Origin of the sequence: Myroides guanonis (assembly GCF_900114085.1) — a bacterium.
Lineage (GTDB): Bacteria > Bacteroidota > Bacteroidia > Flavobacteriales > Flavobacteriaceae > Flavobacterium > Flavobacterium guanonis.
In genome coordinates, this window is sequence record NZ_FORU01000006.1 from 115006 (window position 1) to 158820 (window position 43815).

At 32.3% G+C, this 43815-nt stretch carries 35 protein-coding genes and 1 other RNA gene (1 of these 36 only partly in view); 21 read left to right on the forward strand and 15 right to left on the reverse strand.

Features of this window, described 5'->3' with window-relative positions; genetic code table 11:
• The 4 genes from lon to BM024_RS07030 all read left to right on the forward strand — a co-directional run.
• On the forward strand, positions 1-2182 hold the 3' portion of the coding sequence (lon, locus tag BM024_RS07015) for an endopeptidase La (RefSeq protein ID WP_090678789.1). 284 nt of this gene lie to the left of the window's left edge; 2182 of the gene's 2466 nt are visible here — the last part of the coding sequence; the start codon falls outside the window, past its left edge; the stop codon is at positions 2180-2182.
• Positions 2183-2308: 126 nt separating this feature from the next.
• Positions 2309-3322 carry a type IX secretion system protein PorQ gene (gene porQ, locus BM024_RS07020; protein WP_090678746.1) on the forward strand — a complete coding sequence of 338 codons (1014 nt, stop codon included), beginning with the start codon at positions 2309-2311 and terminating at the stop codon, positions 3320-3322.
• Positions 3323-3340: 18 nt separating this feature from the next.
• Entirely contained in the window at positions 3341-4033 is a 693-nt protein-coding gene (gene cmk, locus BM024_RS07025) for a (d)CMP kinase (RefSeq protein WP_090678747.1), read from the forward strand.
• A gap of 67 nt (positions 4034-4100) precedes the next feature.
• Positions 4101-5432 (forward strand): MFS transporter, encoded by a 1332-nt coding sequence (locus tag BM024_RS07030; RefSeq protein WP_090678748.1) that lies wholly within the window; start codon positions 4101-4103, stop codon positions 5430-5432.
• Between the two features lie 152 nt (positions 5433-5584).
• Here BM024_RS07030 and BM024_RS07035 read toward each other — a convergent pair whose 3' ends face one another.
• A complete protein-coding gene (locus tag BM024_RS07035; RefSeq protein ID WP_090678749.1) occupies positions 5585-5974 on the reverse strand; it encodes a hypothetical protein in 390 nt (129 codons plus the stop codon).
• A 416-nt stretch (positions 5975-6390) separates the two neighbouring features.
• Between BM024_RS07035 and BM024_RS13855 the strand changes: the two genes are divergently transcribed.
• Positions 6391-6516, forward strand: a complete 126-nt coding sequence (locus BM024_RS13855) for a hypothetical protein (protein WP_262493022.1) — start codon at positions 6391-6393, stop codon at positions 6514-6516.
• 336 nt (positions 6517-6852) lie between these two features.
• On the opposite strand, the gene BM024_RS07040 is transcribed toward BM024_RS13855, so the two are convergent.
• On the reverse strand, positions 6853-8088 hold the full coding sequence (locus BM024_RS07040) for a DUF445 domain-containing protein (RefSeq protein WP_090678750.1): 1236 nt from the start codon (positions 8086-8088) through the stop codon (positions 6853-6855).
• Positions 8089-8121: 33 nt separating this feature from the next.
• Positions 8122-9804, reverse strand: a complete 1683-nt coding sequence (locus tag BM024_RS07045) for an RluA family pseudouridine synthase (RefSeq protein WP_090678751.1) — start codon at positions 9802-9804, stop codon at positions 8122-8124.
• 268 nt (positions 9805-10072) lie between these two features.
• On the opposite strand from BM024_RS07045, the gene ffh reads away from it, so the two are divergent.
• From ffh to BM024_RS07060, 3 genes are all read left to right on the forward strand, one after another.
• Positions 10073-11410 carry a signal recognition particle protein gene (gene ffh, locus BM024_RS07050; RefSeq protein ID WP_090678752.1) on the forward strand — a complete coding sequence of 446 codons (1338 nt, stop codon included), beginning with the start codon at positions 10073-10075 and terminating at the stop codon, positions 11408-11410.
• Positions 11411-11487: 77 nt separating this feature from the next.
• Positions 11488-12372: a bifunctional 5,10-methylenetetrahydrofolate dehydrogenase/5,10-methenyltetrahydrofolate cyclohydrolase gene (locus BM024_RS07055; RefSeq protein WP_090678753.1), complete on the forward strand. Its 885-nt coding sequence runs from the start codon at positions 11488-11490 to the stop codon at positions 12370-12372.
• 142 nt (positions 12373-12514) lie between these two features.
• Complete coding sequence (locus BM024_RS07060; protein WP_090678754.1) at positions 12515-14290, forward strand: MutS-related protein; 1776 nt, start codon at positions 12515-12517, stop codon at positions 14288-14290.
• Between the two features lie 49 nt (positions 14291-14339).
• Here BM024_RS07060 and BM024_RS07065 read toward each other — a convergent pair whose 3' ends face one another.
• The 3 genes from BM024_RS07065 to lpxK all read right to left on the reverse strand — a co-directional run bounded on the left by BM024_RS07065 (position 14340) and on the right by lpxK (position 16897).
• Positions 14340-14939: a porin family protein gene (locus tag BM024_RS07065; protein ID WP_090678755.1), complete on the reverse strand. Its 600-nt coding sequence runs from the start codon at positions 14937-14939 to the stop codon at positions 14340-14342.
• Positions 14940-15084: 145 nt separating this feature from the next.
• Positions 15085-15900: a purine-nucleoside phosphorylase gene (locus BM024_RS07070; RefSeq protein ID WP_090678756.1), complete on the reverse strand. Its 816-nt coding sequence runs from the start codon at positions 15898-15900 to the stop codon at positions 15085-15087.
• A complete protein-coding gene (gene lpxK / locus BM024_RS07075; RefSeq protein WP_090678757.1) occupies positions 15848-16897 on the reverse strand; it encodes a tetraacyldisaccharide 4'-kinase in 1050 nt (349 codons plus the stop codon). The genes BM024_RS07070 and lpxK overlap by 53 nt, the downstream gene beginning before the upstream one ends.
• Positions 16898-16973: 76 nt before the next feature.
• Here lpxK and BM024_RS07080 point away from each other — a divergent pair, with 76 nt between their 5' ends.
• The 4 genes from BM024_RS07080 to BM024_RS07095 all read left to right on the forward strand — a co-directional run bounded on the left by BM024_RS07080 (position 16974) and on the right by BM024_RS07095 (position 20471).
• The gene (locus BM024_RS07080) at positions 16974-18068 is read left to right on the forward strand and encodes a Nif3-like dinuclear metal center hexameric protein (RefSeq protein ID WP_090678758.1); all 1095 of its coding nucleotides are present in this window, start codon (positions 16974-16976) and stop codon (positions 18066-18068) included.
• A 2-nt stretch (positions 18069-18070) separates the two neighbouring features.
• A complete protein-coding gene (locus BM024_RS07085; RefSeq protein ID WP_090678759.1) occupies positions 18071-18850 on the forward strand; it encodes a zinc ribbon domain-containing protein in 780 nt (259 codons plus the stop codon).
• 164 nt (positions 18851-19014) lie between these two features.
• Positions 19015-19893 (forward strand): 23S rRNA pseudouridine(2604) synthase RluF, encoded by an 879-nt coding sequence (rluF, locus tag BM024_RS07090; protein ID WP_090678760.1) that lies wholly within the window; start codon positions 19015-19017, stop codon positions 19891-19893.
• A 134-nt stretch (positions 19894-20027) separates the two neighbouring features.
• Positions 20028-20471 carry a hypothetical protein gene (locus BM024_RS07095; protein ID WP_090678761.1) on the forward strand — a complete coding sequence of 148 codons (444 nt, stop codon included), beginning with the start codon at positions 20028-20030 and terminating at the stop codon, positions 20469-20471.
• A gap of 149 nt (positions 20472-20620) precedes the next feature.
• On the opposite strand, the gene rny is transcribed toward BM024_RS07095, so the two are convergent.
• From rny to BM024_RS07115, 4 genes are all read right to left on the reverse strand, one after another.
• Positions 20621-22183 (reverse strand): ribonuclease Y, encoded by a 1563-nt coding sequence (gene rny / locus BM024_RS07100; protein ID WP_090678762.1) that lies wholly within the window; start codon positions 22181-22183, stop codon positions 20621-20623.
• Positions 22184-22233: 50 nt separating this feature from the next.
• A non-coding RNA gene (gene ssrS, locus BM024_RS07105) (6S RNA) lies at positions 22234-22341 on the reverse strand.
• 55 nt (positions 22342-22396) lie between these two features.
• Complete coding sequence (locus BM024_RS07110) at positions 22397-22693, reverse strand: cell division protein ZapA (RefSeq protein WP_090678763.1); 297 nt, start codon at positions 22691-22693, stop codon at positions 22397-22399.
• 7 nt (positions 22694-22700) lie between these two features.
• Positions 22701-22991: a hypothetical protein gene (locus BM024_RS07115; RefSeq protein WP_090678764.1), complete on the reverse strand. Its 291-nt coding sequence runs from the start codon at positions 22989-22991 to the stop codon at positions 22701-22703.
• Between the two features lie 188 nt (positions 22992-23179).
• On the opposite strand from BM024_RS07115, the gene BM024_RS07120 reads away from it, so the two are divergent.
• From BM024_RS07120 to BM024_RS07135, 4 genes are all read left to right on the forward strand, one after another.
• Positions 23180-24859, forward strand: a complete 1680-nt coding sequence (locus BM024_RS07120) for a M23 family metallopeptidase (RefSeq protein WP_090678765.1) — start codon at positions 23180-23182, stop codon at positions 24857-24859.
• Positions 24860-24871: 12 nt separating this feature from the next.
• The gene (locus tag BM024_RS07125; protein ID WP_245753872.1) at positions 24872-27331 is read left to right on the forward strand and encodes a TonB-dependent receptor plug domain-containing protein; all 2460 of its coding nucleotides are present in this window, start codon (positions 24872-24874) and stop codon (positions 27329-27331) included.
• Positions 27332-27391: 60 nt separating this feature from the next.
• A complete protein-coding gene (locus BM024_RS07130; RefSeq protein WP_090678766.1) occupies positions 27392-28129 on the forward strand; it encodes a hypothetical protein in 738 nt (245 codons plus the stop codon).
• A 79-nt stretch (positions 28130-28208) separates the two neighbouring features.
• On the forward strand, positions 28209-30179 hold the full coding sequence (locus BM024_RS07135; protein WP_090678767.1) for an endonuclease: 1971 nt from the start codon (positions 28209-28211) through the stop codon (positions 30177-30179).
• A gap of 98 nt (positions 30180-30277) precedes the next feature.
• On the opposite strand, the gene BM024_RS07140 is transcribed toward BM024_RS07135, so the two are convergent.
• On the reverse strand, positions 30278-31027 hold the full coding sequence (locus BM024_RS07140; protein ID WP_090678768.1) for a DUF4369 domain-containing protein: 750 nt from the start codon (positions 31025-31027) through the stop codon (positions 30278-30280).
• A 5-nt stretch (positions 31028-31032) separates the two neighbouring features.
• Positions 31033-31356 carry a YbaB/EbfC family nucleoid-associated protein gene (locus BM024_RS07145; RefSeq protein WP_090678769.1) on the reverse strand — a complete coding sequence of 108 codons (324 nt, stop codon included), beginning with the start codon at positions 31354-31356 and terminating at the stop codon, positions 31033-31035.
• A gap of 137 nt (positions 31357-31493) precedes the next feature.
• Between BM024_RS07145 and BM024_RS07150 the strand changes: the two genes are divergently transcribed.
• The 5 genes from BM024_RS07150 (at position 31494) to BM024_RS07170 (ending at position 39782) form a co-directional block, all read left to right on the forward strand.
• Complete coding sequence (locus BM024_RS07150) at positions 31494-33554, forward strand: S9 family peptidase (RefSeq protein ID WP_090678770.1); 2061 nt, start codon at positions 31494-31496, stop codon at positions 33552-33554.
• Between the two features lie 81 nt (positions 33555-33635).
• Positions 33636-34676 carry a cysteate synthase gene (locus BM024_RS07155; RefSeq protein WP_090678771.1) on the forward strand — a complete coding sequence of 347 codons (1041 nt, stop codon included), beginning with the start codon at positions 33636-33638 and terminating at the stop codon, positions 34674-34676.
• Positions 34677-34928: 252 nt separating this feature from the next.
• Positions 34929-35804, forward strand: a complete 876-nt coding sequence (locus tag BM024_RS07160; protein WP_090678772.1) for an ABC transporter ATP-binding protein — start codon at positions 34929-34931, stop codon at positions 35802-35804.
• A 3-nt stretch (positions 35805-35807) separates the two neighbouring features.
• Entirely contained in the window at positions 35808-39494 is a 3687-nt protein-coding gene (locus BM024_RS07165; protein ID WP_090678773.1) for a M1 family aminopeptidase, read from the forward strand.
• Positions 39495-39578: 84 nt separating this feature from the next.
• Positions 39579-39782 carry a beta/alpha barrel domain-containing protein gene (locus tag BM024_RS07170; protein ID WP_090678774.1) on the forward strand — a complete coding sequence of 68 codons (204 nt, stop codon included), beginning with the start codon at positions 39579-39581 and terminating at the stop codon, positions 39780-39782.
• An 85-nt stretch (positions 39783-39867) separates the two neighbouring features.
• On the opposite strand, the gene BM024_RS07175 is transcribed toward BM024_RS07170, so the two are convergent.
• From BM024_RS07175 to BM024_RS07185, 3 genes are all read right to left on the reverse strand, one after another.
• Positions 39868-41316, reverse strand: a complete 1449-nt coding sequence (locus BM024_RS07175) for a glyceraldehyde-3-phosphate dehydrogenase (protein WP_090678775.1) — start codon at positions 41314-41316, stop codon at positions 39868-39870.
• 110 nt (positions 41317-41426) lie between these two features.
• Positions 41427-42824: a trypsin-like peptidase domain-containing protein gene (locus BM024_RS07180; protein WP_090678776.1), complete on the reverse strand. Its 1398-nt coding sequence runs from the start codon at positions 42822-42824 to the stop codon at positions 41427-41429.
• A gap of 737 nt (positions 42825-43561) precedes the next feature.
• A partial coding sequence (locus BM024_RS07185) for an integrase core domain-containing protein (protein ID WP_143077735.1) occupies positions 43562-43815 on the reverse strand: 254 nt, incomplete at its 5' end.

Here is a 43815-nt window from a genome sequence, read left to right on the forward strand (position 1 = left end):
TCCTTCATTTGATGAAATCTATCATACTGGAACTGTTGCTCGAATTTTGAAAGTATTAAAGTTACCTGATGGTAATATTACCGTTATTCTTCAGGGGAAAAAGAGGTTTGAAATAGAAGAATTAATTACAGAGGAGCCTTATTTTCGTGCGAAAGTTAAGGAAGTTGTTGAAACAAGACCTGAGCATGAAGATACTGAGTTTAGAGCTATAGTAGAGTCAATAAAAGAAGCAGCGGTTGATATAATAAAAAACAATCCAAATATTCCAAGTGAAGCTTCATTTGCGATTAAGAATATAGAAAGTGATTCATTTTTAATAAACTTCATTTCTTCAAATATGAGTCTTTCTGTAGAAGAAAAACAGACCCTATTGAAGATAGTTGATTTAAAAGAGAGAGCTTTTGAAACTTTGAAATTAATGAATTTAGAGATTCAGAGACTTGAACTTCATAATGTAATTCAATCTAAAGTTAGATTTGATTTAGATCAACAACAGAAAGAATATTTCTTACATCAGCAAATGAAAACGATTCAAGAAGAGTTGGGTGGTTTTTCAAATGAGGAGGAGTTTGAGGAAATGCGTGAAAAGGCGTTACTTAAGAAATGGGATTCAAAGGTAAAAGAGCGTTTTGATAAAGAACTCATGAAGTTTCAACGAATGAACCCGCAAGTTGCTGAGTTTTCCATTCAGAGAAATTATTTGGAATTGTTTTTAGAGTTACCATGGGATGAGTTTTCTAAAGATAACTTTGACTTAAAGAATGCTCAGAAAATTCTTGATAAAGATCATTACGGGATTGAGGAAGTTAAAAAACGTGTACTTGAACATATGGCTGTATTAAAGCTTCGAAATGATTTAAAATCACCTATATTATGTTTGTATGGACCTCCAGGAGTTGGTAAAACTTCAATTGGTAAGTCAATTGCTGAAGCTTTAGGACGTGAGTATGTGAGAATTTCTTTAGGAGGACTTAGAGATGAGGCTGAAATTAGAGGTCATAGAAAAACCTATATTGGTGCTATGCCAGGAAGAATAATCCAGAGTATAAAAAAAGCTAAAACATCTAATCCTGTATTTTTATTAGATGAGATAGATAAGCTATCTACAAGTAATAGTGGTGATCCATCTTCTGCTTTATTAGAAGTTTTAGATCCTGAGCAAAATTCTGATTTCTATGACAACTTCTTAGAGATGGGATATGACTTGTCTAAAGTTATGTTTATTGCTACTTCAAATAGTTTAGCTAGTATTCAACCAGCATTACGTGATCGTATGGAAATCATAGAAATGAATGGTTATACTATCGAAGAGAAAGTAGAGATTGGAAAACAGCATCTTTTTCCTAAGCAACTGAAAGAGCATGGTCTTACTTCAAAAGATGCGGTTCTAGGTAAAAAACAAATGGAGTTTATTGTAACAAAATATACTCGTGAATCGGGCGTGCGTGGCTTAGATAAAAAATTAGCTCATATTGCTCGTGGTATTGCTAAAGCAATAGTGATGGAAGAGTCTTATGAGATAAAATTGAATGAAGATGCCATTGTGAAAATTTTAGGTACTCCACGATTCGATAGTGATAAATATGAAAATAACGAAGTTGCAGGTGTAGTAACAGGGTTAGCATGGACTAGTGTAGGTGGAGATATCTTATATATTGAATCTTTGGTGTCTAAAGGTAAAGGAAACCTAACCATCACTGGGAATTTAGGTACTGTTATGAAGGAATCTGCAACAATTGCTTTGGAGTATATTAGAGCTCATGCAGAGGATTTAGGAATTTCACCTGAGTTATTTGAACATTATAAAGTACATATACACGTTCCAGAAGGTGCAACTCCAAAGGATGGGCCTAGTGCTGGAATTACGATGTTAACCTCTATGGTTTCTTCTTTTACACAGAGAAAAGTTAAAAAGAATCTTGCTATGACAGGTGAAATTACATTAAGAGGTAAAGTATTACCAGTTGGAGGTATAAAGGAAAAAATATTGGCGGCAAAAAGAGCTAATATTAAAGAGATCGTCTTATGTAAAGAAAACAAAAAAGATATCGATGAAATTAAAGAGGATTATCTAAAAGGTCTAACATTTCATTATGTAGACAGAATGGAGGAAGTCTTAAAAATTGCCATTACTGATCAAAAAGTAAAAGGAGCAAAAAATTTCGAGATTGTTAAAAAATAATAAACAGAATTGAAACATCTGAAAAGCACACTGAGTTAGCTCCTTGTGCTTTTCTTTTTTAATAGAGCTATTAAAAAAAATAATATCTTAGCAACTTCAAATCTTAATTGTAATTCGAAAACAATAATGGTAAAGAAACTAATGTTGTATATTGGTTTGTCTTCACTTAGTGCTTTTTCTCAAGTTGGGGGTGACCATTCTTATCAGTTTTTGAACCTTTCGTCCTCTCCAGTCCAAGCTTCATTAGGAGGTAAAAATATTACTATTCGAGATAATAATGTCAATCATAGTTTCGTAAATCCAGCTGTAATTAATTCTGAAATGAACAATCAATTAGCGTTGAATTTTAGTAAGTATTTTGGAGCTATTACCTATGGATCGGCTGGCTACGTTAAATCATTCGACAATAAAAAGAATGTGTTTTTTGGTGTGAATTACGTGAACTATGGAGATATTGAAGGGTATGATGAATTTGGTAATGAAACTGGAACGTTTAGCGGAAATGAAGTTGCCTTGAACATAGGGTATTCGTATAATGTTAGTCAAACTAACTGGTATTTTGGTGCTAATACAAAGTTCATAGGTTCTTACTTAGAATCTTATTCATCAATAGGAGTTGCATTAGATTTGGGTGTTTTAAATGTCAACGAGGAAAATAATCTTACATTTGCATTTACAATTAGGAATCTTGGAGCTCAAATCTCAACTTATAATGATGTTCGTGAAAAACTACCATTAGATATCATGATAGCAGTTTCCAAAAAGCTTGATAATGTTCCAATTCGTTGGCATATCGGATTAGATAACCTTCAAAAGTGGGATCTTTCGTTTTCTAATCCAAATAGGTCTGAGACTGATTTGGAGGGAGTTGTGACAGAAGAAGATGTGACTTTTTTTAATAATGCTATAAGGCACTTGATTTTTGGAATTGAATTATTTCCAGATAGAAATTTTAATATCCGTTTGGGGTATAATTTTAGAAAGGGAGAGGAATTAAGAATTACTGATCAACGTCATTTTTCTGGGATTACAGCAGGGTTTGGTTTTAAAGTGAATAGAATGCGTTTTGAATATTCCTACAGTAGGCAAACAATAGCTGCAAATACGAGTCTTTTTGGACTAATAATAGATTTGAAGTAAATAAAAACAAAATATCAATTGAAAAAAATAACAATTGCCATTGATGGTTTTTCTTCTACAGGGAAGAGCACTTTGGCTAAAGAGTTAGCAAAGAAATTAGGTTATGCGTATATAGATACTGGTGCTATGTATAGGGCAGTGACTTTGTTTGCAATGAGAAAAGGCTTTATTAATAATCGTGAATTTCATGCCGAGAAATTAATTGAAGCTTTAACCGATATAGATTTGCAATTTATATACAATGCTCAAAAAGGGTTTGCGGAGGTATATCTCAATCAAGAAAACGTTGAAGAAATAATTAGGTCTCTTGAAGTTTCAAACTTCGTTAGTCAAATAGCCACACTTACTGAGGTACGAAAAAAACTAGTAGAACAACAACAAAGTTTAGGCAGGGAAAAAGGGGTGGTTATGGATGGAAGAGACATTGGAACTGTTGTGTTTCCATATGCAGAATTGAAAATTTTTATGACTGCTTCTCCTGAAATTAGAGCGGAAAGAAGATTTTTGGAATTAAAAAATAAGGGTCAGGATATACAGTTTGATGAGGTTTTTAAAAATGTTGTTGAAAGAGATCGATTAGATTCAACTAGAGAAGACTCTCCTTTAATAAAGGCTTCAGATGCTATTGAAGTTGATAATTCTAATTTGACCAAAGAAGAACAATTTGATTTAATATTACAGATGGCTCAAAATAAAATTAAAGAGGCATAGATTTTATGTGTATTAGCATATGTAGGCCAATTTTCAGGTCACTTAGAACATTTATTTTACTAAAGAAATGAGTATAAAAAGTAGATTAATATTGATGAGTTTTCTGCAATTTGCAGTATGGGGAGCTTATCTAACTTCAATGGGGAATTATTTAGGTTCTATCAATTTAGGACCTAAGATTGGGTTGTTTTATGCAATGCAAGGTATAGTTTCTATATTTATGCCTGCTCTTATGGGAATAATTGCAGATAGATGGGTAGAATCTCAAAAGCTTTTAGGATTAAATCATTTGGCTGCGGCCTTCTTTATGTTGGCGACAGGTTATTATGGTTATACAGCTGGTGAAAATGTTGATTTTACAACCATTTTTACTCTTTATTCGCTGAGTGTAGCTTTTTATATGCCAACAATTGCTCTTTCAAATTCGACAGGTTATGCCGTTTTAAAAAGCAATGGAATGGACACTATTAAGCACTTTCCTCATATTCGAACTTTTGGAACTATAGGGTTTATTTTTTCCATGTTGTTTGTAGATTTTATAGGATTTCAAAATGGTAATTTGACATTTGCTTTCGCAAAATCTAGTGTAGGTGAATTTATAAGTTTTCAAAACACATACCATCAGTTCTATGTGTCTGCTGTTTTAGGAGTTTTATTATTCGTTTATAGTTTCACTTTACCTCATTGTAAAGTATCTAGATCAAAAGAGAAGAAAACAATGTATGATGCATTGGGATTAAAAGCATTTTCGTTGTTTAAAGACAAACGAATGGCAATCTTCTTTATTTTTTCAATGTTTCTAGGGGTTTCATTACAAATTACAAATGGATACGCAAATCCATTTATAACAAGCTTTAAAGAAGTACCGGAATATGCGAACAGTTTTGGAGCTAATCATGCGAATGCTTTAATTTCTATCTCTCAAATTTCAGAAACGTTCTGTATTCTACTCATACCATTCTTTTTAAGACGATTTGGAATTAAACAGGTTATGTTGATGTCTATGTTTGCATGGGTGTTGAGATTTGCTCTTTTTGGTTTTGGAGATCCAGGAAGTGGTGTTTGGATGTTTATATTGTCTATGTTGGTTTATGGAATTGCATTTGACTTCTTCAATGTTTCGGGATCTTTATTTGTGGATAATGAAACAGATGAGGATATTCGTTCTAGTGCTCAAGGTGTCTTTATGATGATGACAAATGGCTTTGGGGCAACGATTGGAATGTTGGGGGCTCAATACGTGGTAAATCATTTTGTGTTCAATAAAACGGATGTAATGGAACAAATGCAAGGATGGTATTCCTCTTGGCTCGTATTTGCTGCCTATTCATTAGTAATAACAATTGTGTTTGCTATTGTGTTCAAATACAAACACAATCCAGATAAAATAAATATATAATACAAAACAATATTTTAAATTATGGGAAAACCTCGCAATTATGCGGGGCTTTTTCATTTTTAAGCAATAGCTTCTTATAGCTCTTCATCATAGTTCTTTAAAATTATTAAAACTGATTTATTGTTTTTTAAGTTTAAAACGTTTGTATTAGTTTACTTATATGATACCATTTCGGGTTCGTTTGAAATACCATTACTTGTCTTAGCGTTGGGACTATCATTTGGGTCATTACCCGGTCCATTTTTTGGACTGTTAGAAAAGGATAATAATCGAAATGAATTACCTCTGTAAATACTCGTGGAAGGCGTATATTTTGTCCACATCCATGCTACTAGATCTTTAATACACTTGTGAAAAGTGGTTTTCGAACTAATTTTATTTACATGTATTAATTCAATATGCACTGCTGCGATTGGACTTTGAAAATAATGATGGTTCCACAGATGGAACAAAGCCAGATAAAGGCTAATGTGGGTTGGACAAACTGCCTCTGATTCTTCCACCTTTTTTAGAAACTGATTTAAATGAATAATGTAATTCATGGTACTTAGATTTATAAGTTATAAACTCAAATTAAATGTAATTTTTTGACAATAATATAGGAGGTACTACTAGTACTACCATGTTAAAGCCTTAAGAAATTGTTTTACTCTGGCTCTTTTCATTTTAATTTGAGACTAGAAAGAGTAAAGCGCATTGTACTTTTCTTCTTAGTTACTGTAGGGATGAAGTAGGGATCAAGTATGGATGCTTCTACTCTTGACCGAGGTAAGGTCGTATTGAGAGCGTATACAGGACGAGGTTAGTCCATGTTTCTACGGGAGGAATATCGTTTATAGTATTTAGTTAGTATGTCTTAGGGCTTGATATCGCTAGGGTGAGCATAGTCTTATTAAAAAAGCAAGCAAAACTTTAGTCGGACTCATAAAATAGCACCGTTAATTTTAAATTTATAAATATGGCAGTTCAAGATTCAAAAGGATTAATTAGAGATGGAATGGGCGACTTAATTTTCAAAAGTTGTAGATGGGAAGCAGATAATTCAGGCAAGGGACTTGAGTGTAAAGCAAATGGAGAGAACTAAAAGAAGCAGTAAGATTTTCGTGATGTGTAGCAGTTAGTCTACTGAGATTCGAGGTAAATTGAAACCTTTTATCTGTTTTTAAGCATAGAGAATCTCCTTCCTTAAAATAGATTTATGTTTTCTTAAGTACTAAAATCTTTGTTTATCTTAGCTAAAGTTCTGAGGAAACTTTAGCTTATTTAATTGATACAGATGGACTTTTAGATGATGGTAGGGTAAAATTGACTTTAAAATATCAAATGGGTTTATAAGATATTTAGTTATTTTAAAGACAATATTTTGTTTATATGGAGTAATAGAATTGATATCTGTTGTAATAGAAGAGTTTGAGATATACTATATTAAAAGATGCGTGATGGTATATATGAGTAGTCCAACGAGTCCGCCAATAAGAGTTCCGTTTATTCGTATATATTGCAAGTCCTTACCGACTTCTAGTTCTAGTTTTTCGCTGAGCTCTTTACCATCCCATTGTTCTACTGTGGTTTTGATAATCGATCCTACTTCACTAGCATTGTTTAATGCCATTTTATAGAGTGACAGTCTTATTGCTGAATTGATCTTGGCTTGTAATGCGATGTCTTTCTTTAAGGTTTGTTCTAAATCTGATATGCCATTTCGGATGTATTGTCTCAAAGTAGATGTATCATCTTTTAATTGACTGAGTAAGCTAGTTTTAATTGAAACATAGAAATCTTGGACGTATTTTTCTATTTTATCTGGAGTTAAGAATTGCGTTAGTATAGTGTTGAACTTTTCTTTCCACTCTTGACTTTCATTGATTTCAATAGCTAAATTGGCTAGTTTTTCATAAATCTCAATTTTTATTTTGTGATTCGGAGACTCTGAAATATCCTCTAAAAAAGAATGCAAACCTGTAATGATTTGATTCGTAATTGATTTTCCGCCTATAAGTCCTAATATGGGTTTTCTCTCAATAATTGTTTGATAGATTTCTTCTTTGTTGTTGTCTATATAATTGTGAATTTGAGGTATTAATAGAGCAAGGATACGATCGGGCTCTCTATTTTCCAAAGCATATAAAATACCTTGTGAAGCAATGTTTTGAAGAGGGATTTCATGGATCGCATTCTCAGCTTTTTGAGATAGGTATTTTAGTAAGACTTCTTCATCTAATTTAGTTATAATATGTTCAATAATATGACAAGCTTCATTTTCAATTGTTAATTGATTATCCTTTTTTTTAATCCAATTGGCAATCCAATTGGCTAAATCTAATCGCTCTATATAGGGTCTTATGTTTTTAGGGGTTAGAAAGTTCTCTGTTACAAAATCTCCGAGATTTTCACCAATGCTCGCTTGACTACTTTCAATTAGATTCGTGTGAGGGATTTTGAGACCAAGAGGATGTCTGAATAAGGCTGTTACTGCAAACCAATCAGCTAATGCTCCTACCATTGCGGCCTCACAAAATGCTTTTACGTAGCCTATCCAAGGTTGCGGTTGGTGTTTTTGAAGAAACAAAAGTACTATGTAAAGTAAAGCCATAACTGCAAAGAGACCTGTAGCAATTGCCTGATGTTTGCGTAGTTGTTTTTTCTTATCAGTCATAGTGTATCATTTAATTATAAAGATACAAAAATTCTAAAAGTCTTCTTTCACATTAAATTGAACCCATTCGTAACTTCTAGGATGATGAAATCCTATGCTCTCTGCGTGTAGATGAAGTCTGTTGTCTTTCTTTCCATATAAATCATCGCCAACTATAGGAGAGTTAAGGCCTGATATGTGAGAAGCATGAACGCGCAACTGATGTGTACGGCCAGTTATAGGGTAAAAGTACACCTTGGATTTGTTGTTAATGGACTCTATTAACTCCCAATGTGTTTCTGCATTTTTTCCATATTCAAAACATACTAGTTGTCTTGGTCTGTCTTCTAAATCTACTCTTAAGGGCAAGTTTATAACACCATTTTTAGTGGTGAGTTCTTTGTCTAAAAGCGCTATATAACGTTTTTTGACAATTTTTTTTAAAAATTGCTTTTGTAAACTTTTATGTGATTCTTTGTTTTTAGCTACTATCAATAAGCCAGAGGTAGCCATGTCTAGACGGTGTACGATTAGTGGTCCAGTGGCGTTGGGGTATAAGGCTTTAATACGTGTGTAAACAGAATCTTGAATGTTAATTCCTGGAACACTCAATAGTTCCGATGGTTTGTTGACTATAACTATATCTTCATCATCATAGACTATTTTCAACTCTCCTATGATTTCTTGTGGATTTATAAGTAGATTTTCATCTATATCCATTCCTTCAAGCATATGACCTAAAATTGGTTCGCATTTTCCTCTACATGCTGGATAGAAGTTTTTGTGCTTTCTAATTTCTGATTTAGGTGCATTTCCCCACCAAAATTCAGCCATTGCAAGTGGTTTTAATTGATGTAGAAAAGCATATTGAAGTAATTTTGGAGCGGCACAATCACCTGTTGCTGCTGGTGGATTTTTTTCAGTGGTGTTCTCAAAAATTTCAATTAAGTCTTTTTGTTCACCACGTATGTTTAAAAACTGATATTGTTGAAATAGTTTTGTTTGAAGAAGGTTTGATTTTTCTTTTCTAAGCGCTTTTTTTTCTTTTAACCTATTGGTTAGGGTGTCTAGGGAGTTATTGATTGATGCAATGGTATCTGTCCATTGGTTTATCAAGATTTTTAATTCGTGTTTATCCCGTAAACTTTGTTTAATTAAATCTTCCTGAAACATCTTGTAAGATTCGGAATCTAAAGAGAAATTATTTGTTTCTCTCTGTTTTTTACGAGTAGCTTTTTGTGTTTTTAATTGTTCTTTCTTTTCTTTAATTAATACCTCTGAAGTTGCAATAGCTGATGAGAGTTTTTCATGGAGAAGGAGAAACTCAGGATTAGACTCTAATTCTTCAATCTCTTTATTGATTTGATTTAAAACAGACTCTTCAGCTTTAAAGAAACCGTCTTTATTCCAAAGATCAAATACAGGCGGTACAAAGTTTTCGATATTTTCTAAATGACCTAATTTTCCAGAATATGCTGTTAGATAGCCAATTGAATTATCTTTTTTTTGAACAATTAATACACCAAACATTTTTCCATAGGGTAAGCAGATTTTAGAACTAGTGTCAAATAAAGATTGTATGTCTTTATTTTCAATTAGTTCTTGCTGAAGTTCTAAAGAAGCGACAACGCACAAAGGATGTGGTTCATAAAAAAAAGGGAAAGTAAATCTTTTAGGTAATTCTATAGAACTTATATCTGCTTTGAAACTTCTTAAAACTTTATTTAGAGGATTCATCTTTTTTTTGCAAAAATAGTCAATTTATAACTACATCATGTTTTATTAAACAATGAGCAGTAAATAGTTGATGGTAATTGGATGGATATAACGGATTTTTATAACTATCAGGTATATTTTCAGAGCTTATGATAGCTTGTTTTGTCTTTTTATAGTGTAAGATGTTTGTTTTTAGTGGTTTAGTGTTTTGTTTATTAATGATACTTGCTTTTTGTGACTTTAATAGTTATATAGTATCTTTGCCTTTCAGTATTTAAAAAATACCATTATGTTCGATAATTTAAGCGATAAATTAGATAAAGCCTTTCATATCCTTAAGGGACATGGAAAAATAACTGAGGTTAACGTTGCAGATACTCTGAAAGAAGTTAGAAGAGCTCTTTTAGATGCGGATGTTAACTTTAAGATAGCCAAAGATTTTACAAATAGAGTAAAAGAGAAAGCCTTAGGTCAAGATGTATTGACAAATCTTCAACCTGGTCAGTTAATGGTAAAAATCGTTAAGGACGAGTTGATTGAGTTAATGGGAGGTGAGGCAGCAGGTATTAATTTATCGGGTAATCCTTCTGTGATTTTAATGTCGGGATTGCAAGGTTCAGGTAAGACTACTTTTTCAGGTAAGCTTGCGAACTTTTTAAAAAGCAAAAAATCTAAAAATCCACTTCTTGTAGCTTGTGACGTTTACCGTCCAGCTGCGATTAATCAGTTACATGTAGTTGGAGAACAATTAGGTGTAGAGGTATATTCTGAAGCGGGCAATATGAATCCAGTTGAAATTGCACAGAATGCAATTAAACATGCTAAGGCAAATGGATTTAATGTTGTTATTGTCGATACAGCAGGTCGATTGGCAGTCGATGAGGAGATGATGAATGAAATAGCTAATATTCACAAAGCTATTCAACCTCAAGAAACGTTATTTGTTGTAGATGCAATGACAGGACAGGATGCAGTAAATACTGCAAAAGCTTTTAACGATCGATTGAATTTTGACGGGGTTATATTAACTAAGTTAGATGGAGATACTAGAGGAGGAGCAGCAATATCTATTAAATCAGTAGTTAATAAACCAATTAAGTTTATTGGAACTGGAGAGAAAATGGATGCTATTGACGTGTTTTATCCAAACCGTATGGCTGACCGTATTCTTGGTATGGGTGATGTTATCTCATTAGTAGAGCGTGCACAAGCTCAATATGATGAAGAAGAGGCTAGAAAAATTCAAAAGAAAATTGCTAAGAATGAATTCGGATTCGATGATTTCCTTTCACAGATACAACAAGTGAAAAAAATGGGGAATATGAAGGATTTGATGGGAATGATACCAGGTGTTGGAAAAGCGATGAAGGATGTAGAAATTGAAGATGACGCATTTAAACATATCGAAGCTATAATATACTCTATGACACCAGATGAGAGAACGAGACCTTCTTTGTTAGATGTAAAGAGAAAAAATAGAATTGCTAGGGGATCAGGAACAAGTGTTCAGCAAGTAAATCAATTGCTAAAACAATTTGATCAGATGAGTAAAATGATGAAGATGATGCAAGGATCTAAAGGCAAGAACCTTATGAGGATGATGGGGAACCTAAAAGGAATGCAATAACAATAAACATTAAGGTTTAAAGTTCTTTTGAGATTTAAACCTTTTTTCTTTTAACAACACACTTAATAGAATTATACATGCAACTACTAGATGGTAAAAAGATATCTAACGATATCAAAAATGAAATCACTGTTGAAGTTCAGAAGATGAAAGATAGAGGAGAGAAAGTTCCTCATTTGGCAGCGGTTTTAGTTGGTAATAACGGTGCAAGCCTGACTTATGTTGGAAGCAAAGTTCGTTCTTGTGAACAAATAGGTTTTGAGTCAACATTATTGCATTTAGAAGATACAATTACAGAAGAAGAATTGTTGGTTAAAATTGATGAATTAAACCAAAATGATGAAATAGATGGCTTTATTGTACAGCTTCCTTTACCTAAGCATATAGATGAGCAAAAAATATTAATGGCGATTGATTCTTCTAAAGATGTAGATGGTTTTCATCCAGAGAACTTTGGGAAAATGGCTATGGACATGGAATCGTTTATTCCTGCAACTCCGTATGGTATTCTGGAATTAATAGAGCGCTATAAGATTGAGACTTCAGGAAAACACACTGTGGTGATTGGTCGTTCTCATATAGTTGGAAGACCTATGAGTATTCTATTGAGTAGAAAGGGGTATCCTGGTGATTCTACAGTGACTTTAACACACAGCCGAACTGAAAATATAGCTGAAATAACTAGAAGTGCTGATATTATTATTTCTGCATTAGGGGTACCTAATTTCCTAAAGGGAGATATGGTAAAAGAAGGAGTGGTAGTGATTGATGTTGGTATTACAAGAGTGCCTGATGCAACTGCAGAAAAGGGATATGTAATAACTGGGGACGTGGATTTTGAAGAAGTTAGTAAAAAGGCTTCATTCATTACTCCAGTGCCTGGAGGAGTTGGACCGATGACAATCGCTATGCTTTTGAAAAATACTTTGTTAGCAAGAGAAAGAAGAATGAAAAAACAATAGTGTAAGATATATAACTTTAAAAAGCCATTTTCTAGAAATAGAAAATGGCTTTTTTGTTTTTATAAAAGTAAATAGATTGTAGAAAAGAATACATTTGTTACATAAATCAAAGAAAGTTTATTCAAAAGAAATAAAGAGGTATATGAGTATCTATAAAAAAAGAACTAAACAGTTTAACGAATCTTATTTAAGTATTAAGAAAAGGCATAAGGTATTAGGAATATTAAGAGTTCTAGCTTTCTGTGGTATAATATATAGCTTTTATCTTTTTATGCGTCAAGAGAATTACTATCTACTTTTGATAACAGGTGGGATACTTATCTTTTTTTTAGTTTTGTTGAGACTTCATGTTTCTATGACTTGGAAGTTGGAGTATCAAAGGGCATTGAAAGATATAAATAAAGATGAGGAAGAGTTTCTAGAAGATGATGTTAGGGAATTTGACGGGGGTAAAGAGTTTGAAGTTCAAAACCATCCTTATTCTTTTGACTTAGATGTTTTCGGAGAACGATCCCTATTTCAATATCTAAATAGAACAGCCTCGTATAATGGAGCCAAGAAACTAGCTGATTTATTAAATGAGCAACTTCTTCCAAATGAAATAATAGAAAATCAAGAAGCTGTTAAAGAGCTTTCTCAAAAATTGGATTGGAGGCATAAGATTTTAGCCTATAATAAAATGTCTAAAATTGATAGGTCTACTTTTGACTATCTTAAAAAATGGAGTGAATCTGATGTGAAATTAGTTTCTAAGAAGAGTATGTATGCTGCATATATTTTACCAGGATTATTGTTGCTAAGTGTAGTGCTTTATTTTATTGAGAGTCACTTGATTTGGGGCTACTTGGTGTCTTTATTCTTCTCGTTAAATCTAGTCTTATCTATAATGAAGGTAAAGCAGATACAACAAGAACTTAGCGGAGCGGATAAAATACATGAAACAGTAGAGAATTATGCGTCTATTTTTAAAAAGATAGAGAAAGAGTCTTTTCAAAGTAAAAAGATGATTGAATTGGTTGATGTTCTTCAAAATAAGGATTTCCGTTCTTCTAAGGAGTTTAAAGTGCTTTCGTCTCATTTTGAAAAATTGAATACTGTAGCCAATATTTTTGTGAATGTTGTTTTTAATGGATTTTGGCAATTTCATGTACATTCCTTGAATAGTTTATTGATATGGAAAAAGAAGAATGCAAAGTATGTAATGCTATCAGTAGAAGTGGTAGCGGAAATAGAGGCATTGAATTCACTGGCTAATTTTTCTTATAACAATAGAAAGTATACATTTCCTAATCTTAGTGTAAAACAAGAAATGTCCTTTAAAGATTTAGGACATCCATTGATTAATACAACTAAAAGAGTTTGCAATGATATTGATTTTAGAGATCAAAGATTTGTGATTTTGACTGGGTCTAATATGTCTGGGAAGAGTACATTCCTACGTACAGTTGGAATAAATCTCGTTTTAGCTAATATTGGAGCACCAATTTGTGCAACTGGAGCTACCTTTATTTCATTACCGTTGTTTGTTTCAATGAGGTTAACAGATTCGTTGGAGGACAGTGAGTCTTATTTTTATGCTGAGGTTAAAAGACTTAAAGAAATTGTTGAGAGCGTAGCCATTCAGCCTTGTTTTGTATTGTTAGACGAAATTTTAAGAGGAACAAATTCCGATGACAAGCAGAGTGGAACTATTGGTGTAATAAAGAAATTAATTCACCAAAAAACATATGGATTAATAGCAACTCATGATTTAGAAGTTTGTGAAGTAGCTAATGATTATCCAGATATAGTAGTTAATAAATGTTTTGAAGTAGCATTTGTAGAAGATGAACTTGTATTTGACTATAAAATTCAAGATGGAATCTGTAAGAATAAGAATGCGACATTTATAATGAAGAAAATGCAAATAATAGATTGATCAAAAAAGGAGGTATAAAGTACCTCCTTTTACTATTTAAACATTTTTGTTAGAATTTATACCCTACAGAAACTTGAATTACACCATTTTTATAGTCTTTTGTTCCACTTTGCGACTCTTTATTTACTTTTGATAATCCAAGGTTGTAACGTGCATCAAAGAATACTCCCATAGGAAGTTCGTACCCTGCTCCAAAATTTAAACCGAAATCAACTGATTGAGTAACGTCTTTCATGTCTCCTGTAGCGGAAATTTCAACTCCGGCCATACTATCTTCAGCTTTAGCTTCAGATTTTACTAAGAAACCTACTTGAGGACCAGCTTGAACACTTAGGCCATCAATTACATAGTACTTAGCCATAATGGGTACATTGATATAGTCGGTATTCCATTTTGTTTCACCTATCTCATTTTTAATTTTTGTACCTTGTGTTGAATACAATAACTCAGGTTGTACAGAGAATTTTTCATTAATAAAAATTTCGGCTAATACCCCAACGTGGAAGCCAGTTTTCATGTCTCCATCAGAATTGGATAAGTTAGCAAAGTTAACCCCTGCTTTTGCTCCAAGTTTCAAATCTGGAGTTTGTGCTTGTGCAGCGAATGAAAACGCTGCAAGAGCGATAGCAGATAAAATAATTTTTTTCATAAAAATGTTTTTAGTTATTGAATTGTAATGAAAGGATATCCATTTGTAATGTCCTTGTTAAAGTAAAGTTACAATAAATTAAAACACTTGCAATGATTTTAATAAATCTTTGTGGGTATTCGTAAAATAGTACTATAAAGATTAATTATGTGTTTATTATTAGGTTTTTAATCAATGAGTTTGCTTTTGGTTCAGCTTTTTTAACAGCATTTAGTACTTCTTGATGGCTGAGGTTTGTAATACCTTCTTCATTTCCCATATCTGATATTATGGAAATACCAAAACAAGATATATCCATATGCTTGGCAACTATTACTTCAGGAACTGTAGACATACCTACACAATCCGCACCTACTAGGCGTACCATTTTGTATTCAGCTAAAGTTTCAAAACTAGGTCCTTGTAGTCCATAATATATACCTTCTTTATAAGGTATATCATTAGTTTTTGCTTGTTGTTTCGCGATTGCAATTAGTTCTGGTGAATAGGCGTTGTGCATATTGAGAAATCTAGGTCCAAATCGTTCATCGTTTTTTCCGCGTAAAGGATGTTCTGGAAAAGCATTAATATGGTCTTTGATAATCATGATGTCTCCAATTTGAAAAGAAGGGTTAACCCCTCCTGAAGCATTAGATACAATTAATGTATCAACTCCAAGAAATTTCATTGTGCGGATAGGGAATGTTACTTGTTGCATGTTATAGTCTTCATAATAATGAAATCTTCCTTGCATTGCTATAACCTTTTTGGAGCCAATAGTGCCTAAAATTAGATTGCCTTTATGGCCTTCCACAGTTGAGGTTGGGAAATTTGGAATTTGATGGTATGGTATTTTGTAAGTGATTTCAATTTCATCAATGAAATTACCGAGCCCAGATCCTAATACAATTCCTATAGTAGGTTCAAAATTATCTGTTCTTTCCTGGATGAATTTTACTGTTTCTTGAACTTTTTCCCACATAGTCTAAAATGATTTTATCCATCTTCTCTTTATCTTTAAGAAAAGAGGTTTGGATTGGTAAATAATATAATTGGTTAGCAGGTAACTGGTTCTTTAAACGTACGAAATCTTTTTCAGTTGTAATAATTTTATTTCCATTAGCTTCTACTAAAATGCGATTAATATCAGTTTTTGTGAAATTGTGATGGTCAGGAAACGAAAGGCATTTTGTATATTCTGTTTTTAAAAAATTGAAAAAGCTTTGTGGTTTAGCTATGCCGGCAATTAAAATGGCTTCATTAAAATTCACTTCATTGATAGGGATACTATCGATATTTGAAATAAAATGATTACTATAATTTATATATGTGAAAAATAATTCTTGGTTTGTTTTTAGCCGTAAACATCTTTTAACTTCTTCTATACTATTATTAGTTAGGTTTTCTGGACATTTGGTTACGATTATAATGTCTGCACGCTGAGCTCCTTTACGAGTCTCTCTTAAATTACCAGCAGGCAACATGAAGTCTTTGCAGTATAATTCTGAATAGGTGGTTAATAATATATTTAGTCCAGCTTCAACTGCTAAGTGTTGGTATGCATCATCAAGTATGATTACATCTAATTCAGGATGTTTTTCTAGTAGGTTGTTAATCCCATTTACACGATTTGTATCAACAGCTACTTTAGTCGATTTAAATTTATGATGGTATTGATAAGGCTCATCCCCGATTTCTTCCATTGTTGTTGAAGCATCGGCTATTATAAAACCAGAGGTTTTTCTCTTGTATCCTCTGCTCAATGTAGCGGTGTTATATTTAGTGTTTAATAAGCGTAAGAGGTATTCTACAAATGGTGTTTTACCAGTTCCTCCAACGCTTAGGTTACCAACTGTAATAACGGGTTTTTCAAACCGTGTTCTTTTGAGTATATTAGCAAAATACAAAGCGTTTCGTACGTCAGTAATAATCCCGTAAAGGATAGAGAAAGGAAATAAAAGTTTTCGTAGTTTATTCATAGTACGAAAATACCAACTTTTTTAACTTTGAAGAAATAATAGATACTTAGAATTTAACTTATTTACACACATTGAAATGAAAATTAGTGAGTTTTTACCTACACTTGAATTACTAGCTCCGTTAGCTTATGCTGAGGATTTTGATAATGTAGGTTTATTAGTAGGAGAGTTTGAACAAGATATTACGGGGGTATTGGTTTGTCATGATGCATTGGAAGAGGTAATAGATGAAGCGATTTCAAAGAATTGTAACTTTATAGTGTGTTTTCACCCGATCCTTTTTTCTGGCTTAAAGAAGATAAATGGTAAGAACTATGTAGAAAGAGCTGTAATTAAGGCAATAAGAAATAATATTGCTATTTATGCCATACACACAGCTTTGGATAATCATGAGGATGGGGTAAATAAAATTTTATGTGATACATTGGGAATCATAAATTCAGAAGTGTTGATACCAAAAACAAATTATATTCAAAAATTGGTAACCTATGTTCCTGAGGGGACAGACGAAAAGGTGAGGGAAGCATTGTTTCAGGCTGGGGCTGGATCGATAGGGAATTATAAGAGATGTAGTTTTAGTTCGAATGGCATTGGGAGTTTTGAAGGAAATGAGCGTAGCACTCCCAAAATCGGAAAAAGAGATGAGTTTGTAGAGCTTAAAGAAATCAAGATAGAAGTAATATTTGAAAGACATTTACAAAAATCTATTTTGAAAAATCTGTTTAAAAATCACCCTTATGAAGAAGTAGCTTTTGAAATTTATAATTTGGAAAACAAACTTCAAAATGTAGGTATGGGGAGAATTGGTTTTTTGGAGACGCCAATGAATGAGGAGGAATTTTTAAGAATGGTTAAGTCTAATACAAAAGCTGGAGGTATTCGATTTTCCTCGTCTAGAAACAAGCCTATTCATAAAGTTGCTGTGCTTGGAGGTTCGGGAAGTTTTGCTATAAAAGATGCAATTCAACAAGGAGCAGATGCATTTATAACTGCCGATTTAAAATATCACCAGTTTTATGAAGCAGAAAATCAAATTTTATTAGCGGATATAGGTCATTATGAAAGTGAAAGATTTACAAAAAATTATATAGTTGAGTTTCTTTCAAAAAAAATGCCTAATTTTGCCGTTATTTTATCTACTGTAAATACAAATCCAGTTAACTACATATAAAGATGACAAAGAAAAAAGAACAAACCGTTGAGGATAAATTAAGAGCCCTATACGACTTGCAATTGGTTGACTCAAGAATCGACGAAATTAAAAACATGAGAGGGGAGCTACCTTTAGAAGTTGAAGATTTGAAAGATGAGGTTGCTGGTCTTAACAAACGCTTAGAGAAATTACATGTAGATCTTTCTAATATCGAAGTAGGTATTAAAGAAAAGAAGGCTTCTATTGATGGGTTTAAAGAGGCAATAAAAAGATATACAGAACAACAAAATGATGTTCGAAACAATAGAGAATTTGACTCTTTGACAAAAGAAGTAGAATTTCAAAATCTTGAGATTGAGCTTGCAGAAAAACACATTCGTGAAATGAAAGCAAGTATTGAATTCAAAAAGGAAAATATTAAAGAAACGCAAGAAAAATTAAATGGAAGACAAGAGCATTTAGATCACAAAGTAAGTGAATTAAATAGCATTATGTCTGAAACTGAACGCGAAGAAAATCTTTTGAACCAAAAGTCTGTTGAATTGCAAGAAGACATTGAAGCGCGTTTATTAACAGCTTATCACAGAATTAGAAACGGAGTCCGTAACGGTTTAGCTGTTGTTTCTATTGAGAGAGGAGCGTCTGCTGGTTCTTATTTTACAATACCGCCTCAAACGCAAGTTGAGATTGCTGCGAGAAAGAAAATTATTACGGATGAGCACAGTGGAAGAATTCTTGTTGATTCAGCATTGGCGGAAGAAGAAAGAGAAAAGATTGAAGCGATGTTAGCTAAAATCTAGTTTATATAATACGAGATATTTAAGGGCTAATTCAATTTGAATTAGCCCTTTTTTTTGTAGATTAATAAGGTGTTTCTGTTTTAGAATTGGTTTATTGAAATGAATGATTAGATAGGTGAGATTAAAATTAAGGTCTTTAGTAATAAAATGTATAATTTTGTAAAATGGAATTAAATCAAGTACGCTTAAATAAGTATTTATCAGAAGTAGGATATTGCTCAAGAAGAGAGGCCGACCGATTGATAGAACAAGGCAGAATTACCGTAAATGGTAATGTGCCTGAAATGGGGTTGAAGGTGACTCCTGAAGATGATATTAGAGTAGATGGTGAAAAGATTAAGGATAGCAATGAAAAGCCTATTTATTTGGCTTTTAATAAACCCGTTGGAATTGAATGTACTACCAATACTAATGTAAGGCATAATATTGTTGATTTTATTAATTATCCAAAGCGTATTTTTCCTGTTGGTCGCTTGGATAAAGCGAGTGAAGGTCTGATTATTATGACTAATGATGGGGATATTGTCAATAAGATTCTTCGACAAAAGAACAATCATGAGAAAGAGTATATTGTGACAGTCGATAAGTCTATTACAGATGAATTTATAGAAAAAATGAGTGAAGGGGTTCCTATTTTGGATACTGTTACTAAAAAGTGTAAGGTTGTTCAGATTTCAAAGTACATTTTTAGAATATTTTTAACACAAGGTTTAAATAGGCAAATTCGTAGGATGACTGAGTATTTAGGATATGAAGTAGTTGCTTTAAAGCGTGTTAGGATTATAAATATTTCATTAGATGTTCCTGTAGGTAGGTATAGAGAGCTTACTGTTAATGAGCTTGATGAATTAAATAAATTGATAGCTCCATCATTGAAAACAGAAGAAGCTAGTATTGATTCTGAATCCACTATAGAGACGGAGAAAAGGACTAACTTCGGAAATAGTGGTGTTGCTAAAAAGAAATTTGAAAGAGAGCGTACGACACCTAGACAAACTCGTCAATTAAAAAATGAAAGAAGAAATTCAAGAAGAGAAAAGTAATTATTGTAGAGAAGATGCTAATCCATCATAATGTTGTTTGATAAATATTAACGTTTATAGGTTTTTATTAAGATTTTTATGATGCCTAATCTATATTATTTTCTATATTTGAAAATTGATAAACTATTTTGATTATGAAAAAAATAACGTTGACATTAATTGCATCAATTGCTATATTGTTTGTGTCTTGTGATGAGAGTGATGATGCTGTAACTTCAAAAAAAGTGGACCCAGCTGCTCGTATTTCGCCTCCAGCTTGGATCGTAGGAAACTGGAAAGTTTCTGGAGCAAGTATTAAAGGGATTAATTTTTCGAAAGATGATATGTGTCAGGTTCTTGTAAATGATGGGAATCTATGTTATAAAGAGAAAATCACTATTTATAATAATGCTTTTTTAAAGAATATAGTTAAGGAGACTACAACAGCTGCAAACTATGATATTGAGATTATTTTAAATGATGAAATAGTTGAATATCATTTTGAAATGATTGACTCATTAAATGTTAATTGGAATGTTCTTGATAAGGAAGATCCGAATATTATAAAGAATGTATATAGAATGAGTAGACCTAAATAAATAGAGCTGCTGTTAATAAAAGTAAAAAGCTGTTTCCGTAAAAGAAACAGCTTTTTTTATTTTATTTTTTCAGTTTAAAGAAGAATTTCCTATATCAAAAAAGGCGAATAAACTATGTTTATTCGCCTTTTTATTATGTCAACAAGAATTTACTTGGCAATATTAACTGCTCTAGTTTCTCTAATAACTGTAATTTTAACTTGTCCTGGATATGTCATTTCAGTTTGTATCTTTTGAGAAATATCAAAGGATAGTGTAGCTGCCATATCATCAGTGACTTTTTCGCTTTCTACAATAACTCTAAGTTCACGACCTGCTTGTATAGCATAAGAGTTTTTTACTCCATTAAAGTCATTTGCGATACTTTCAAGGTCTTTTAATCTTTGTATGTAAGAATCTAGAACTTGACGTCTAGCTCCAGGTCTAGCTCCAGAAATAGCATCACAAACTTGAATTATTGGAGAAATTAATGAAGTCATTTCTATTTCATCATGGTGAGCTCCAATAGCGTTGACAACTTCTGCTTTTTCACCGTATTTCTCTGCCCACTGCATACCGAGTATAGCATGTGGAAGTTCACTTTCTGTTTCAGGGACTTTACCGATATCATGTAGTAAACCAGCTCGTTTAGCAAGTTTTACATTTAATCCAAGTTCTGCTGCCATTAAACCACATAGTTTAGCTACTTCTCTAGAGTGTTGGAGAAGGTTCTGTCCGTAAGAAGAACGGTATTTCATCCTACCTACAATCTTAATAAGCTCTGGGTGTAAACCATGAATACCTAAATCGATAACTGTTCTTTTTCCAATTTCGATTATCTCCTCGTCTATTTGTTTAGTTGTTTTTGCAACAACTTCTTCAATTCTCGCTGGGTGAATTCTACCATCAGTAACAAGTCTATGTAATGATAGACGAGCTATTTCTCTACGTACAGGGTCAAAGCAAGAAAGGATGATAGCTTCTGGAGTATCGTCAACTATAATTTCTACACCAGTAGCAGCTTCAATAGCTCGGATATTTCTACCTTCTCTACCGATTATTCTACCTTTAACATCGTCAGATTCAATATTAAATACTGAAACGCAGTTTTCAACTGCTTCTTCTGTACCAATACGTTGAATAGTATTGATGATAATCTTTTTAGCTTCTTGTTGAGCTGTTAATTTAGCTTCTTCAATGGTGTCTTGAATAAAAGACATAGCATTAGCTTTTGCTTCGTTCTTTAAGCTTTCTACAATTTGATTCTTAGCTTCTTCAGCTGATAAACCAGAGATCACTTCAAGTTTCTCAACTTGAGCTTTGTGAAGTTTCTCAACTTCTTCTTGTTTTTTAGTTAGTTGTTCAAGTTTAATAGTGTATTCTTCAATTTTCTTATCACTGTCTTCTGAAGATTTTTTAGCTTTTGCTAATTCACTTGAAATTTGAGATTCTTTGTCTCTTGTTCTTTTTTCAGCTTCAGCTATTTTTTTATCACGAGCTAGAATAACTTGTTCGTGTTCAGCTTTTAGCTCAATAAATTTTTCTTTAGCTTGGAGTATCTTTTCTTTCTTAAGTGCTTCGCCCTCAGCTTTAGAATCTCTAAGCATATTGTTAGCTTCGTTAGTAGCGTTTTTTAAGATTGAAGATGCGTTGTTTTTTTCTAGATATCTTGCAACTGCAATTCCAGCACCAAATCCAATTACTGTACCTACAATAATGAATATTATTTCCATAGTTTTATTAAAATTATATATAAAAAAAGCTCACATTAGGGAAGTTGCATAAACTCGAAAATAGACAAGTTTTGAGCTAAATTGCTGTTCAAGGATCTGCGTGATGCAGCGTGCTTTAGTAGCAAATATTCACCCATTTTAATTTGTTAGTGTTGAGTTTATCAAACAGGTACTAATGTGAGCAGTATCTTAGTTTTATGTAAAGAACGTTTTTTATTCTGAGAGGATACGGGTTAGATTTTCATCAAGGTCCATTAGTCTATTTATTGCACTAACATAACTTTCTGAAGTGTCTATTTTTGTCTGTTCTGTTTGTGATGCAAATTGTAATGCGCACATAGCTAGAACATCTTGTTTGTCTCTAACAGCATAATTTTCTTCAAACTGATGAATCATCATATCAATTTTTTTAGAAGCAGAACGCAATCCTTCCTCTTGAGAATACTCAACTGTTAGTGGGTATACTCTATCTGCAATTGATATTTTTATTTTTAAAGGTTCATCACTCATAAGTCAACTATTTTGAAAGCTGTACAATACATTGATCGATTTCGCGAATTAATGAATTTATTTTGAGTTTCGTATCTCTTTTATTCTCGTCACTGCCCAGTAATGAACTAGCAAGCTTTAAAGACTCATATTTTGTTTGCAATACTGTTAAGTCTTTTTCTTTTTCTTTTAGGGTCTCTTCTGTTCTCAATAACCTTTTTTTTAAATCATTATTAGAGGACTCTAAAGCGCTTAGCTTTTGTATAAGTTTTGCAAACTTGATTTCAATTGAATCAATAATTTGATTTAGTTCACTCATTTATACTTTATCATACATTACTTATGTTACAAAGTTACTATTACTAACTCAAATTTAAAAGGTTTTTATTTAAAAAAAGTAATTTATTTAGCAAAAAAGAATAAGCTTTTGGTTCTTATGGAGTTAGTTTTTTAAGAAACTTTCTGAAATTCAATCTGAATTTTTCTAAATTAGCAAAAAAACAATTTATGAGGTACTTGTATTTTATGTTATTATGTGGTCTATCTCTTAATGCTCAAGTTGATATTGGGAGTTCATTTGAGAGCCCTTTAAGAATAGATATAATTCCTTCAGGTACTTTTGGAGAACTAAGAAATAATCATTTTCACGCGGGTTTGGACATTCGGACCCAGCAAAAAACTGGTTTTCCTATATATGCTCCTTTTGATGGATATGTGTCCCGAATTAAGGTTTCTAGTTTTGGATATGGGAAAGCATTGTATATTGATCATCCTGATGGTATTACTACAGTGTATGGACATTTAGAGGCTTATAATGGGGATATTGCAACTTTTGTAAAAGAACGTCATTATAGTGAACAAAATTTTGAAATTGAAATGTACCCTAAGAAGAACGAGTTAAAAGTGAAGAAGGGAGATGTAATTGGTTTTACGGGTAACTCTGGTGGGTCTGGTGGACCTCATTTACATTATGAATTTAGAGATACAAAAACACAACAAATTTTAAATCCTCTTGCTTATGGTATGAGTGCCTTTGTGAAAGACACGAAAGTTCCCATAGTTAATTCTGTGACTGTATATGCAATTGGAGAAGGTGCTCTTGTAAATCAGACTGCAATTCCGAATCAATTAACTTATAAGAAAAGAGGTAGTAATCTATTTGTAGATCCAATAAAGGCAAAAGGTTTAATTGGTTTTGGAGTAAACTCATACGATGAGTCGGATTTTAATTATGCAAAAAATGGACTTTATAGTATTGAGGCTTCCTTGAATGGGGAACTAGTATATGCGTATATTTTTGATGCATTTTCTTTTAGTGAATCAAGATATGTAAATGCTATTATTGATTATTCGATTTACACTAATACAAATCAACGAGTTCAAAAATTATTTGCAGAAAAATATTTTCCATTGTCCATAATAAAAAAAGATAGAAATAAGGGTCTTGTCGACGTTAAGCCGGGAGAAAGTTATAGTTATAAGATAGTTTTATCTGATTTTCATAATAACAAGACTACAATTCATATACCGATCGAATATAGTCCTTTGGATTCTAAGCACGATCCAAAAGAGAATGTTGGAACATTTATCGATTCTGGAAAAGAATATATATTTGAAAAAGATAATTTTGTTGTGGAGTTTCCATCTGGCGTTTTTTATAATGACTTTTATTTAAATATGTCTTCAGATGAAAGACGTTTATCTCTTCATGATAGTTCAGTTCCTATTCACAAAAATATTACGATTACTTTTGATGCTAAGGATATTTCAAACATTAATTTCGACAAGGCGTTTTTAGGTAGAATCTCGAAGGGAAAAACGGAATACTATACAACACGAAAAAGAGGTAAAAAATTCTCAATTCGAACAAGAGAATTTGGGGATTATACTTTAATAGATGATTTGGAAGTTCCTGTGATATATAAACCTAGTTTTTCTGAAGGAGAATTGTTGACAAATAGTAATAGAATTGAATTTTACATTAAAGATGATTTATCAGGAATTGAATCTGTCGCAGGATTCATTAATGATAAATGGGCTTTGTTTGATTATGATTACAAAACAAATAAAATAGTACATTTGTTTGAAGACGGTATAGTGTCTTCAGGTAAAAATGAGGTATCTATTGTTGTAAAGGATAAGGTGGGAAATGAAGCGAAATTTCAAACTCACTTTTATATTAAATAAGTAAAACATCTTTTGAAGTATAAATATATTATAACACTCCTTTTTCTAGGGAGCTACATAGTAACATATGCGCAGATAGCGCAGGTTCATGGTATAGTTCTAAATGAGAAGCGACTTCCTGTTGCTAATGTGGTTATTAGCGATGGGGGAGAAAAGGTTGTAGAAACCAATGAATTCGGTTATTATCAAATATTATTAAATGTTCAAAAAGAAGTAGAGTTAAAATTTACTCATGATGGATATCAGACTTCAAAAACTTGGTTGTCGTTAAAACCCGATGAAGTGAGAGAGGTGCACATACTTCTTATAACAGACAATGAAACTTTAAGTGAAATTATTATTCACAAAGATTATGAAAATAGAAATGGGTCTATTTTATTATCACCTTCTTTAGTTCGGAAAATTCCTGGAGCCAATGCAGGTGTTGAAAATTTACTAAAAGCTTTACCAGGTGTTAATTCTAATAATGAGTTAAGTACTCAGTACTCTGTTAGAGGTGGTAACTATGATGAGAATTTGGTTTATGTAAATGAAATTGAAGTTTATAGACCATTTCTGGTTCGATCAGGACAACAAGAGGGATTGAGTTTTGTGAATTCCGACATGGTTGAAAATATATCCTTTTCAGCTGGAGGTTTTCAGGCAAAGTATGGAGATAAGTTATCATCAGTATTGGATATTACTTATAGAACACCAGAAAGATTTCAAACGTCTTTAAATGCTAGTTTTCTTGGAGGAGGTGTAACTGTAGATTTGATTTCTAGAGACAAGAAATGGAGCAGTATTACAGGTATTCGTTATAGAAATAATAAACTATTGGTTGATAGTAAGGAAACTGAAGCGCATTATAGTCCTAGATTTTTAGATCTTCAAACGATAATTAATTATATGAGCTCTCCAAAATGGAGTTGGAGTTTTTTGGGGAATATAAGTACTAATAAGTATGATTATGAACCTTTAAAGCGACAAACAAACTTTGGAACACTTGATAACCCAACTGCTTTGATAATTCATTATAATGGAAAAGAAAAGGATTCTTATAAAACGTTTTTTGGATCTGTTAAAGGGGCTTTTAAACATAATGAAAACACCATGTTTACATGGACTACGGGGGCTTATCACGCTCGAGAGCAAGAGTATTACGATATTGAAGCTTCTTACTATTTGGGAGAAGTGGAAACTAGTTTAGGGTCTGAAAATTTTGGAGATGTCAAGTATGTGAAAGGGGGAGGAACTCAGTTAAATCATGCAAGAAATGACTATGATGCACTGCTATTCAATACTGAGTTGAAAGGAGTGCATGAGTTTTTAAAGAGCGATCTAGAATGGGGAGTAAAATATAGTAGAGAAGATATAAAAGACAGGATGGTCGAATGGGAAGTTATAGATTCTGCTGGCTATGTATTACCTGATCCTATAAAAAAAACATCAAAGTATGAGCCTTACGAACCTTTTGTTGGACCATTATTACCGTATCAGAATGTAAGAGCGACAAACTCTCCAGTTATTAATCGAATACAGCTATATGGTCAGTGGGGACATAGGATGAATTGGAGAAAAGTTGATGCTTGGGTGAATTTAGGTATTCGTGGACATTATTGGAATATAATTGAAGGAGATCAAAAAAGTAAGGGGAAATTTGTTCTGAGCCCTAGATTGCAATTTGCTTTGAAACCACATTGGGATAAAGATATGTTATTTCGTTTCGCAGTAGGAGTTTATCAGCAACCCCCTTCATATAGAGAGCTTAGGTCTATGGACGGTACTCTTAATTTGGATTTAGAGGCTCAAACTTCTACACACTTAATTTTAGGAAATGATTATAGTTTTGTTATGTGGGGACAGCCGTTTAAATTAATGACAGAGGTTTATTATAAGGTGCTTTCAGATGTGAATGTTTATACGGTTGATAACGTTAGAATTAGGTATAGGGCAGATAATGAAGCAGAAGCTACTGTATACGGTATAGATATGCGTTTATACGGGGCTTTTGTTCCCGGGGCTGATTCATGGGTTAGTATTGGTTATATGAAAGCAGAAGAGAATTATAAAGATCGGGGAGTCATTTCTAGGCCTACAGATCAAAGATTGAAATTCGGATTGTTGTTTCAGGACTATATGCCTTCTATTCCCAATTTTAAATTGTATTTGAATTTAGTCTATAATACGGGCTTACCTGGAGGGTCTCCTTCTTATGCTGACCCTTATCAATATCAAGATAGACTTAAGGATTATAGAAGAGTTGATGCCGGATTTTCTTATGTTTTCAAAGACTCTCAATTAGGTCAAGAAAAAGTATGGTTAAAGAAAATAGAAGAGTTATCTGTTGGCTTTGAAATATATAACCTTTTTGATAATCAAAATGCTATTACTAATACTTGGGTTCGAGATGTTTATACCAAAAATCAATATGGTATTCCAAATTATATGACTACTAGGACATTTAATTTGAAAATAAATTTGAAATTTTAAATAAGTTTGCCTTGCACTCATTTTTCTTTTTATCTTTGATATAATAAAAAGCTTAATAATATGGATTATTTTAAGGCTATAGTTTGTTTGGGAATGGTGTCATTGTTCATGTCTTGTAATAAAGAAGAACAACCGAAAGTAATCTACGAACAAGAAAAAGTAGTTGTGCCAGAGGTTAAAAAAATTGATACTACGCAAATTAAAATAGCTGATTTACCTATTTTGATGGAGGGGACGAAATACTTAATTCATCCTATTGGAGATGTTCGAGTGTATGATATACCTTCTAAATACGGAACGAGTAAAGTGAATCAGGTTTCTTATGCTATTTCCAATTATAATAGATTTGAATTAACTGGTTATTTTCAAAACCTCATGTTTCAACATATTGATTCAGTAACATTACATCCGTTATCTGAAGTTGTGATGCAAATTCAAACAGCTACTTATCTGAATACTATAGCAGAAAAGACTAAAAAGCAGATTTTGGTTTATAGTGTTTTTGATGAGGATACTAATAGAGATGGAAAAATAGATTCAAAAGATATTAAATCGCTTTATATCAGTAATATAAATGGTTCCAATTTTAAGAAATTATCTGAGGAACTTCATGAAGTATTAGATTGGAGTGTAATAGAGAGCCAGAATAGATTATATTTTAGAACTATAGAAGATATCAATAAAAATGGTGCGTTTGATAAAAAGGATAATGTAAATTATTATTATCTTGAGCTTGATAAGGATATATGGGAAATTCATAGTTATAACCCTTTTCAGTATAAAACAGAAACTAACTAATCTTTTTTATAGAGGAGATTGTCTTTTAGGCAGTCTCTTTTTTTTTGCTTTTTATATATAAAAGAAATACAACTTGCATATGAATAAAACTACCTTCATTCTGTTTTTTAGTTTAATTTCTGGTTGGTCTGTTAATGCGCAACTTGTCATTAATGAAGTTGATTCTGATACAAAAGGGATCGATAATAAAGAATTTATAGAGTTAAAATCGGATATACCTTATTTTTCATTAGACGGAATGATATTGGCTTTGTTTAATGGAAATCCAACCTCTAGTGACGCTAATCGAATTTATCATTCCATAGATTTGAACGGATTAAAGACCGACATTAATGGATTGGTCTTGATTGGAAATAATGGTGTTTCTCCTGTTCCTTCAAAGATAATTGCAGATAATACAATACAAAATGGACCAGATGCTGTAGCAATTTATAAAGGCAATATCAGTGATTTTCCAATTTACAAAGTAGCTACGAAAGTTAATTTGGTTCATGCATTAGCATATAGCAATAATTCAAGTAGTGCTAAGGATTTAATGGACTCATTAGGACTGAGTATAATTTACAATGAAAATCAATTTGGAGATAAGGATAACCATTCTATTCAACGAAAATCTGATGGAACCTATGAAGTAAAGCTTTCAACGCCAGGTGTGCTCAATGATGGAGGAGGAGTGACAGCTCTTGGTATTTCAATAGAGCCACAAAATACTTCCGTAGGAGAGGGAGAAGATTTAGAAATTATTTTTAGAGTTAATGAGGTTTTAAAGGATAGTTTGCGAATAGAATATTCGTTAAAAAACAGCAATTTCAATGAAAGTGATTTCAAGGGCCCTTTATTTGTTGTAATTCCCAAAAATACAGATTGGGCATCAGTTGTTATTGAGGTTATAGATGACGGAGTCAATGAAGGTGATGAAGAAATGGTTATTGCAATGAATTCATTGCCAAATGGATTTGTAGCTTTGAATAATAATCTGATAGTTCGGATTATTGATAAAAATTATTCTAAAGCGAATTGGGGAACTCCCGTTAATCCTACTTATGGAGAGGCAGTGTCTACTCAACCAATAGATTATTATGCTTTTTTGAATAATAAGTCAGGAGAAGAATTGAGAAATGCTTTAAAGAGTATTATTGCAGATGACTTGATTGTTAGAAAGCATACTTATGGAGATGTGGTTGATATTTTAAAGATATCTGATCAAAATCCTGAAAATAGCAGTGAAGTATGGTTAATGTATTTAGAGAAAGAAAGATCAAAATTAGATTATCAATTAACATCTAATAGTGTTGGAACTTGGAACCGTGAACATATATTTCCACAATCTAGAGGTGGTTTTGCGGGGGCAATGCCAACTTGGTCAGATGGAATTAATAAATGGGAGAGTACAAATGCGGATGATTTAAGTGCAGCACATTCCGATGCACATCATATTAGAGCAACAGACGGACCAGAAAATAGCTCTAGAGGTAACAAGAGTTATGGATCTGGAGGGTACAATGGACCCACAAATACAAAAGGAAGTTGGAAAGGAGACGTTGCGAGGTCATTGTTTTATATGTCTATACGTTATAATGATCTTGATGTTAGTCGAGGTTTCTTACCAACTTCAACATCTTTTAAAATGGGAGATTTAGATGCGTTATTGGAATGGCATAAAACGGATAAAGCTGATGATTTCGAGATGAATAGAAATAATGTTATTTACGAATGGCAAAAAAACAGAAATCCATTTATAGATATGCCAGAGCTAGCAGATTATATTTGGGGAGAACATGCGGGAGATATATGGAATAATAATTTAAGTATTAAAAAACATGAATTTTCAAAGGTTGTGATTTACCCTAATCCCGCTACTGAATATTTTTACATTCAAGGAGTAGAAAATGGCTCTAAAATTTTAATTAAAACATTGGCAGGAGAAATAGTGTTAGATGTTTTGTATAATGATAGGGAGAAAGTTCCAGTAAATTTTGCTAAGGGAATGTATATAGTTACTATTACTAGTAAAAAAGGAACAGAAACAGTTAAGCTACTCGTTAACTAAACTACGGTTAGTTTTGAATGAAGGTTAATAAGAATTAATTTAAAAAAAAGAGCTAACTCATTAATATAGTTAGCTCTTTTTATTGATAATGAAATTATTTATTCTGACTGATTGTCGGTTGCTATTGGTTGATTTTCTGAATCTTTACGTTCTTTTATAAATGCTTCAAGTAGCTTACCGTAATGACCATTCTTAACTTCTAAAGTCAAAGAGTTGTTTATGGTGTCTAAGTATTTTATTTGACGATCATATAAATCCATTAGAGCGATATATGGTGATACATCTGAATTCTTATGGTTTAATGCAAAATTGACAGCATTTAAATATTTTCTAGCAACCATCTTTTTAGAAAGCGCCATAAGGCTATCTTTTTGATGTAAAGCATTTTGATTTTCAGCTTTAATTATATCAATGATCAATTCATTTTGACGATCTGTAATAGCACTTCTGGTCTTAAGATATTCTTTATAAATATCATTATTTTTAGAGCCAGTTACTTTTGCATCACTATAGAACTTTTTTAAAGTTGTTTCAATTGTTATGGTTCCAGGTTCTGCGAAAAACATCAATTCATTATCCATGGAGTTCGAAGAACCCCTATCCAAGGTTAGATAATACATTTCTGGTGAGTCAATATTGAATTGACGTGAGAAATTAGAATCACCTTTAACAACAATCGAGTCTAGTGTAACTATTGTAGTGTCTTGAATTTTGTGTAAGTATAAAACACCTTGTTTTAAACCTTCAACTTTTCCATTAATAGTTAAGTTTCCATTAACTTCTTTTTTATCACATGAGATAAAAAGCATTGTTCCTAAAAATAAGATTGGTAGTATGTATTGTTTCATGTAAGTTATTTAAAAAGATCTAACCCCGGAATATCTGGCATGCCATCCTTTGTTACAGCAGCTAATTCAACTTCATTAATTTCTGAAGCTCTGGTGATAGCATTGTTAAGTGTAAGAATTAAATAGTCTTCAAGTTGTTCTTTGTCTTCTAGTAATTCTTGGTTTATTTCAATTGATTTAATAGTTCTATTTGCTGTTAAAGTAACCTTTAAAAGTCCATCCCTACTTTGTTCGTCTATTAATACGAAATCCAATCTTTTTTTAGTTTCTTCAATTTTGGCTTGAGTTTCTTTTAGTTTGCCCATCATGCCCATTAAGTCTCCAAACATTTTTTATGAATTAGAATTAGTGAGACAAATGTATTAAAATCACTTCACAATCAATCAAGAAATAAGTAAAATGAAAAGTAACAATACTTGCTGGTTTTTTGTAGTACTTTTGAGACTCATAAAAGTGTTTTAGTAGAATGAAGATAAAAGCAGAAAGACCAGTTGCAATCATTAAACCAGAGGTTTTGTCTATTCACGGACAAACTCGAATAGATAATTATTATTGGATGAATGAAAGAGAGAATCCAGAAGTGATTAATTATTTAAATGCTGAGAATAGTTATTTTGAAGAAATGACAAAGCATATAAAATCATTGCAAGAGGAATTGTTTTTAGAAATGAAAGCAAGAATAAAAGAAGATGATAGTTCTGTTCCGTATTTCTATAATGGCTATTATTATATTACGCGATTTGAAAAAGATAAGGATTATCCTATCCATTCTAGAAAGAAAGGATCGCTAGAAGCGGTGGAGGAAATTATGTTCGACTGTAATGAAATGGCAGAAGGGCATACGTTTTTCCACTTAAGAGGAATCAATGTTTCTGAAGATAATCAGTGGGCGGCTTATGGCGTTGATATTGTCTCAAGAAGAGAATATATTATTTATATTAAAAATCTTTTTACTGGAGAAACCCTTGATACTACTATAGAGAAAACTACTGGTAGTTCTGTTTGGGCAAGTGATAATGAAATCTTATTTTATTCAAGAAAAGATGAGGTGACTTTACGTGCAGATAAAATTTATAAGCATAAGTTACACGATAAAGAAATCAATGATATATTGGTTTTCTTTGAAGAAGATGAAACTTACAATACTTTTATTTATAAAGAGAAGTCTAAAAAGTTTTTGGTTATCGGGTCAGAGAGTACACTTACATCAGAGTATCGAATTTTGGAAGCTAATAATCCAAATGGTGATTTTAGAATATTTCAACCAAGAGTACGAGGACTTGAATATAGTATTACACATTACGATAGTCAGTTTTATGTAATGACCAATAAAGATGATGCTTATAATTTCAAATTAATGCATGTAGGAGAAGAAAAAACCGAAATGCAGCATTGGAAAGAGTTAATTGCTCATTCCGATAAGACATTATTGGAAGGTATTGATGTGTTTAGTAATTATTTGGTAGTCTCAGAAAGAAGAAATGGTTTGCCTAGAATTAAAATTCAGCCTTGGGATTCCTCGGTAGAATCATACTATTTACCTTTTGAAAGTGAAACGTATACTGCGTATACCGGTGCTAATGTTGATTTTGAAACAGAGATTCTACGATATGCATACCAGTCACTTAAAACACCATCATCTGTTATAGATTTTAATATGCGAACAGGCGAGCAAATTGTGATGAAGGAGCAGGTTGTTTTAGGAGCTTTTAATAAGGATAATTATGTTGAAGAGAGAATCTGGGCAAAAGCAAAAGATGGAGTAGAAGTCCCAATATCTTTAGTATATAAGAAAGGTCTTTTAAAAGATGGTAATAATCCGTTGCTATTATATGGCTATGGAGCATATGGAGCAACAATGGAAGCTTATTTTTCAAGCATTCGATTAAGTTTATTAGATAGAGGTTTTATTTATGCGATTGCACATGTTCGTGGAGGAGAAGATTTAGGACGTGATTGGTATGAGGATGGAAAATTGTTTAATAAGAAAAATACTTTTCAAGATTTTATAGATTGTTCGAAGTATGTTATTGAACAAAAATACACATCATCTTCTCATTTATATGCAGAAGGAGGTTCGGCTGGAGGGTTGTTAATGGGCGTTATAGCGAATGAAGCACCAGAATTATATAATGGATTAATAGTTCAAGTGCCATTTGTAGACGTAATAACTACTATGTTAGATGACACAATTCCTTTGACTACAGGTGAATATGATGAGTGGGGTAATCCAAACGAGAAAGAATTTTATGAATATATAGCGTCATATTCTCCTTATGACAATGTTAAGAAATCTAATTATCCTAACATGTATGTGACAACAGGATTACACGATTCACAAGTTCAATATTGGGAACCTGCTAAATGGGTTGCTAAACTTAGAGAATTTAAAACTAATGATACTTTGCTATTATTCGAAATAAACATGGATACTGGTCATGGAGGTGCATCCGGAAGGTTTGAATCGCTAAAAGAAGTTGCGAAGGAATATGCTTTTTTATTAGATTTAGAAGGAATACGAAAGTAATTCGCTTTTTTTTATTAAATTTGCTCTGTTTTAGAGGTCTAAAGGATAGTACGAATTAGAGCCTTAATTAAAATAATACTTATGAAAGAAGAGATTAAAGCCTGTAATAATCTGTTGGAGTTAATTGGTAATACACCATTAGTAAAGTTAAACAGAATTAGTGCAGGATTGAAAGGAAATTTCTATGCAAAAGTAGAAGCTTTTAATCCAGGGCATTCCACGAAAGACAGAATAGCCCTTCACATAATTGAAGAAGCAGAAAGAAAAGGAATTTTAAAACCTGGAGATACCATAATAGAAACTACATCAGGAAATACTGGATTTAGTATTGCTATGGTAAGTGTTATAAAAGGATATGAGTGTATTTTAGCAGTAAGCTCTAAATCCTCAAAAGATAAAATAGACATGCTGAGAGCAATGGGAGCAAAAGTGTTTGTTTGTCCAGCAAATGTATCAGCAGATGATTCAAGATCTTATTATAGTGTAGCAAAAAGACTTCATGAGGAAATGAAAGGTTCTGTTTATATAAATCAGTATTTTAATGAACTCAATGTTGATGCACATTATAAAACTACGGGTCCAGAAATATGGGAACAAACCAATGGTAAAATAACACATTTAATAGCGTGTTCTGGTACTGGAGGAACAATTTCAGGAACAGCTCGGTTTTTAAAAGAGATGAATCCTAACATTCAAATTCTTGGTGTTGATGCTTATGGTTCTGTTTTGAAGAAATATCATGAGACTAGAGAGTTTGATTCGTCTGAGATTTACCCATACAGAATTGAAGGTTTAGGAAAGAATTTAATACCAACAGCTACAGATTTTGATGTTATCGATCAGTTCATGAAAGTTTCTGATGAAGAAAGTGCTCATACGGCTAGAGAGCTTGCTAAAGTTGAAGGACTATTTGTAGGTTATACATCTGGAGCAGCTTTTCAAGCAGCCAAACAGTATTCAGAAGAAGGAGTTTTTAATGAGAATAGTAATGTTGTTCTAATATTTCCAGATCACGGGTCTCGATATATGAGTAAAGTTTTTAGTGACGATTGGATGAGTGAACAAGGTTTTTTTGATAATGTAAATTTACAAGCCGAAAACCATGTAGAATACATTAAATAAATATCGATTTTAATAGATTATAGAAAAGGAAACTCTCTTTAGGGTTTCCTTTTTTTATTTCTACTTTAAGTTAATCAAAAAGCAACACTTCAAGTGTTGCTTTTTTTGTGTTATGTTGAATTATTTAGTCAGGTTTTGGAATTAGAGTTGGTTTTTGTTTTTTAATTTAAATATTTTATCTTAAAAATCAGATAAAGTGTAACGAAAGGGAATAGTTATATACTAATAGATGTAACCAATAACCAAAGTAACATGAAATTAGTGATTAAAAACTTGAGTAAAACTTATAGAAATGGTGTAAAAGCATTAGATGATTTGGATATAGAGATAGGAGCAGGAATGTTCGGCTTGTTAGGGCCAAATGGTGCTGGTAAATCCACTTTAATGAGAACAATCGCTACTTTACAGAAACCTGATTCAGGGTCCATAGAGTTTAATGGTATCAATGTATTAGAAGAACCGATGGCATTGCGAAAGATATTGGGATACTTGCCTCAAGATTTTGGAGTTTATCCAAATATGTCTGCACTTGATTTATTAGATTATTTTGCAAGGTTAAAGGGAATATCAAATGTTTCTCAGCGCAATGAAATGGTTTCAAGAGTATTGGAAGTGACAAATCTATTTGAGGTTCGTAAAAAAAGTGTTAGTGGTTATTCTGGAGGGATGAAACAACGCTTTGGAATAGCTCAATTGCTTTTGAATGATCCAAAACTAATTATTGTTGATGAACCAACAGCGGGATTAGATCCTGCAGAGAGACATAGATTTTTAAATGTTCTTAGAGAAATAGGAACAAATAATACCGTGATTTTTTCTACTCATATTGTAGATGATGTGAATGAGCTTTGTCATGAAATGGCAATTCTTAATGGAGGGAAATTATTAGAACGTAATACACCAAAAGAAGCGGAGCAATCTTTGGAAAAAACTATATGGACCAAAGAGGTTACTCGAGAAGAAGTTACAGATTTGGAAAAATCATTTGATATACTTTCGGCGAAATACAATCAAGAAAATAAGTTGAATATTCGAGTGTATTCTCAAGATTCTTTATCAGATACGGGTTTTACACAGGCAAAACCGAATTTAGAAGATGTCTATTTTGTTGCACTTAAAAAAAACTAAGCTATGTTTGCAACTATATTTTCATTTGAATTAAAACGATGGTTTAAAAGCTGGGTGTTTTATGTGTATTTAGCCGTTTTTTTTGGATTATCTTTCATGGTAATGGCCAGTGCACTTGGAGTATTTGATGTTGTTAAGAATACAACAAGTACATTAATGTATATGAATTCTCCGTATGTTATAAATTCATTGATTGGGGGATTTAATAATTTGTTGTATTTTCTATTTCCATCTATTATAGGTACCTCTATTTACAGGGATTTTCAATATAACGTACACCATATACTTTATTCTTATCCATTCACAAAGACGAATTATTTATTAGGTAAGTTTTTAAGTTCTTTTTTAATTGTATTAGTCATTAGTTTGTCAATGGGGTTGGGGCTCTATTTAGCTACTTTTATTCCGTGGATTAATGAACAATTAATCGGACCTTCTACATTATGGGGGTATTTACAGCCTTATGTATTAATCGTCATCCCTAATATGTTATTTACAGGAACCATTGTATTTGTTTTAGTGACCTTGAGTCGAAGTATTTATATTGGATTTGTTGGAATTATAATTTTGTTTTTTATTCAGGGAATGATGTCCGGACTTGTTCAGAATATGGACAATAAATTAATAGCAGCACTAATTGATCCTACCGGGGCTAGAGCATTGTCATATTATACTGAATATTGGACGATAGAAGATATTAATTCAAATTATCTGCCAATGGGAAAATACCTCCTTGTAAATAGAATGATTTGGGTAGGTATAGCTTTGTTGTTTTTGATAATACTTGGCTTTTTATTTAAGTTCTCTCAAGAAAAGACTTCATTTGGTAAAAAGAATAAAGCAGAGAGGTTAGTGAAGAATAACTTTGGAGGTGTTTTTAAAATTGATTTGCCCAAGGTTGCTTATGACTTTTCTTCCAAATCAAATTGGAAGAACGTTTTTGCCTTTGCTAAATTGGATTTTAAATATCTTGCCAAAAACAAAGTATTCTTAATTTTAATTGGAATTGGCGTATTATTTATGATTTTAGTGTCAACAGCACTTTCTTCTTTATATGGTACTCCAACATATCCTGTGACATCAGTGATGCTATTTGTTCCTGGGAGTACTTTCCAGTTTTTTATATTGATAATTACTTTCTTAGGAGCAGGACAATTAGTTCATAGAGGCTCCTTATCAAGAATGAATTTATTGGTAGATTCTACAGTTACTCCAAACTGGGTGTTTTTTGTTTCAAAATTCTTTGCATTAATTGCAGTACAATTAGTGCTATTGCTCGTTATTGTGGTTACGGGAATTTCTATTCAAGCTTATCACGGTTATTATAATTTTGAAATTGGATTGTATTTATTTTCACTTGTAGGCTTAAGTTGGATTTTTTATATTATTTGGGCCTTAATGTCAATGGCTGTCCAGACGTTGTTTAAAAATTACATTCTCGGAGCTTTTTGCTTGTTAGTGATGATGATTATATGGCCTTACATTGATAAAATAGGGATAGAGAATGAGATTTTCTTCTTTAATGATGTAAGTGAGCCGCATTATTCCGATATGAATGGTTTTGGGACAGGTGTTTTTAAGTATTATTTATATTGTTTTTATTGGTTGCTTTTTGTTGGTTTTCTGGGATGTTTGACATTGATTTTTTGGAGAAGAGGGATTTTTTCTGGATTTAGAGATAGAATCTATTATGCCAAGAAAAATGCTAAACCCACAGTATTAGTTATTACACTGCTCCTAATGATTTCATTTGTTGGATTAGGAGGTTTTTTATATTATAAATCAAATATTGAAGAGGTGCATTATTCAAGTAAGCAAATTGAAGAAATGCGTATTGAAGGAGAAAAGAAATACAAGAAGTATGAAAATGTAATTCAGCCTCGGATAGTAGATGTATCTGTAGATTTTGATATATATCCAGATACCAATGATTTTTTGGCAAGAGGGCGCTATACTTTAGTGAATAAGGCTGAAACTAATATTGATACGCTTATTGTGTCTTATCTAGTAGACTTGAAGAATGAAATCGAGATTCACGGTGCTAGGTTAGTTTCTAACGACACTGTATATGGCTATCAATTTTATGTTTTGAATACAGTTTTACAACCAAAGGATTCAATTATTTTGAACTTTACTGTAAAGAATAAACCTAATACATTATTTAAAAATAATTCTCCAATTTTAAACAATGGAACTTTTGTGAATAATAGTAGTTTTCCGTCTCTAGGATATTCTGATGCGTATGAAATTAGTGATGATGAAATACGTAAGAAATATGGATTGAAGCCGAAGGATCGTATGGCGACACAAGATGATAAGAGAGCACTCCAAAATACTTATATAAGTAATGATTCAGATTGGATATCATTTGAGACAACTGTTAGTACAAGTTTAGATCAAATTGCGATTGCACCAGGGTATTTACAAAAGGAATGGACTGAAAATGGCAGACGTTATTTTCATTATAAAATGGATGATAAGATGCTTAACTTTTATGCATTTAACTCTGCGCGTTATGAGGTGAAAAAAGATAAATGGAAAGATATTAATATAGAAGTGTATTATCACAAAGGACATGATTATAATGTAGGTCGTATGATAAAAGGGGTAAAACGTTCCTTAGAATATTATTCTAAAGAATTTAGTCCTTATCAACATAAACAAGTTCGTATTGTTGAGTTTCCAAATACTATGGGAACATTTGCACAATCATTTGCAAATACAATTCCTTTTTCTGAATCAATTGGATTTATAGCTGAAGTAGATGATAAAGATTCTAAGGCTGTAGATTATCCATTTTCTGTAACAGCGCACGAAGTAGCACATCAGTGGTGGGCACATCAAGTGATTGGAGCAAATGTTCAAGGAGTGACAATGTTATCAGAAAGTTTATCAGAATATAGTTCTTTGAAAGTACTAGAGCATGAGTATGGAAAAGAGCAAATGCGAAAATTTTTACAAGAAGCATTAGATGGTTATTTAAGTGGTCGAGGAAGTGAAAATAAAAAGGAAAAACCATTAATGTATAATGAGAATCAGCAATATATCCATTATAACAAGGGGTCTTTAGTTTTTTATACTTTGAGTGATTATATAGGGGAGGGGAAATTAAATGAAGTGCTTAGAAATTATATTAAGAAAGTAGCCTTTCAAGAAGCTCCTTATACCACTTCCAAAGAGTTAGTAGAAGACTTGCGTAAAGCTACTCCGGATTCTTTGAAGTATATGATTAAAGATATGTTTGAAACAATTACTTTATATAATAATTATATTGATAGAGCAACTGTTAAAGAGTTAGAGAATGGAAAGTATGAGATTAAGATTAAAGGAATTGTAAGTAAATACAGGTCTGGTGAGAAGGGTGATAGAATTTATATAGATAGAGAAAAGAAAAGTTTAAAGTTCGAAAATGAGAAGGGAAGAACAATTGAATCTTTACCCTTGTCAGACTATATTGAAATTGGTGTATTTAGTAGCGGCGATAGGGAAATGAAATTTAGTATGACTACTGCTGATGAAGGAAATATACATATTCCAGAAGAAAGAATTTTGTACTTGAAAAAAGTAAAGGTGACACAGATAGAGAATGAGTTTGTTATAATAGTAGATGAAAAACCATTAGAAGTTGGAATAGACCCTTATAATAAATTAATTGACACGAATTCCAGAGATAACAGAAAAAGACTGTGATAATTAACTTAACTGTAAAGTACTGATTTGTTGTTAGACTGTGTAAATACCCTTAAATTTGTGTTCTTAAAAATAAGTTGAGAAATGAATAAACATTTATATATTGAGGAGTCATTTAACAAAATCAGAGAAAAGGGGTTAGTAGTGCCGGTGGAGTTGGTGCCTGGAACTGTTATAACAGATTTAGAAAAGTATTTAAATGCTTTGAAGACTGGATATTTAGAAAGTAAAGAGCCGAGGATAGATCAATTGTTTTTTGAAAAGATTGAGCAACTAAAAAAAATGTAGAGGAAGTACTTAAAAATGGTTTAGAATAAAAAAACGGGTTTATCTTTTTAGATGAACCCGTTTTTATTTTAATATATACGAACTATTAATAGTACGTATAGCGTCTTACTTTTGCAATATATTTAGCTAAACGCATTACTTGATGACTATATCCATATTCGTTATCATACCAAATATATAAAACAATATTCTTTCCGTCCGCAGAAACAATTGTAGCGTTACTATCATAAATTGCTGGAGCAGAAGTTCCAACGATATCAGATGAAACAAGTTCGTTATTTAAAGAGTATTTGATTTGCTCAACAAGATTTCCTTGAAGTGCTGCTTTCTTAATGATACGATTAATATCTTCGATTGAAGTTTCTTTATTTACTTCCAGGTTTAAAACAACTAGGGAACCATTAGGAACTGGTACGCGAATTGCGTTTGAAGTTAATTTTCCAGCTAAAGATGGCAATGCTTTTGCAACAGCACTTCCAGCTCCAGTTTCAGTGATTACCATGTTTAAAGCTGCTGCTCTACCACGACGGTATTTTTTGTGCATATTATCAACCAAGTTTTGGTCGTTTGTATATGCATGAATAGTTTCTAAATGCCCTTTAACAACTCCTAAACTATCTTCAACTACTTTTAAAATAGGTGTGATTGCATTTGTTGTACAAGAAGCAGCAGAGAAAATATCAACTGTATTAGGGTCGTACTCTTCGTGGTTAACTCCATGAACAATATTAGGAACACCTTTACCAGGAGCAGTTAATAAAACTTTGTCAGCTCCTTTTGAAGATAAATGACGTTTTAAGTCTTCTTCTGTTGTAAATGCGCCTGTATTGTCAATCACTAAAGCATTTTCAATACCGAATGATGTGTAATCAATATCTTCAGGATTGTTGGCTGAAATCATATGAACAGTAGTTCCGTTAATGATTAAAGCATTATTCTCAGGGTCAGCAATAACAGAACCTTCGAAGTCACCGTGAACAGAGTCGTATTTAAGTAAAGAGGCTCTTTTTTCTAAAAGTGTAGCATTATTCTTATCACGGGTAACAATAGCTCTCAAGCGAAGCTGTTGACCTTTACCCATCTTATTCATAAGTTCGCGAGCCAATAAACGGCCAATACGTCCAAATCCATATAATACTACGTCTTTAGGAGCGATATCTTCTGTTTCTTTTGCGTCTTTTAATTTACTTACAACAAAAGCTAAAGCATTGTCGTATTTGTTGTCTTCTAAATGGTATTCATAAGTCAAACGACCAATATCAATTCTAGATGGAGGTAAATCAGAAGCTAAAATTGCTTTTGCAATTTCTACAGAGTCAAAAATGTTGATTGGTTTTTCAACAAACTTTGCTGCATACTCATGTAAGTTAATAATGTCGCTAACGCTTCTGTCTATTAATTGATTTCTAAACATAATCAATTCGATAGACTTGTCATACCATAAGTCGCTTACGATTTTAATTAGCTCTACACATGCTTTTCTGCGGTCTGCTTGAAAAGCTAATTCTTTCTCGTATAAACCAGTGTTTTTCATATTAGATTGTGTTGTAATAAATTAGTGCAAAATACCGATTTTTAATCCAATTAATCAAATATTATGCCCAGTTTTACTAAACTTAGCTTAATATTGATAGCAATTAGAGACTATAGGAGAATACGAATTAGTTCTCCTTGTGTATTTAAGACTTCTAACCGAAATCTACTAGTAGATGAGCTGTTATCTAGAATTTTATTTGCGATTTGTGTATTGTTTATTTTGTTTTTATTAATCGTTAGTAAAATAGAGCCTTCTAGTTCTTTCTGGTAGGCTAGGTAGTTTTTATTTGTAACTTTCTTAATTCGCACACCATAGTTGAGATTTAGATTGGTTAATTCCTCGGTGCTTAGGTCTTCTAATTCAAAGCCGTTAAAGTTAAAAATAGCGTTTTCAGGTTTTATTAGGGCAACTTTAAAGTCTATTTCGTCAGTTCCTCTTAGAATCTGTAGATTCACAATATCCTGAGGTCTTTTTGTGTTTAATATAGACTTGATGTCTACAAAGGTATTTATGGTTCGATCGTTTATTTTTTTTATGATATCTCCTTGTAGAATTCCTGCTTTTTCAGCTCCAGAATTTTTGGTTATATTTTGAATGTAGAATCCCTGATGAGTTTTTACCTTAAGTTCTTCAGCTAACATGTTATTTAATTCGATTCCTTGAATTCCTAAAACGCCTTGTTGGACATTTCCGAATTCTAGAATATCCTCAATAATTTTTCTTGTAACGTTTGAAGGTACTGCAAAAGAATAACCTACATAGGAACCTGTCGTAGAGGATATCATGGTGTTTATACCAATTAGTTCTCCTCTGCTATTAACCAATGCTCCGCCGCTGTTACCAGGGTTAACTACCGCATCCGTTTGTATGAAGGATTGTATTCCTGATTTTGTTAAGTTTCTTGCTTTTGCTGATATTATTCCTGCAGTTACAGTTGACGTTAGATTGTATGGGTTTCCTACAGCAAGAACCCACTCTCCTAGACGGATTCCATCAGAATCTCCAAAAACTAGGTAAGGAAGTTTCTTTGGGGAATCGATTTTTAGTAGAGCAATATCCATCTCGGTATCGGTACCTATTAATTTAGCATTGTAAGTCTGATTGTTGTTTAGAGTTACTTCTAGTTCTGAAGCATTGGCAATAACATGGTTATTTGTGACTATGTATCCATCTTCTGAAATAATTACTCCTGAACCCATTCCGATTTGTGCTTGAGTTTGTCCTCCTTTATAGCCATAAAAAAATTCGAGTAAAGGATTGCTAGGTGTGGTTCTATAACTTAAGTTTTTTACGTGGACAACTGCATGTACTGTGTTTTCTGCAGCATCAGTAAAATCCATACTAGTTAAACTTAAATTTTGTTTATCTAATGAATGTGAGGTGTTTCTTGAGAAAATCTCATTTGGTGTATTGTTTTCTCTTGGTTCAAAAAATAATTTATAGCCTCCTAAGGTAATGGCTCCGCTTAAAAGAGAAACTAATAATATACTTGTAAATTTATTCATAGCGTTATTTATTAATAGTTGTTGGGTATGAGTAAAAATAATAAGATTTTTTTATGAAATATAGCCTTTAACTAGCGATTAACATGTTTATGTGTGCTTTGGTAAATGTATATATTTTTTGTTGTTGGAATAGCTGTTTAGTGATGAGGGAATTACATGAAATTTGTAATATATGGGCAGTATAAGTGAGTTTTAGTTTATGGATGAAAACATAGGGCTTTTTGGGAGGCTATTTGGAAAACAGTGATATTTTTATTTTAAAAGGTTTGTTGATTTAATAAACTTATATAGTAGTAGAGGAGAAGGGGATTAATGATTAGAAGAAGTGCTTTGTTGGAAGGGTTTTTTTTAGGATGTTTTGTATTCATGTTTGAAAACCTAAACTACTCTTTTTTTAATAGCCGTGTTTATTGCTTAGGATATCAAGTATACATAAGAACCTCTACTTTTATATAAGGAGTTTTGTTTTATAGTCCACCATTTGAAAAACAAATAAGTTCCTCTTTATATATAAGGAGGCTATCGGTTATAATATATAGAACATACCCTGCTTAAACCCTAGTCAGCTTTATAGCCACAGCTAGGGTATTTTTGTAAAAGTGTGCTCAGGGTCCATTGAAAGTCCACTTAAACTCCACTCAAAGTCTATTATAGTAATAGAGGTTGTCTCGTCCTAGTATAGCTGTACAGTTATTGTTATTAATCCTGCTTATAACTGTACATGTAATTTAGTAGTCCTAAGATTGCTGTACATCTTCTTTTTTTAGTTGTTTTATCTTGTAATAGTTCTTCCATCTCTTGGTTAAAAAACCCTTTTCTAAATGAGCTTGGTTCGGGGTTAAATTGTCACAACTATTATGTGGTCTAAGACTATTATATGCCTCTATGTTATCCTTTAGTATCTGTTTTGTTTTTTGATATCCCAGATTTGAATAATTTAAATCAAATTCACCTTTTATGATTCCATTGACCCTCTCGGCTACAGCATTAT

What these genes read in the sequence shown, in the direction of transcription:
- porQ (WP_090678746.1), top strand. Translation starts at nt 2,309, where the DNA reads ATGGTAAAGAAACTAATGTTGTATATTGGTTTGTCTTCACTTAGTGCT.
- BM024_RS07030 (WP_090678748.1), top strand. Translation starts at nt 4,101, where the DNA reads ATGAGTATAAAAAGTAGATTAATATTGATGAGTTTTCTGCAATTTGCA.
- BM024_RS07035 (WP_090678749.1), bottom strand. Translation starts at nt 5,974, where the DNA reads ATGAATTACATTATTCATTTAAATCAGTTTCTAAAAAAGGTGGAAGAA.
- BM024_RS13855 (WP_262493022.1), top strand. Translation starts at nt 6,391, where the DNA reads ATGGCAGTTCAAGATTCAAAAGGATTAATTAGAGATGGAATGGGCGAC.
- BM024_RS07040 (WP_090678750.1), bottom strand. Translation starts at nt 8,088, where the DNA reads ATGACTGATAAGAAAAAACAACTACGCAAACATCAGGCAATTGCTACA.
- BM024_RS07045 (WP_090678751.1), bottom strand. Translation starts at nt 9,804, where the DNA reads ATGAATCCTCTAAATAAAGTTTTAAGAAGTTTCAAAGCAGATATAAGT.
- ffh (WP_090678752.1), top strand. Translation starts at nt 10,073, where the DNA reads ATGTTCGATAATTTAAGCGATAAATTAGATAAAGCCTTTCATATCCTT.
- BM024_RS07055 (WP_090678753.1), top strand. Translation starts at nt 11,488, where the DNA reads ATGCAACTACTAGATGGTAAAAAGATATCTAACGATATCAAAAATGAA.
- BM024_RS07060 (WP_090678754.1), top strand. Translation starts at nt 12,515, where the DNA reads ATGAGTATCTATAAAAAAAGAACTAAACAGTTTAACGAATCTTATTTA.
- BM024_RS07065 (WP_090678755.1), bottom strand. Translation starts at nt 14,939, where the DNA reads ATGAAAAAAATTATTTTATCTGCTATCGCTCTTGCAGCGTTTTCATTC.
- BM024_RS07070 (WP_090678756.1), bottom strand. Translation starts at nt 15,900, where the DNA reads ATGTGGGAAAAAGTTCAAGAAACAGTAAAATTCATCCAGGAAAGAACA.
- lpxK (WP_090678757.1), bottom strand. Translation starts at nt 16,897, where the DNA reads ATGAATAAACTACGAAAACTTTTATTTCCTTTCTCTATCCTTTACGGG.
- BM024_RS07080 (WP_090678758.1), top strand. Translation starts at nt 16,974, where the DNA reads ATGAAAATTAGTGAGTTTTTACCTACACTTGAATTACTAGCTCCGTTA.
- BM024_RS07085 (WP_090678759.1), top strand. Translation starts at nt 18,071, where the DNA reads ATGACAAAGAAAAAAGAACAAACCGTTGAGGATAAATTAAGAGCCCTA.
- rluF (WP_090678760.1), top strand. Translation starts at nt 19,015, where the DNA reads ATGGAATTAAATCAAGTACGCTTAAATAAGTATTTATCAGAAGTAGGA.
- BM024_RS07095 (WP_090678761.1), top strand. Translation starts at nt 20,028, where the DNA reads ATGAAAAAAATAACGTTGACATTAATTGCATCAATTGCTATATTGTTT.
- rny (WP_090678762.1), bottom strand. Translation starts at nt 22,183, where the DNA reads ATGGAAATAATATTCATTATTGTAGGTACAGTAATTGGATTTGGTGCT.
- BM024_RS07110 (WP_090678763.1), bottom strand. Translation starts at nt 22,693, where the DNA reads ATGAGTGATGAACCTTTAAAAATAAAAATATCAATTGCAGATAGAGTA.
- BM024_RS07115 (WP_090678764.1), bottom strand. Translation starts at nt 22,991, where the DNA reads ATGAGTGAACTAAATCAAATTATTGATTCAATTGAAATCAAGTTTGCA.
- BM024_RS07120 (WP_090678765.1), top strand. Translation starts at nt 23,180, where the DNA reads ATGAGGTACTTGTATTTTATGTTATTATGTGGTCTATCTCTTAATGCT.
- BM024_RS07130 (WP_090678766.1), top strand. Translation starts at nt 27,392, where the DNA reads ATGGATTATTTTAAGGCTATAGTTTGTTTGGGAATGGTGTCATTGTTC.
- BM024_RS07135 (WP_090678767.1), top strand. Translation starts at nt 28,209, where the DNA reads ATGAATAAAACTACCTTCATTCTGTTTTTTAGTTTAATTTCTGGTTGG.
- BM024_RS07140 (WP_090678768.1), bottom strand. Translation starts at nt 31,027, where the DNA reads ATGAAACAATACATACTACCAATCTTATTTTTAGGAACAATGCTTTTT.
- BM024_RS07145 (WP_090678769.1), bottom strand. Translation starts at nt 31,356, where the DNA reads ATGTTTGGAGACTTAATGGGCATGATGGGCAAACTAAAAGAAACTCAA.
- BM024_RS07150 (WP_090678770.1), top strand. Translation starts at nt 31,494, where the DNA reads ATGAAGATAAAAGCAGAAAGACCAGTTGCAATCATTAAACCAGAGGTT.
- BM024_RS07155 (WP_090678771.1), top strand. Translation starts at nt 33,636, where the DNA reads ATGAAAGAAGAGATTAAAGCCTGTAATAATCTGTTGGAGTTAATTGGT.
- BM024_RS07160 (WP_090678772.1), top strand. Translation starts at nt 34,929, where the DNA reads ATGAAATTAGTGATTAAAAACTTGAGTAAAACTTATAGAAATGGTGTA.
- BM024_RS07165 (WP_090678773.1), top strand. Translation starts at nt 35,808, where the DNA reads ATGTTTGCAACTATATTTTCATTTGAATTAAAACGATGGTTTAAAAGC.
- BM024_RS07170 (WP_090678774.1), top strand. Translation starts at nt 39,579, where the DNA reads ATGAATAAACATTTATATATTGAGGAGTCATTTAACAAAATCAGAGAA.
- BM024_RS07175 (WP_090678775.1), bottom strand. Translation starts at nt 41,316, where the DNA reads ATGAAAAACACTGGTTTATACGAGAAAGAATTAGCTTTTCAAGCAGAC.
- BM024_RS07180 (WP_090678776.1), bottom strand. Translation starts at nt 42,824, where the DNA reads ATGAATAAATTTACAAGTATATTATTAGTTTCTCTTTTAAGCGGAGCC.